The organism is Gordonia gummivorans (genome assembly GCF_022513585.1).
Taxonomy (GTDB): Bacteria; Actinomycetota; Actinomycetes; order Mycobacteriales; family Mycobacteriaceae; genus Gordonia.
The window spans coordinates 1-56,744 of record NZ_JAKWBF010000034.1; the positions used below are offsets into that span (position 1 = coordinate 1).

Annotated in this window: 53 protein-coding genes (1 of these 53 running past the window's edge); 26 read left to right on the forward strand and 27 right to left on the reverse strand. The window is 65.9% G+C overall.

Annotated features, from left to right (window positions below):
- Positions 1-188: hypothetical protein (locus MKW15_RS20335; protein ID WP_240861411.1), on the forward strand; the 188-nt coding region annotated here is incomplete at its 5' end.
- A gap of 28 nt (positions 189-216) precedes the next feature.
- On the forward strand, positions 217-699 hold the full coding sequence (locus tag MKW15_RS20340; RefSeq protein ID WP_240861413.1) for a TspO/MBR family protein: 483 nt from the start codon (positions 217-219) through the stop codon (positions 697-699).
- A gap of 6 nt (positions 700-705) precedes the next feature.
- Here MKW15_RS20340 and MKW15_RS20345 read toward each other — a convergent pair whose 3' ends face one another.
- Positions 706-2,130 carry an NAD(P)-binding protein gene (locus tag MKW15_RS20345; protein WP_240861415.1) on the reverse strand — a complete coding sequence of 475 codons (1,425 nt, stop codon included), beginning with the start codon at positions 2,128-2,130 and terminating at the stop codon, positions 706-708.
- Positions 2,131-2,293: 163 nt separating this feature from the next.
- Here MKW15_RS20345 and MKW15_RS20350 point away from each other — a divergent pair, with 163 nt between their 5' ends.
- Both MKW15_RS20350 and MKW15_RS20355 read left to right on the forward strand, forming a co-directional pair.
- A complete protein-coding gene (locus tag MKW15_RS20350) occupies positions 2,294-3,334 on the forward strand; it encodes a hypothetical protein (RefSeq protein WP_240861417.1) in 1,041 nt (346 codons plus the stop codon).
- A gap of 64 nt (positions 3,335-3,398) precedes the next feature.
- The gene (locus MKW15_RS20355) at positions 3,399-5,351 is read left to right on the forward strand and encodes a sulfatase-like hydrolase/transferase (protein WP_240861419.1); all 1,953 of its coding nucleotides are present in this window, start codon (positions 3,399-3,401) and stop codon (positions 5,349-5,351) included.
- Between the two features lie 11 nt (positions 5,352-5,362).
- On the opposite strand, the gene MKW15_RS20360 is transcribed toward MKW15_RS20355, so the two are convergent.
- A complete protein-coding gene (locus MKW15_RS20360; RefSeq protein ID WP_240861422.1) occupies positions 5,363-5,599 on the reverse strand; it encodes a hypothetical protein in 237 nt (78 codons plus the stop codon).
- Between the two features lie 126 nt (positions 5,600-5,725).
- On the opposite strand from MKW15_RS20360, the gene MKW15_RS20365 reads away from it, so the two are divergent.
- A complete protein-coding gene (locus tag MKW15_RS20365; RefSeq protein WP_240861423.1) occupies positions 5,726-6,232 on the forward strand; it encodes an NADPH-dependent FMN reductase in 507 nt (168 codons plus the stop codon).
- Between the two features lie 9 nt (positions 6,233-6,241).
- Here the strand turns inward: MKW15_RS20365 and MKW15_RS20370 are convergent, their stop codons facing one another.
- From MKW15_RS20370 to MKW15_RS20380, 3 genes are read right to left on the reverse strand one after another with little or no spacing between them, the layout of a single operon-like run.
- Positions 6,242-7,126, reverse strand: coding sequence for an aldo/keto reductase (locus tag MKW15_RS20370; RefSeq protein ID WP_240861426.1), 885 nt, complete (start codon positions 7,124-7,126; stop codon positions 6,242-6,244).
- The gene (locus MKW15_RS20375; RefSeq protein WP_240861428.1) at positions 7,123-8,526 is read right to left on the reverse strand and encodes an MFS transporter; all 1,404 of its coding nucleotides are present in this window, start codon (positions 8,524-8,526) and stop codon (positions 7,123-7,125) included. Before MKW15_RS20375 ends, MKW15_RS20370 begins: the two co-directional genes overlap by 4 nt.
- Complete coding sequence (locus tag MKW15_RS20380; RefSeq protein WP_240861430.1) at positions 8,523-9,572, reverse strand: alcohol dehydrogenase catalytic domain-containing protein; 1,050 nt, start codon at positions 9,570-9,572, stop codon at positions 8,523-8,525. The genes MKW15_RS20375 and MKW15_RS20380 overlap by 4 nt, the downstream gene beginning before the upstream one ends.
- A gap of 101 nt (positions 9,573-9,673) precedes the next feature.
- Between MKW15_RS20380 and MKW15_RS20385 the strand changes: the two genes are divergently transcribed.
- Entirely contained in the window at positions 9,674-10,564 is an 891-nt protein-coding gene (locus MKW15_RS20385; protein WP_240861431.1) for a helix-turn-helix domain-containing protein, read from the forward strand.
- Positions 10,565-10,573: 9 nt separating this feature from the next.
- Here the strand turns inward: MKW15_RS20385 and MKW15_RS20390 are convergent, their stop codons facing one another.
- Positions 10,574-11,242, reverse strand: coding sequence for a YoaK family protein (locus MKW15_RS20390; protein WP_240861434.1), 669 nt, complete (start codon positions 11,240-11,242; stop codon positions 10,574-10,576).
- 23 nt (positions 11,243-11,265) lie between these two features.
- Between MKW15_RS20390 and MKW15_RS20395 the strand changes: the two genes are divergently transcribed.
- Genes MKW15_RS20395 through MKW15_RS20405 form a run of 3 tightly spaced genes read left to right on the forward strand, consistent with a single transcriptional unit; the run spans position 11,266 to position 14,127 of the window.
- Positions 11,266-12,096, forward strand: coding sequence for a methyltransferase domain-containing protein (locus MKW15_RS20395; RefSeq protein WP_240861446.1), 831 nt, complete (start codon positions 11,266-11,268; stop codon positions 12,094-12,096).
- A 31-nt stretch (positions 12,097-12,127) separates the two neighbouring features.
- Positions 12,128-13,234 carry a saccharopine dehydrogenase family protein gene (locus tag MKW15_RS20400; protein WP_240861447.1) on the forward strand — a complete coding sequence of 369 codons (1,107 nt, stop codon included), beginning with the start codon at positions 12,128-12,130 and terminating at the stop codon, positions 13,232-13,234.
- A gap of 47 nt (positions 13,235-13,281) precedes the next feature.
- A complete protein-coding gene (locus MKW15_RS20405; protein ID WP_240861449.1) occupies positions 13,282-14,127 on the forward strand; it encodes a 3-hydroxybutyryl-CoA dehydrogenase in 846 nt (281 codons plus the stop codon).
- A gap of 11 nt (positions 14,128-14,138) precedes the next feature.
- On the opposite strand, the gene MKW15_RS20410 is transcribed toward MKW15_RS20405, so the two are convergent.
- On the reverse strand, positions 14,139-15,380 hold the full coding sequence (locus MKW15_RS20410; RefSeq protein ID WP_240861450.1) for a fatty acid desaturase family protein: 1,242 nt from the start codon (positions 15,378-15,380) through the stop codon (positions 14,139-14,141).
- An 8-nt stretch (positions 15,381-15,388) separates the two neighbouring features.
- A complete protein-coding gene (locus MKW15_RS20415) occupies positions 15,389-16,501 on the reverse strand; it encodes a ferredoxin reductase (protein WP_240861452.1) in 1,113 nt (370 codons plus the stop codon).
- A 166-nt stretch (positions 16,502-16,667) separates the two neighbouring features.
- Between MKW15_RS20415 and MKW15_RS20420 the strand changes: the two genes are divergently transcribed.
- Both MKW15_RS20420 and MKW15_RS20425 read left to right on the forward strand, forming a co-directional pair.
- On the forward strand, positions 16,668-17,744 hold the full coding sequence (locus MKW15_RS20420; protein WP_240861454.1) for an NAD(P)H-binding protein: 1,077 nt from the start codon (positions 16,668-16,670) through the stop codon (positions 17,742-17,744).
- Positions 17,741-18,439, forward strand: coding sequence for a CPBP family intramembrane glutamic endopeptidase (locus MKW15_RS20425; protein ID WP_240861456.1), 699 nt, complete (start codon positions 17,741-17,743; stop codon positions 18,437-18,439). Before MKW15_RS20420 ends, MKW15_RS20425 begins: the two co-directional genes overlap by 4 nt.
- A gap of 6 nt (positions 18,440-18,445) precedes the next feature.
- Here the strand turns inward: MKW15_RS20425 and MKW15_RS20430 are convergent, their stop codons facing one another.
- A complete protein-coding gene (locus tag MKW15_RS20430) occupies positions 18,446-19,990 on the reverse strand; it encodes an AMP-binding protein (protein ID WP_240861538.1) in 1,545 nt (514 codons plus the stop codon).
- 97 nt (positions 19,991-20,087) lie between these two features.
- Between MKW15_RS20430 and MKW15_RS20435 the strand changes: the two genes are divergently transcribed.
- Positions 20,088-20,867, forward strand: a complete 780-nt coding sequence (locus tag MKW15_RS20435) for a helix-turn-helix transcriptional regulator (protein WP_240861458.1) — start codon at positions 20,088-20,090, stop codon at positions 20,865-20,867.
- A gap of 17 nt (positions 20,868-20,884) precedes the next feature.
- Here MKW15_RS20435 and MKW15_RS20440 read toward each other — a convergent pair whose 3' ends face one another.
- Together MKW15_RS20440 and MKW15_RS20445 are read right to left on the reverse strand one after the other, a co-directional pair.
- On the reverse strand, positions 20,885-21,391 hold the full coding sequence (locus tag MKW15_RS20440) for a flavin reductase family protein (protein WP_240861460.1): 507 nt from the start codon (positions 21,389-21,391) through the stop codon (positions 20,885-20,887).
- Entirely contained in the window at positions 21,388-22,596 is a 1,209-nt protein-coding gene (locus tag MKW15_RS20445) for an LLM class flavin-dependent oxidoreductase (protein WP_240861461.1), read from the reverse strand. The genes MKW15_RS20440 and MKW15_RS20445 overlap by 4 nt, the downstream gene beginning before the upstream one ends.
- 249 nt (positions 22,597-22,845) lie before the next feature.
- On the opposite strand from MKW15_RS20445, the gene MKW15_RS20450 reads away from it, so the two are divergent.
- Together MKW15_RS20450 and MKW15_RS20455 are read left to right on the forward strand one after the other, a co-directional pair.
- Entirely contained in the window at positions 22,846-24,039 is a 1,194-nt protein-coding gene (locus tag MKW15_RS20450; RefSeq protein WP_240861464.1) for an acyl-CoA dehydrogenase family protein, read from the forward strand.
- A 22-nt stretch (positions 24,040-24,061) separates the two neighbouring features.
- Complete coding sequence (locus tag MKW15_RS20455) at positions 24,062-24,898, forward strand: mycofactocin-coupled SDR family oxidoreductase (RefSeq protein WP_240861467.1); 837 nt, start codon at positions 24,062-24,064, stop codon at positions 24,896-24,898.
- A gap of 13 nt (positions 24,899-24,911) precedes the next feature.
- Here MKW15_RS20455 and MKW15_RS20460 read toward each other — a convergent pair whose 3' ends face one another.
- Positions 24,912-27,524: an ATP-binding protein gene (locus tag MKW15_RS20460; RefSeq protein WP_240861469.1), complete on the reverse strand. Its 2,613-nt coding sequence runs from the start codon at positions 27,522-27,524 to the stop codon at positions 24,912-24,914.
- 276 nt (positions 27,525-27,800) lie between these two features.
- Between MKW15_RS20460 and MKW15_RS20465 the strand changes: the two genes are divergently transcribed.
- The 4 genes from MKW15_RS20465 (at position 27,801) to MKW15_RS20480 (ending at position 32,041) form a co-directional block, all read left to right on the forward strand.
- On the forward strand, positions 27,801-28,196 hold the full coding sequence (locus tag MKW15_RS20465; protein ID WP_240861471.1) for a nuclear transport factor 2 family protein: 396 nt from the start codon (positions 27,801-27,803) through the stop codon (positions 28,194-28,196).
- A 9-nt stretch (positions 28,197-28,205) separates the two neighbouring features.
- Positions 28,206-28,829, forward strand: coding sequence for a 3,4-dihydroxy-2-butanone-4-phosphate synthase (locus tag MKW15_RS20470; protein ID WP_240861473.1), 624 nt, complete (start codon positions 28,206-28,208; stop codon positions 28,827-28,829).
- Positions 28,830-28,965: 136 nt separating this feature from the next.
- A complete protein-coding gene (locus tag MKW15_RS20475; RefSeq protein ID WP_240861476.1) occupies positions 28,966-30,324 on the forward strand; it encodes an MFS transporter in 1,359 nt (452 codons plus the stop codon).
- 64 nt (positions 30,325-30,388) lie between these two features.
- The gene (locus MKW15_RS20480) at positions 30,389-32,041 is read left to right on the forward strand and encodes an ABC-F family ATP-binding cassette domain-containing protein (RefSeq protein ID WP_240861478.1); all 1,653 of its coding nucleotides are present in this window, start codon (positions 30,389-30,391) and stop codon (positions 32,039-32,041) included.
- Positions 32,042-32,352: 311 nt separating this feature from the next.
- Here MKW15_RS20480 and MKW15_RS20485 read toward each other — a convergent pair whose 3' ends face one another.
- The 4 genes from MKW15_RS20485 to MKW15_RS20500 form a co-directional block, all read right to left on the reverse strand.
- The gene (locus MKW15_RS20485) at positions 32,353-32,604 is read right to left on the reverse strand and encodes an FAD-binding protein (RefSeq protein ID WP_240861481.1); all 252 of its coding nucleotides are present in this window, start codon (positions 32,602-32,604) and stop codon (positions 32,353-32,355) included.
- A 75-nt stretch (positions 32,605-32,679) separates the two neighbouring features.
- Positions 32,680-33,159, reverse strand: coding sequence for a MaoC family dehydratase (locus MKW15_RS20490; RefSeq protein WP_240861484.1), 480 nt, complete (start codon positions 33,157-33,159; stop codon positions 32,680-32,682).
- Between the two features lie 11 nt (positions 33,160-33,170).
- Positions 33,171-34,064: a 4-hydroxyphenyl-beta-ketoacyl-CoA hydrolase gene (gene couO, locus MKW15_RS20495; protein WP_240861487.1), complete on the reverse strand. Its 894-nt coding sequence runs from the start codon at positions 34,062-34,064 to the stop codon at positions 33,171-33,173.
- Positions 34,064-34,978 (reverse strand): SDR family NAD(P)-dependent oxidoreductase, encoded by a 915-nt coding sequence (locus MKW15_RS20500; protein WP_240861489.1) that lies wholly within the window; start codon positions 34,976-34,978, stop codon positions 34,064-34,066. The genes couO and MKW15_RS20500 overlap by 1 nt, the downstream gene beginning before the upstream one ends.
- Before the next feature lie 104 nt (positions 34,979-35,082).
- Here MKW15_RS20500 and MKW15_RS20505 point away from each other — a divergent pair, with 104 nt between their 5' ends.
- On the forward strand, positions 35,083-35,532 hold the full coding sequence (locus MKW15_RS20505; protein WP_240861493.1) for a MarR family winged helix-turn-helix transcriptional regulator: 450 nt from the start codon (positions 35,083-35,085) through the stop codon (positions 35,530-35,532).
- Here the strand turns inward: MKW15_RS20505 and MKW15_RS20510 are convergent.
- A complete protein-coding gene (locus tag MKW15_RS20510) occupies positions 35,529-37,049 on the reverse strand; it encodes an acyl-CoA synthetase (RefSeq protein WP_240861495.1) in 1,521 nt (506 codons plus the stop codon). The genes MKW15_RS20505 and MKW15_RS20510 overlap by 4 nt on opposite strands.
- A gap of 107 nt (positions 37,050-37,156) precedes the next feature.
- On the opposite strand from MKW15_RS20510, the gene MKW15_RS20515 reads away from it, so the two are divergent.
- The gene (locus tag MKW15_RS20515; protein WP_240861497.1) at positions 37,157-37,870 is read left to right on the forward strand and encodes a DsbA family oxidoreductase; all 714 of its coding nucleotides are present in this window, start codon (positions 37,157-37,159) and stop codon (positions 37,868-37,870) included.
- A gap of 18 nt (positions 37,871-37,888) precedes the next feature.
- On the opposite strand, the gene MKW15_RS20520 is transcribed toward MKW15_RS20515, so the two are convergent.
- Positions 37,889-38,722 carry a sulfurtransferase gene (locus MKW15_RS20520; RefSeq protein WP_240861499.1) on the reverse strand — a complete coding sequence of 278 codons (834 nt, stop codon included), beginning with the start codon at positions 38,720-38,722 and terminating at the stop codon, positions 37,889-37,891.
- Positions 38,723-38,756: 34 nt separating this feature from the next.
- Here MKW15_RS20520 and MKW15_RS20525 point away from each other — a divergent pair, with 34 nt between their 5' ends.
- Together MKW15_RS20525 and MKW15_RS20530 are read left to right on the forward strand one after the other, a co-directional pair.
- Positions 38,757-39,902: a metallophosphoesterase gene (locus MKW15_RS20525; protein ID WP_240861539.1), complete on the forward strand. Its 1,146-nt coding sequence runs from the start codon at positions 38,757-38,759 to the stop codon at positions 39,900-39,902.
- Positions 39,903-39,952: 50 nt separating this feature from the next.
- Entirely contained in the window at positions 39,953-41,539 is a 1,587-nt protein-coding gene (locus MKW15_RS20530) for an AAA family ATPase (RefSeq protein ID WP_240861500.1), read from the forward strand.
- Between the two features lie 303 nt (positions 41,540-41,842).
- On the opposite strand, the gene catA is transcribed toward MKW15_RS20530, so the two are convergent.
- The 4 genes from catA to MKW15_RS20550 are packed head-to-tail and all read right to left on the reverse strand — an operon-like array spanning position 41,843 to position 45,070.
- Positions 41,843-42,715 (reverse strand): catechol 1,2-dioxygenase, encoded by an 873-nt coding sequence (gene catA, locus MKW15_RS20535; RefSeq protein WP_240861502.1) that lies wholly within the window; start codon positions 42,713-42,715, stop codon positions 41,843-41,845.
- A gap of 57 nt (positions 42,716-42,772) precedes the next feature.
- Positions 42,773-43,057 carry a muconolactone Delta-isomerase gene (gene catC, locus MKW15_RS20540; RefSeq protein ID WP_240861503.1) on the reverse strand — a complete coding sequence of 95 codons (285 nt, stop codon included), beginning with the start codon at positions 43,055-43,057 and terminating at the stop codon, positions 42,773-42,775.
- A gap of 4 nt (positions 43,058-43,061) precedes the next feature.
- Positions 43,062-44,174 carry a mandelate racemase/muconate lactonizing enzyme family protein gene (locus tag MKW15_RS20545; protein ID WP_240861504.1) on the reverse strand — a complete coding sequence of 371 codons (1,113 nt, stop codon included), beginning with the start codon at positions 44,172-44,174 and terminating at the stop codon, positions 43,062-43,064.
- Positions 44,171-45,070, reverse strand: coding sequence for a LysR family transcriptional regulator (locus MKW15_RS20550; protein WP_240861506.1), 900 nt, complete (start codon positions 45,068-45,070; stop codon positions 44,171-44,173). The genes MKW15_RS20545 and MKW15_RS20550 overlap by 4 nt, the downstream gene beginning before the upstream one ends.
- A 231-nt stretch (positions 45,071-45,301) precedes the next feature.
- On the opposite strand from MKW15_RS20550, the gene benA reads away from it, so the two are divergent.
- The 4 genes from benA (at position 45,302) to MKW15_RS20570 (ending at position 52,877) form a co-directional block, all read left to right on the forward strand.
- A complete protein-coding gene (gene benA / locus MKW15_RS20555) occupies positions 45,302-46,726 on the forward strand; it encodes a benzoate 1,2-dioxygenase large subunit (RefSeq protein ID WP_240861508.1) in 1,425 nt (474 codons plus the stop codon).
- 6 nt (positions 46,727-46,732) lie between these two features.
- Entirely contained in the window at positions 46,733-47,266 is a 534-nt protein-coding gene (benB, locus tag MKW15_RS20560) for a benzoate 1,2-dioxygenase small subunit (protein ID WP_240861511.1), read from the forward strand.
- 8 nt (positions 47,267-47,274) lie between these two features.
- A complete protein-coding gene (gene benC, locus MKW15_RS20565; protein WP_240861514.1) occupies positions 47,275-50,031 on the forward strand; it encodes a benzoate 1,2-dioxygenase electron transfer component BenC in 2,757 nt (918 codons plus the stop codon).
- 182 nt (positions 50,032-50,213) lie between these two features.
- Positions 50,214-52,877 (forward strand): helix-turn-helix transcriptional regulator, encoded by a 2,664-nt coding sequence (locus MKW15_RS20570; protein WP_240861516.1) that lies wholly within the window; start codon positions 50,214-50,216, stop codon positions 52,875-52,877.
- A gap of 232 nt (positions 52,878-53,109) precedes the next feature.
- Here the strand turns inward: MKW15_RS20570 and MKW15_RS20575 are convergent, their stop codons facing one another.
- The 5 genes from MKW15_RS20575 to MKW15_RS20595 form a co-directional block, all read right to left on the reverse strand.
- Complete coding sequence (locus tag MKW15_RS20575; protein ID WP_240861519.1) at positions 53,110-53,397, reverse strand: GIY-YIG nuclease family protein; 288 nt, start codon at positions 53,395-53,397, stop codon at positions 53,110-53,112.
- A gap of 178 nt (positions 53,398-53,575) precedes the next feature.
- Positions 53,576-54,220, reverse strand: coding sequence for a 3-oxoacid CoA-transferase subunit B (locus tag MKW15_RS20580; RefSeq protein ID WP_240861521.1), 645 nt, complete (start codon positions 54,218-54,220; stop codon positions 53,576-53,578).
- Positions 54,221-54,230: 10 nt separating this feature from the next.
- Positions 54,231-54,995, reverse strand: a complete 765-nt coding sequence (locus tag MKW15_RS20585) for a CoA transferase subunit A (protein ID WP_240861529.1) — start codon at positions 54,993-54,995, stop codon at positions 54,231-54,233.
- Positions 54,992-55,762, reverse strand: coding sequence for a 3-oxoadipate enol-lactonase (gene pcaD / locus MKW15_RS20590; RefSeq protein ID WP_240861544.1), 771 nt, complete (start codon positions 55,760-55,762; stop codon positions 54,992-54,994). The genes MKW15_RS20585 and pcaD overlap by 4 nt, the downstream gene beginning before the upstream one ends.
- An 11-nt stretch (positions 55,763-55,773) precedes the next feature.
- Positions 55,774-56,744 carry the 3' portion of an acetyl-CoA C-acetyltransferase gene (locus tag MKW15_RS20595; protein ID WP_240861531.1) on the reverse strand. 253 nt of this gene lie beyond the right edge of the window, so the window shows 971 of its 1,224 coding nt (coding positions 254-1,224); the start codon falls outside the window, past its right edge; it ends in the stop codon at positions 55,774-55,776.

Consider the following 56,744-nt stretch of genomic DNA (forward strand, 5'->3'; position numbering starts at 1 on the left):
ACGCCCTCGGCCGAATCCGGTGGCGCCCCGCCGACACCCGCACCCGACCGCGGGTCATCTTCGACGGCACCGGCGAACTCCCCAAGAAACGACGCCGACCCCGCACCGTCGACAAACACCTCCGCCGACAACGCGAACGCCTGCGCAACCGACTCCGCATCGAAGCCGAACCCCCACCACCCTTCTGATCAGGGATCAGATCCGTACCGTGGAACCATGCGATTGAGAACCTTGCTGTCCACGGGAGCCGCAACCGCGGCCGCAGCCGTCGTCGGGAGTTCCGCTTCGAGATCCGCCGTCGACACTTGGTATCCGACGCTGCGCAAACCACCTTTCACGCCTCCTCCGGTGGTGTTTCCGGTGGCATGGACGACGCTCTACGCCGACATCGCCGTCACGTCCGCCGCCGCGCTCGACCGCCTCGAAGACGAGCACCGCGACGACGAGCGCCTGCGCTACGCGGCGGCACTCGGCACCAACCTGGCGCTCAACGCCGGCTGGAGCTGGTTGTTCTTCGGAGCCCACCGACTGGGTCCGGCCGCCGTCGCCGCCGGCCTCCTGACAGCCAGCAGCGCCGACCTGACCCGACGCACCGCACAGGTCGACGCGCGCGCCTGCACTGCAGTGGCGGCATACCCGGCATGGTGTGCTTTCGCCACACTGCTGTCGACCGAGATCTGGCGCCGCAACCGCCGCTGATCACGGTCACGGCAACGCCGACAACTCACCCATTCTCAACAGACCCGGCCCCGCCCACTCGGCAAGTCGCGCGGAGGCCGACGCGACGGCTGGGTCCTCGCGTGCGTCCGGACCGATGCGCGCCGGATTCAGCGCACAACCATTGGCCCACGCGGCGATGTCGTCCTCGGCCATGAAGCTGCGCGTGGCCATCGAACCGCGCAACTGCATACGAATCCAGTCAATAGGGCTGTCGGCCAATGCGTTCGGGGGGCAAAGACGATTCCGATCACGATCGTCGTCGCGCGTCGCCTCGACGTAGCCGGCAAGCGCGGCACCGAAACACGGGAAACCCGCGCGGATCGTCTGCAACCGAATCTTCTCACCCCACAGCGGCACCAGCGGCGGGTACTTCAAACCCGCTGCAGCACAATGCACCACCACAGAGTCGGGCGGCAGCGGAACCGCGCCGCCGTCGAGCACCACCTCGCGTGCCGATATCCCCCGGACATGCCCCAGTCGAACGACATTCTCGACCGAACGCAACAAGTCGAGTTCCCACTCCCCCAGAGTCGGCGCCTTGGCCATTGTCGGTAGCAAACCGCGGTCGATGCGCATCATGACGCCGGCCGCTTCCAGACGCAGGAAAAAGTCATCGACACTATCCGCGCGGGCAGCAGCCTCCATCGTATCTGCGGACAGCTTCAGCGACACCAAGGGATCTGGCTGCACCACAGCACGATTCAGCATCCATGGCTCACGCGGGCGCACCCACGTGATCCGATTTGATGCAACGCCATGACCGAGCAGCCAGACGATCGCGTCGGTCGCGGTCTTCCCGGCACCGACGATCACGAAGTTACGAGGTGTCATCGCGCCGCGAGCGAAGCGAGCGGGCGAAATCGGCTCCGACAGGTCGGCGATTCGGTTGACCGCGACCACTGGCACATCGTCTGCGACTGCGAAGGGTGGCGGCGTCGACGCCGGAATCGACGGCGACAGATAGGTGGCGTCCACGACGCGCCGACGTACTTCGACGGACACGGTCTCCCCCGACACCCGCGACGTCACCAGATGGGCGTCACCGTCGGTGCGGTACTCACTGGCCGACAGGAAGGTCACCCGGCCCGACCCGACGAAGCGGCGACGCATGATGTCGTCGAAGTACGCTTCGATCGCGGGCTTGCGCGCCCGCTCACCGAGCCCCTTTTCGGGTCCGCTCAGCTGGACCGAACCGTCCCCGAGCAGCGTCGACGCCACCCCATAGAACGACGACGCCTGATGCAGATGCACGAACGGATACGCGTCGAGCCAATGTCCGCCGGCAGCATGTCGGCGGTCGACGATCGTGACGTGTACGTCAGCGTGGTCGATCAGCGCATCGGTGAATGCCATACCCATCGCACCGGCACCGACCACGAGGTAGTCGGTCGTCAGCGTCGTGGCCGTCATCGCTCACCTCCTCATACGCCCTGGACTGAACGTAGCCCCTCCACCATCCACATCGTCATCCGGTCGATGCACAACCACATTCCGACTGCCGCGTACAGCCAGAACTCGGGTTACGCTCACGGCTCACCTCGCAACGGGGGTTTGCGAGTGAGTTGGGGAATGAATGCAGACCATCACCTTGTCGCGCAGCGATGCCAAGAACTACGCCGACCTCGTCTTCGGCGAATGGCCTGCCCATCGCCGGTTCGGTCACCAGGCCGGGTCGATGCCCGAATGGCAACAGATGGCACTCATCAAGGAGATACGCGACGGCACCACGATCACCAACCTCCAGATCTTTCACGACGGCGCGTGGGCGCACCCTCCTCGTGACCTGCCGTTCGCCTTGGACGAGGCCATCGACGACGTCGCCCAACAAGCACGGGCGCACGCACAAGAGCTGAGCGTCATCTTCACCGTCGAACGTGCCACCCGCACAATGCAATTACGACTGGTCACCGGCAACGAGGCGCTGCCATGGTTCCTGTGGCGCCAGGTTCCCGAACGCCTCGACGCACTCTTCGGCCGCACCCGCGACCTGACGGCAGGTGCACGTCCGATATCCCTGGAGGACAACCACTTACGTGGCACAACCGTCTGCCTCGCGTCCAACACGACCACACCGTTCACCGTCATCTCGTCGGCACCGTCGGTCACACGGGAACTGACGATCGTTTCCGACCACCGGCCCGACGACGAGATCCGCGTCCCCTACGACCAACTGCTCATCCGGGACAAGTTCCTGCCCGAGCACCACGCGGGCGAATTCACCCAGGACCTGGTGGGTGTGTGGCGCATGCACTCGGCGCACCAATCGGGAGACGAACCACAACCGATCGAGGCTCCGATCGAACTCACCATTCGGGCGGATGGCTCCTTCTACGAACTGTCCGACGGCGTCGACCCGGCGATCTACTTCTTCGATTCGGAGGGTGCTGGCGGCCACCTCGGACGCCCCTTCCACGGATACCTTGCTACTGCAGACGGCCGCGATTACGTCATGGGTCACAACGGCACACCGAATGGAATTGCTCGCGTGGCAGACGATCTCGACATCGTCGAAGAACTCGTCCGAGATGGCGACCAGCTCTGCCGAACACAAAACGTCGTGGTCGACGGAATCCACCGGTACCGGACCACCATGCTGTATCGGCGCGTCGAGTAACGCCACTTTGGCGCAGTGAACACGAAACCCGGTCCGGAACGCGCCCAACTGCAATGCTCATCAGATGTCAGTCAGTCGTAGGCAGGTGCTCTCGGGTGGGGCGGTCGCCGGACTCGCCGCCGCCACCTCCGGCATCGGACGCACCGAAGCACGTCCTCGACGTCGACCCAACTTCCTCGTCCTGGTCAGTGAGGACTGCGGAGCCCAGCATCTCGGCGTCTACGGTGGACGCGCCCACACACCGACCATCGACCGGCTTGCCGCCACCGGCATCCGGTGGACACATGCGTTCTCGGCCGCCCCCGTCTGCGCACCGTCCCGGTTTGCGATGATCACCGGCGTCGCACCCGAGAGCTGCGCACCGGCCAACCAGATGCGAGCGGCCGGCGCGCTGCCGACCGAACTCAACGGCGCGGGCTGGACCCAATTCCTGCGCGACGCCGGCTACTACTGCACCAACAACGCCAAAGAGGATTACAACGCAGCAGGACTCGACCTGCGACGCACCTGGGATGAGTCGTCACCACAAGCACACTGGCGCAAAAGTCCTCCCGGTGCGCCGTTCTACGCGGTCTTCAACCCGACGATGACACACGAGTTGGCCATGGCCTTTGCCGTACCCGCGTCCGCACCGCCCGGAGTGTCGACGCCCTACCTGCACGAGCTGGCCCGGATTCACGCGGTCGCACCGACCCCGATCGTCGGCGGACCGACGCGGCCCGAGGACGTCCGCATCCCGCCCTACTACCCGGACACACCCACCACCCGCAACGATGCCGCGACCTACTTGAACCAGATCAACCAGATGGACTCCGAACTCGCGTTCCGACTACGCGAACTCGAAAAAGCCGGCCTCGCCGACGACACCATCGTCCTGTACCTCAGCGACCACGGTGGTGTGCTCCCGCGGTCCAAGCGATTCTGCTACGACAGCGGGCTCAAGATCCCGCTCATCGCGCGCTTCGGCCGCGCGGTGCCGCACCTCGCCCCTGACTCCCCCGGGTCGACCATCGACCACACCGTTTGTGTCAGCACCGATCTCGCACCGACGGTGCTGTCGACGGCCGGGCTACGGGTCCCACAATGTATGCACGGCAACCGATTCGCGGGCAACGAGCAGACATCGTCAGAGTACGCATTCGGCATGCGCAACCGGATGGACGAGCGCTACGACTTCGTCCGAACCGCACGGTCCAAGCGGTTCCGCTACATCCGCAACTACATGCCCGACGTTCCCAACGGCCAGCACGTGCAGTTCATGTGGCTGCAGGCCGGCTATCGCGAGTGGGCGGTGCGCAACCAGCGCGGCGCGCTGCCCGATGCACAGGCACGATTCTGGCGACCGCGGCCCGCCGAGGAACTCTACGACGTCTCCGCAGATCCTGACGAGACATCGAATCTTGTTGCACGAAAGGAGTTCACAGACGTCCTCAGTCGCCTGCGAACCGCCTTGGACACCCACCTGATCGCAGTCAACGACAACGGATTCATCCCGGAGAGCGATCCGGCCGAAGGCTACGTCGAGAGCCGCTCAGCACGCGCGTATCCTCTCGAAGAGATCATGCGGATCGCATCGCTCGCCATCAAGCGTGACGTTGCGAACCTCCCGACGTTCCGTCGCGAACTCCATCACCCCAACGCAGTGATGCGCTACTGGGCCGCAAGTGGGCTGCGCTTGCTCGGCGCCGCTGCACACGAGAACCGTTCGCTACGAGCCGTACTCGCCGCCGAGCCGTCCGCCCACGTGAAGCTCATGCTCGCCGAGGTACTCGCACTTGCCGGTGACCGAAGCGGCGTCGACCACCTCGCCTGGGCGATGGCTTCCCACCCCGACGGCTGGGTGCGCCTGCAGGCCGCCAACGCCCTGGACCGGCTCGGGCAGCGCGCCCGGCCAGCACTCCCGACCCTTCGCCGGGTGTCCCTGGGCGTCGGCGGGTCCGAGCCGATGCCACTGACCCAGACCGCCGCGACACATACGCTTGGCGCACTCGAAGGATGGTCGGCCGCCATCCCGTGAACCTCGTCGACTCAATCCTCCGGCAGCGCCGCGAAATCCTTCTGGGCCTTGCGATACCACTTCAACCCCGACACCGGACGGCGCCACCGCCCCTTCATCTCGTCGGCCGCAGGCCGATGGGAGTCGTCCCCTGCCGCGACAGCGTCCTTGAGATGCTTATCCTGCGCGTGGATGACCTCGTTCGCATCCTCGCCGCGGTGCGCGGTGTCGCACGGTCCACCGAGTTCACGGCACGTCATCGTCTTCATGATTCTTCCTCTCACCGGGATCGACGGCCCGTTCGGCCATCGCATGATGTGAGCGTAGGACTGTCGCGACTACGGTCGCTTCTCGATTCCTGATCGATCACGAGCACAACAGAACGGACGATATCCATGACCAGCACCGCCGTCGTCGTCGGCAATCCCAAACCGGCCAGTCGCACCCTCGCCGCCGCGACCCATCTTGCCCGCGAGCTGACCGGAGCGGACCCCGACCTGGTGGTTGACCTGGCAACACTCGGCGCCGCGATCCTCGACTGGGCCGACGCCGACGTCGCCGAACTGGTCACGCAGGTGGGCAACAGCGACCTTGTGATCTTCGCAAGCCCCACCTACAAGGCCGCCTACACGGGCCTGCTGAAGCTGTTCCTCGACCGGTTCGCCGGCGGGACGGGACTGTCGGGCGTCGCCGTTCCGCTCATGCTGGGCGGTAGTCCCGCACACTCACTGGCACCGGAGCTGACGCTTCGTCCGGTCCTCACCGAGATCGGCGGCACCGTGCCCGGTCGCGGGCTCTACGTGGTCGACGCCGCCCACGACGACCCGAGGGCATACGAACCGTGGCTGGCAGCGACGCGGCCCACCGTCACCGCGCTGCTGCAAGCCCGGGTCACCTCGTGAGTCGCGTGGTCACGCTTCGGGAATGTCGAGTCCGAACGTCTCGCGGGTGATCACCTCGGGTTCGGGTCCGCCTCGCACCCCGGTGTCCAGTGCGTCGATCGCGGACAGTTCTTCTGGGGCTAGCTCGAAGTCGAACACGTCGAAGTTCTCCGCGATCCGCTCGGGAGTCACCGACTTGGGGATCACCTGCCGGCCCTGCTGAATGTGCCACCGCAACATCACCTGCGCCGGCGTCTTGCCGTGGTCGACGCCGATCTTGCCGAGAACCGGGTCGTCGAGCGTCGACCCGTGCGACCCGTCGCGGTAGAACGTGATGCCACCGATGGGCGACCACGCCTGCGACACGATCCCGTGGTCGGAGTTCACCGTCAGCAGTTCGGACTGCCGGAAGTACGGATGAACCTCGATCTGATTGATCGCCGGCACGATCGACGTTGCAGCCAACAGATTTTCGACGTGTGACGGCATGAAGTTGCTGACGCCGATCGCGCGGACCTTTCCGTCGGCGAGCAGTGTCTCGAGCGCCTTGTACGCACCAATCGTCAGATCGAACTCGCCCGGCAACGCCTGATGCAGGATGAGCAGGTCGATCTGTTCGACACCCAGTTTGCCCGCGCCCTTGTCGAAGGCGTGCAAAGTCGCGTCGTAACCGTAATCGGTGATCCACACCTTGGTCTCGATGAACACCTCGGACCGGTCGATCCCGGAGCGTCGAATCGCCTTCCCGACCTCGCGCTCGTTCAGATAGGCAGCGGCGGTGTCGATATGGCGATATCCGGTCTCCAGAGCGGCGCCCACCGCATCGACGGTATCCTCCGGTGCCGACTGGTAGACGCCGAAACCGATTGCAGGAATCGATACTTGGTTGTTGAGTGCAATGTTCGGAACGGTCATGGTGCCACGCTACGCTTTTGATTTCGAATGGACAGGAACAGTGCGACGACGAGTGCCAACGCCAGCAGACAGGTACCGCCGAGCAAGGCGACCTCGGTGCGCTCGAACACCGCGTCGCCGGCACCCGCCGAGATGGTCACGAGCAACCCGAGCCCGAAGGCCATGCCGATCTGGTGAAAGGTGTTGAGCAGCCCCGACGCGGCTCCCGCATCTGCGGACGACACCCCGGCGATGCCCGCATTGGTCAGCGGCGCAAACGCCAGTCCCTGACCGATCCCGATGAGCACCATCGGCGCCGCGACCGCAGTCCAGTACCCTGCGTCGGCCCCGACCCGGCTGAGCCAGAACATGCCGCCCAGCGTCACCAGCACTCCGACAACCAGCACAGCGGCATTGTCGAAGCGGCGCAGCAGCTTCGGAACCATCAGCGCCACCGCGAAGTTGACCAGCGTCATGGGTAAGAACGCAAGGCCGGCCTGTAGTGCGGTGAATCCGAACCCGTCCTGCAGAAGTGCGGTGGTGAAGTAGAAGAACCCGATCATCGCACCGAGATACAGGACCCGAATGGCGTAGGCGCCACTGCGTTCCGCATTCGCGAACAGGCGCAGCGGCATGATCGGTTGAGGGACGCGGGATTCGTTGACGATCAACGCGATCAACAGGATCAGTCCGATCGCCAACGAGGTGACAACCGTTGGACTCGACCATCCCGACTCCGCGGACTCGATGACCGCGAACACGATCGCACCCACACCAAGGGTTGCCGCAATCGCACCGACCGCGTCGAACCGTCCGGGCCGACGCGCCGTCTCCGACAGCACCACGCGGCTACTGATCATCATCGCGACGGCGATGGGGACATTGATCAAGAAGGCAGCTCGCCACGAAACCCATTGGGTGAGAGCACCTCCGATCAGAAGTCCGAGGCTGGCCCCGATGCCTGCGGTCGCCGCGTACCACGCGACTGCCTTCTTCCGTTCCTCGCCGCCGAAGTACTCGGTGATCAGGGCCAGCGAGGTGGGCGCGACGATCGCAGCCCCCACACCCTGCACGGCGCGTGCGGCGATCATCCACCACCCGGCCGGCGATAGACCGATCATCAGCGACGCGAACCCGAACACCGCGAGCCCACCGATGAACAGCCGACGCCGACCCAGCAGGTCGCCGGCTCGTGCGCCGAGGAGCAGCAGTCCGCCGAAGACCAGCGTGTAGGCGTCCTGCACCCAGGACAGCGCCGTCGGGGACATCTCCAGGCCGTCGCGGATACTGGGCAGGCCGGTGAAGATCACCGAATTGTCCAGCAGCACCATGAAATAGCTGATCAGGATGATGGCCAGGATCGCGGTCGGCGCCTTCGTCGGTGCCGACGTGGGCGCCGCTGCTGTCGTCACCTCGGTCACGGCCGGACCATCACCTTCAGTGCCTCCCGGGCATCCATGGCCGCATACGCTGAGGGTGTCTCATCGAGTGCGACGGTCCGGTCGAACACCCTGCCGGGCACCACGGTTCCGTCGAGCACGGCCGGGAGCAGTCGGTCGATGTAGGCGCGCACCGGAGCCGGGCCGCCCGTGAGAGTGACGTTGGGGCCGAACAGGCTGCCGAACCCGACCGGCGCCTCGTCGTACTGCGGCACCCCGACCCGGCTGATGACGCCACCGGGGCGCACCACGCCGACCGCCTGGTCGTAGGCGGGGCGATGCCCCACCGCCTCGAGCACGATCTCGCTGCCCAACCCGCCGGTCAGCTCCCGTACCTTGTCGATGCCGTCCTCGCCACGCTCGGCCACCACGTCGGTGGCGCCGAACTCTCGGCCCAGATCGGTGCGCACCTCGTGCCGCCCCATCAGCACGATCTGCTCCGCACCGAGTTGGCGGGCCGACAGCACGGCCAGCAGCCCGACCGCGCCGTCGCCGATCACGGTCACCGAGCTGCCCCGGGTGACGCCGCCGCGCACGGCTGCATGCCAGCCGGTGCCGTACACGTCGGACAGCGTGAGCAGCGACGCGAGCAGGTCGTCGGGCGCATTCTCGTCCACGGGAACCTTCACGAGAGTCCCGTCGGCGAGCGGCACCCGCACTGCTTGCGCTTGACCGCCGGCCGCACCGAGTTCAGCGTCGTTCCAGAATCCGCCCCGCAGGCAGGACGTCTGCAGGCCGGCGCGGCAGAAAACACATTCGCCGCAGGAGATGGCGAAGGGTGCGATCACGAAATCACCGACGGCCACCGACGTCACGTCGGCGCCGACCTCCTCGACCACACCGATGAACTCGTGCCCCATCGTGGAGCCCGCGGGATCTGACGCCATCGAATGGTAGGGATGCAGATCGCTGCCGCACACGCACGAGCGGACGACGCGCACCAGCGCATCGCCGGGGAGTTCGAGCTTCGGGTCGGGGACATCGATGACGCGGACGTCGCCCGCGCCGTACATCAGGGTTGCTTTCATGGACTCAAGTACACCGCGGACCGAACATCTGCGGGAGTGCCGGATGTTCCGGGTACCGCCAGTACCTCCCTGGACGGCGCGTCGGTGCCTACCCTGAGGTCATGGGCACCACCGACCTCCGCACCCAGATCCGCGAGTTCCTCAGCTCGCGGCGTGCTCGCATCACCCCTGATCAGGCGGGCCTTCCCGCGTACGGGGGCAATCGTCGGGTCAAGGGTCTGCGACGCGAAGAGGTCGCGATGCTCGCCGGGGTGTCGGTCGACTATTACGTCCGGATGGAACGCGGGAATCTGTCCGGTGCATCCGACAGCGTTCTCGCGTCGCTGGCCGGAGCGCTGCATCTCGACGAGGCCGAACAGGACCACCTCTTTGCGCTGGCGCGCCAATCACAGGCGTCGAGCGCGACGCGACGCCGGCGCAGCGAACCGGCCACCGTGCGGCCGGTACTCCAGCAGATACTCGACGCGATCACCGACGCCCCTGCCTGGATTCGCAACGGCCGCCACGACGTCCTGGCAATGAATCAGCTTGCCCGAGCACTGTATTCACCCGTCCTCGCCGATGCCCGACGCCCCGCCAATACCACCCGCTTCGTGTATCTCAATCCCGTTGCCGCCCAAGAGCTCTTCGTCGACTACGACCAGATCGCTCGCGACGCGGCGGCGATGCTCCGGTTGGAAGCCGGACAGAATCCGCACGACAAGGCGCTCATCGAACTCGTCGGCGAACTGTGCACCCAGAGCGAATTGTTCCGGCAGCGGTGGGCATCACAAGATGTCCGATTCCATCGCAGCGGCCGAAAGCGGCTGCGGCACCCGGCCGTCGGCCAGCTCGACCTGGACTACGAGAGCCTCGAGCTGCCCTCGGAGCCCGGACTTCGGCTCAACATCTACACCGCCCAACCCGGTACCCCCGCCGCAGACGGGCTCAAACTGCTCGCATCCTGGGCGGCAAGTCAAGAAGACCTCGCAACCGAACTGCGCGTGCGGTGACCGGTCGCGTCACTCGTCCCGCCGCTCATCCACGACGAACAGCACGAGCGTGACGGCCAGGAATGCCGCGGGCACCCAGGCGGCGTGACCGCCCCACGCCTCCGTGGCGAACGCGCCGATGACCGCACCGCCGGCGAAGATGCCCACCACGCCCAGGTAGACCTGAAATGCGTGACGCGACTCCGATTTTCGTTCGACCAGCGTGCCGTAACCCGCCTCCACCAGACGCATCAGGTTGCCCGTCGTCGCCACCGACACATAGTTCAGATCACCTATGCTGCGGAACAATTCGATCTGCATCGCCGCCAGGAAACTGATCGGAATGGTCGCGATCCAGTGCGGAGCAGAGGTCGGGATGAAGCCGACGACGAGCAAGATAATCGCCAGCAAACCGATCGTCATGCGGATCGGATAGGCCAGCACACCGTCGAGCCGGCCCTGCTTCACATGCACCGCGAACGCGACACCGACCACGAACGCGAGGATCGGCCACAGGTGCCCGAGCGCCTGATGCCAATGTTGCTGCGCGAGATTCAGACCGAGAAAGATCACGTTGCCGGTCTGCGCGTTGGCGAACACACCACCGCGCGCAAGAAACGTATAGCTGTCCAAGAATCCACTGGCGCACGTGAGTAGCAGCGCGAAACGCAGCGACGTGGAGGTCGTCATGTTGCACATACTGCAGCATCGACACTGCTCGCATGCGCCACTGTGCGAGAGTGAGGAACGTGGCACCTCCAGAGGACATCTACACCCATGGGCACAGCGCCGTCGTCGTGAGCAGCCACGCGGCCCGCACCGCGGCCAACTCCGCCGCATACCTCTTGCCGTTCCTGCGCCCAGGACTCGACCTGCTCGACGTCGGCTGCGGGCCCGGCAGTATCACGATCGACCTGGCTGCCCTCGTCGCGCCCGGCCGGGTACGTGGTGTCGACGTCACCGACGACCCGCTGCCACAGGCCCGTGCGGCTGCCGCCGACCGCGGACTGGACATCGACTTCGGGGTCGACGACGCCTACGCGCTGTCCGACGCCGACGACAGCTACGACGTCACGCATGCACATCAGGTGCTGCAACACTTGTCCGATCCGGTTGGCGCACTACGGGAGATGCGGCGCGTGACCCGGCCGGGCGGCGTCGTCGCCGTCCGCGACGCCGACTACGACGCGTTCACGTGGTGGCCCGGCGATGAGCGGCTCGATCGTTGGCTCGAGATCTACCGCGCGGTGGCCAAGGGCAACGACGCCGAACCGGATGCAGGGCGACGCCTGCTCGGTTGGGCGCATGAGGCCGGCTTTACCGAGGTCACACCGTCGGCCTCGGTGTGGTGCCATGCGACCCCCGACGACCGCGCGTCGTGGGGTGGCATGTGGGCCAAGCGAATTCACTCCGCGATCGGACGAATGGCGATGGAGCGGGGCCTGGCAGATCAATCCGACCTGGCCGCCATCGCCCAGGGTTGGCTGGATTGGGCCGCCCACCCCGACGGCTGGATCGTCATCCCGCACGGCGAGATCGTCGCGCACGCGTGAATCACCCGTGTAGCGTCGCGAGCGTCGAATCATGTCGGGTGAAGTGGGGGCGAGAATGGCGAAGATCGTGTTGTTCGGGGCGACCGGATACACCGGGCGGCTCACCGCCGCCGCATTGAAGGCACGCGGTGCGCAAACCGTGCTCGCGGCGCGCAACAAGGCCACGCTCGCCGCGCTGGCCGATGAACTCGGGGGCGCCGAGACCGCCGTCGCAGATGTCTCCGACCCGGCATCGGTGCGTGCACTGCTGAGTCGCGGCGATGTCCTCATCAGCACCGTCGGACCGTTCCTGCGGTACGGACAACCGGCGCTCGACGCAGCACTCGACGCGGGCGCGCACTACCTCGACTCGACCGGTGAGGGGCCGTTCATCCGCGGGGTCTTCGATCGTGACGAGCAGGCCCGTGACGCTGGCGTCGGGCTGCTCAGCGCCTTCGGCTTCGACTTCGTGCCCGGCAACCTGGCGGCGGGCCTCGCGCTCGACAACGCACCCGACGCGGTCCGCGCGGAAGTCTGCTACGGCGTCGTCAACCCCGGGACCAGCGGCGGAACCCAGGCGTCGATTGCGGGCATGCTGTTCGAAGGAGGCTTCGCCCTGCGCGACGGGCACCTGCGCCCGGCCAACCTCGGGGCTCGTGTCCGCAACTTCGAGATCGACGGCAAGTCGCGCACCGCGGCATCGCTGCCGGGGTCGGAGCATCTGACGCTGGTGCGGTCGTACCCGCAGCTCCGTGACGTCGACGTCTACATGAGCGCCGCACCCAACGCCGCCCGAGGACTCCAGTTCGGCGCACGACTCACGGGGCTCGCCGGGAAGGTCGGCGTGCTGAAGAAGGCCGGCAACGCAGTGGTGTCGCGGGCGGTCCGCGGATCGACCGGCGGACCCAGCCCCGAACAACGAGCCCGGGCATCGAGCTGGGTGGTCGCCGAGGCCGTCGACGCCGGCGGGAATGTGGTCGCCACCAGCACACTCTCCGGCGTCGACCCCTACGACTTCACCGCCGCAATGCTCGCCTGGGGAGCCGACACCACACTGGCGGGCGGCCTGAGAACCACGGGTGCGCTGGGACCAGTTGAGGCGTTCGGGCTGCCGGAACTCACCGCCGGTGCGGCCGAGGCGGGTCTCAAGCAGGCCTGACCCACGTACTACCGTGTGTGGGTATCACTCGACTGGGAGGTTTCACTGTGCAGAAGATCGGCGTCATCGGCGGAGGCACGATGGGGGCGGGTATCGCGGAGGTGTGCGCCAAGGCCGGTAGCGATGTCGTGATCCTCGAGGTCAAGCAGGAGTACGCCGACGCAGCGCGCCAGCGGGTGGAGAAGTCCCTGGCCAAGGCGGTCGCCAAGAACAAGCTCAGCCAGGACGACGCCGACGCCACGCTCGGCCGACTGCGGGTGACCACCGACTACGCCGACCTCGGCGACCGCGAACTGGTCATCGAGGCGGCGCCGGAGATCGAGTCGCTCAAGCAGGAGATCTTCACCCAGCTCGACGCCGTCGTCGGCGACGACACCATCCTGGCCACCAACACGTCGTCGATCCCGGTCATCAAGGTCGCCACCGCGACCAAGCGGCCCGAGCGCGTGGTCGGCGTCCACTTCTTCAACCCCGTCCCGGTGATGCCACTGGTCGAGATCATCTCCACGCTGGTCACCAACGACGAGACCGCCGACGCCGTCACCTCCTACGTTCGGGACACCCTCGGCAAGACCGCGGTGCGGGCGGGCGACCGGTCCGGCTTCATCGTCAACGCCCTGCTCATCCCCTACCTGTGTCAGGCCATCCGCATGCTCGATTCCGGCTACGCGTCGGCCGAGGACATCGACGCCGCGATGAAGGGCGGCTGCGGCTACCCGATGGGCCCGCTCACCCTGATCGACACGATCGGCCTCGATATCACCCTCGCCGCCGCCGAATCCCTGTACGCAGAGTTCGCCGAACCGCACCTCGCCCCGCCCGCCCTCTTGCGCCGCATGGTCGACGCCGGACAACTCGGCCGCAAGAGCGGGCGGGGTTTCTACAGCTACTGAGACCTGGCCACCTACTGGGCGGCGCGCACCGGCGCGTTCTTCAACTCACGCAACGCGGTTCGGAGCCCGCGCCGCTTGCCGGTCGCCGGGTCGACGCCGAAGTGGGTCTGCACACCCTCGCGCACCGCGAACCGCAACTCGGACGCGGTCTCGGGGGCGTCGTCGGAACTGGCCTTCAGCAATGCGTTGGGCAGAGCCAGCTTCAGGATCGTCCGGAACGACTGGAAGTACTGGTGCACAATCGAACCCGTGGTGTAGGGGAGATCGTACTTGTCGCACAACTCGCGCACACGCACGCCGATCTCCTCGTACCGGTTGCTCGGCAGGTCCGGGAACAGGTGGTGTTCGATCTGGTGACTGAGGTTGCCGCTCATGAATCGCATGAGCAGGCCGGCCCGAAAGTTGGCCGATCCCAACATCTGTCGTAGGTACCAGCGCGCCTGATCCTCGTGGTCGTACTCCTCGACGGTGAACTTCTCCGCGCCGTCGGGGAAATGCCCGCAGAAGATGACCATGTACGCCCAGTAGTTGCGCACGATGTTCGCGGTGAAGTTCGCCGCGATCGTGCTCTTCCAGTTGGGCCCCGACAGCGCCGGGAAGATGAGGTAGTCCTTGGCCGCCTGCTTGCCGACCTTCTGCCCGATGATCCGCAGATCCTTGGCGGCCTGCCGGTAGGTCTTCTCCTTGTTGCGCAGCTTCTCCGTCTCCAGATGGTGCAGTGCCACACCGTATTCGAAGAACGTACCCAGGGTCAGGTTGTAGATCGGATTCCCGATGTTCCACCACTCCCACGGCTGATCGCGGGTCACGCGCAGGATGCCGTAGCCCACGTCGTCGTCCATCCCCACGACATTGGTGTATTTGTGGTGCACGAAATTGTGGGAGTGCTTCCACTGCACGCTCGGGCACGTGGTGTCCCACTCCCAGGACGACGAGTGGATCTCGGGATCGTTCATCCAGTCCCACTGGCCATGCATCACATTGTGGCCGAGTTCCATGTTCTCGATGATCTTCGCGAGCGAGAGCATCGCGGTTCCCAAGAGCCATGCGGGTTTTCGGTTGCTGAACAGCAACGCCACCCGTCCGCCGGCCGCGAGGCCGCGCTGTATCGAAATGGCGCGCCGGATGTAACGCGCGTCGGCCTCGCCTCTGGATTCCTCGATGTCGCGTCGAATCGCATCGAGTTCGGCGCCCAGCGCCTCGACGTCGGCGTCGGTCAGATGGGCGTACTGGTCGATGTCGGTGATGGCCATCGAACCCCCTACAGATCGATCGTGCATTCTCCGGACACGGCGCTGATGCATGTCTGGATTCGGTCACCCTCGCGGTGCTCGTTACCGTTGCGCAGGTCGCGCACATAACCGGTGGCGAGCGGCACCACGCAGGTCTGGCATATCCCCATCCGGCATCCGAAGGGCATGGTGATGCCGAGCTCCTCGCCTGCTTCAAGGAGCGTTGTGGCGCCATCGATCTCGGCGCTCTTACCAGTCTTGGCGAACGTCACCGTCCCGCCCTCGCCACCGTGATCGGTGCGGGCGATGGCGAACCGTTCGATGTGGAGTGCCTCTCGGCGGTCGGCCTTCTCGAAATGGTCCTCGATCGCGTCGAGCATGGCAACCGGACCGCACGCCCAGCAGGCCCGCTCGCGCCAGTCCGGGACTTCCGCGTCGAGTGCGGCGACGTCGAACTTCCCTTCTTCGCGGGTCAACCGGAACTGCACACTGTACGTCGGCATCTCGTCGTGCAGCTTCTCGAGTTCGTCGCGAAAGATGACGTCGTCGCGGGTCGGTGCGGAGTGGATGTGCACGATGTCGGCGCGTTGGCCGTGCGTACGGATCGATCGAAGCATGGCCATCACCGGCGTGATACCACTGCCCGCGGTGAGGAACAGAATCGAGTCGGGCAGCGGCTCCGGCAGGTGGAAGTCACCCTTCGGCGCGGCCAGCCGGATGATCGTGCCCGGCGAGACACCCTCGACGAGGTGGCTCGACAGGAAACCGTCCGGGTTGGCCTTCACCGTGATGGTGATCATCTTGTCGACGTCGCTGCCGATCGACGTCAGCGAGTACGACCGCCAATGCCACCGACCCTCTACCTGCAGGCCGATGCCGACGTACTGCCCCGGCTTATACGAATCCGGGAATCCCCAGCCGGTGCGAATACTCACCGTCGCCGTGTCCTCGGTCTCCCGCACCACCTCGACGACCCGTCCGCGCAGCTCTCGCGCCGACCACAGTGGGTTGATCAGGTGCAGGTAGTCGTCGGGCAACAGCGGTGTCGTCGCCCGCGCGATCAACCCCCGCACAATATTCACTTCGGGGGACTTGGCCTCGACATCGGCTGCCGGGCGCTTACTCCATCTGAGTAGATCCATCAGGTCTCCTCCCGCCCTTCAGTGAACAACTGTACACACAGTATGTGGGCGCCGTCACATCGAGTCGATCTGCCTGTGTTATACCCCCGTGACCATCGGTCGCGATCCCGTTTCAATCGGATTCGCAGACTGCCGCCGTGCCCGGCCCCGCTCTTAGCGTCGAAACATGCGAGTAATGGTCACCGGTGCCACCGGATATGTGGGCTCACGCCTGGTCTGCGAACTCATCGACGCGGGTCACGAGGTCGTCGCGGTCAGCCGCAGCCGACGATCCCTGCGTCGCTTCTGCTGGGCCGACGACGTCACTGGCGTGGAGATGGACGCCACCGATGCCGAGTCGGTACGCGATGCCTTCACCGACGCCGGATCGGTCGACGCCGTCTACTACCTCGTCCACGGTATCGGCGGACAGGGTTTCGACGACGTCGACGTACGGTCCGCCGGTCATGTCGCCGACGCCGCACGTGATCATGGGGTGCCGCGCATCGTGTATCTCGGCGGGTTCGTACCGCCGGGCGAACGGGACGCCCTGTCGTCGCACCTGCGCAGCCGAGCCGAAGTCGGTGAAACTCTAGATGTTCTGGGTGGACCGGAACTCGTCTGGCTGCGCGCGGCGGTGATCCTCGGTGCCGGTTCGACATCGTTCGAGATCATCCGGTACGTCGCCGACCGACTCGCGGTGATCCCGGAGCCGGAATGGGTCAACAACGCCATGGACCCGATCTCGGTGCGCGACGTGCTGCACTATCTCGTGGCATCGCTCGCACCCGACGTGCCACCCGGCATCTACGACATCAGCGGCCCCGACGTCGGTTTACGTTATCGTTCGGTCCTCAGCGCCTACCTCGCCGAGATCAAGCAACCACGCCTGCGAGTTCGCCTGCCACACATCAATACTCGACTCGCCGGCATGGTCACCGCGCGGATCGTGCCCGTTCCGACCGGCCTGACCGCCGACCTGGTCACCTCCCTGAGCCAACCCATGGCCGCCGGTGAACGGCACATCCGGGATCTGGTGCCCGATCCACCAAACGGCCTGACCTCCATGAAGGACGCGGTGGCCGCGTCGGTGCACACGCCCTATCCGCGGCCCATCTGCGATCTCACCGATCCGCACCACCTGGCCGACTCCGACCCCGATTGGGCCGGCGGAGATCTGATGCGAGCACGACGCCGCGTGGGCTCGATCGTCGACTCGGCGACACACCGAGTCCGAAACGTGGTATCCCTGCTGACAGGATGACTTCTTCGCGCACACTGCTCAACCGGCTCGGCTCCCCCGCACCGGGCACGGTCGTCGACGGCCCGGACGCTCTGCGGCGTCGACGACTCGTGGTCGCGGTGTTCCTGGTCGTCGGCGCCATTGTCTTGGGCTTCTCGCTGACGTCCGAGCCGGGGGATGCCTCTTTCTACCCGCTGACCGCCGTGCTCGCCGCCACCTGGATTGTCGGCGGATTCTCGTCTGGCCCGATTCGTCTGGGGCGCTTCGCTTTCAGTGACCCGCGATCCGTCGGCGCTGCCGCCGTCCTGGGCACAGCCGCCGGGTTGCTGGTGGGTTCGGCGTTTCTGGTGGGTGCCCTCATCACCCGCGAGATCCCCGCGCTGGCCGATCTGGTGTCACAGGTCCTCGCGTTGCGCGACGAGGGCAGCATCATCGTCATCACCGTCATCACACTTGGCAACGGACTGGCCGAGGAGATCTTCTTCCGTGGCGCCGTGTATTCGGCTGCAGAGCAGCATCATCCGGTGGTCGTGTCGACGGTCCTCTACGTCATCGCCACCCTTGCCAGCGGAAATCCGATGCTCGGCTTCGCCGCCATCATCCTCGGCGCCGTGTGCGCGGTCCTGCGCAGGTGCACCGACGGTGTCCTGGCGCCGATCTGCTGCCACGTGGTGTGGGGTGCGATCGTGCTGTTCGGTCTCCCTCCCCTGTTCTGAAAGCGCTCACGAACCGCGCAGTTCCCGCCGAAGCATCTTGCCGGTTGCCGTCTTCGGGATCTCCGCAAGCACCACCACCTCGCGTGGCGCCTTGTACGCCGCCAGCCGCTCGCGCGCGAACTCGATCAGTTCCGGTCCGGTGGCCGACGAACCCGGCCGCAACGACACGAACGCCTTCACCGTCTCGCCCCGATAGGCGTCGGGCACTCCGATGACGGCCGCCTCACGAACCGAAGGATGTTCGTAGAGCACATCTTCCACCTCGCGCGGCCACACCTTGAAGCCACTCGCGTTGATCTGGTCCTTCTTTCGGTCGACGATGTAGAACCAGCCGTCGCCATCCCGGTACCCGACGTCGCCGGTGTGCAGCGCGCCATTCGGGAGGGCCGACGCGGTGGCCTCCGGCTTGCGCCAATAGCCGGAAACCACCTGTGGTCCTTCGATCACCAGCTCGCCGACCTCACCGGTCGGCACCTCGGAACCGGCCTCGCTACATACCCGAACAACCGTGTCGTACACCGGAACACCCACCGACAGCGCCCCGGACTCGTGATCCACGGGGGCGCTCGCGCCGAACGGCACCGCAAGTGCAGGTGAGGTGGTCTCGGTCAGGCCGTAGATGTTGTGGATGACCGAGCCGAACCTGTCCAAGAACTCCTCGACGATACTCGGCGGGATCGGCGCCCCACCGGAGTAGATCTTGGTCAGCGAACCGAGAGCGTCCCTGGATGCGTTGGGTGCGTTCATGATCGCGATGAACACCGTGATCGACCCGACCGTGAACGTCGCCCGGTGACGCTCGATGGCCGCCACCGCACCCTCGGGATCGAACCGACACATCAGCACCAACGGGGCACCGGTCAGCAACGCGACACCCACGTGCCCGACGATGCCGGTGATGTGGAACAGGGGTGCGACACCCAGGATGACGTCGGCGCTGTCGAGTCCGACCCAGTCCCGGTAGGTCTGGGCGTTGAACACCAGGTTCCGGTGCGTGGTCATCGCACCCTTCGGCGGACCGGTGGTACCCGAGGTATAGGTGAGCAACGCGGTGTCCTCGGGGCGCGGACGATGGGCCGGAGGGCGTCGACCTCCGTTGTCTCGCAACAGGGCGGCCATACTCTTCGTCGGCGATTCGGCGCACACCGCTGTTGTTTCCGCCGTCCGGAACTCGGTGTCCGAAGTCGTGATCACCAGCATCACCGGCACGTTCTCGAGTACCCGCGCAGCAACGTCGTCATAGAGCGAGTCGAGCGCGATCAGTACGCGCGCACCGGAATCGAGCAGGATCTCCTCGAGTTCGCGCGCCTTGTACATGGGATTGGCCGAGACCGCTATGCCGCCGGCCTTCCAGATGCCGAGTTGAGCGATGACGAACTGCGGAACGTTCTGCATGTACACGACGGCCCGATCCCCGTGCTCGAAACCGGCGTCGAGCAGACCCACCGCGAACGCGTCGCTGAGTTCGTCGACCTCCCGGACCCTCAACGAGGCATCGAAGTACCGAATGAGGTCGTCCTCCGGACTCCTCGCGACGGTGGCCTCGAACATGTCAAGGGCACTGTCGAATTCGATCCGGCGACCCGGTATTGCGGTCACATTCTCAACTGTCACTATCTGTTACCTCCGCGAGACTAGACTTCATCGGGTGTTACCCACCCGGACCGACGACAACGGCGTCAGCGTGCTCGACGGGCTGCCCGAACGTCACGTCCGCGCCATCCTGCACGTTCTTGAACGCTGTGCGGGCATCGCCGAATCCGCGGCCTTCCGGACGGCGGTGGTCGAGTCGATCATGTCCTCGTTCGGGATCCGCGACGTGACCTTCTTCTCCGGGACCTCGTTCGACGCGGCGTTCGACGACCCCGATCCACTGCTCACCGGCGCCACCGCAGGTCTGCTGGACGAATACCAGGCGCGGTGGCACGACAAGGACATCTTCGCCAGGGCCGACGCGCGACGCGCGCTGACCCGCGACGGCTTCGTCCAACTCGACGACTTCGCGACACTGCCTGCGCCGCAACACTCCTACGTCGTCGACTACCTTCTGCCCCACGGGATGACGGTCGCGTCGGCGATGCACCTCAAGACGCGCAGCGGCGACGCGCTGGTCGGGATGTTCGACTCCGAACGCATCCTCGACGCCGACGACGTGGTGGCCGTCCGGTTCCTCGGCCGGCAATTGCAGGCGCACGCCTCCGGTATCGATTTCACTGCGACCGGCGACACCATCGCAGATCTGCTCTCGCCGCGCCAGTTCGAAGCCGCTCTGCTCATCGCCGAGGGCCTGAGCAACGCCGAGATCGCACAGGTCATGTCGGTGACCGAACAGTCCGTCAAGAAGTACACCAGCCGGATATTCGCCGCGACCGGCTGCACCAATCGCGCCGGCCTCACCGCACGGCTCCTGCGCGAGATGCGCGCCTGACGCCGCTATCGCCCCGATCACGACTGCAGCGAGTGAAACCCGGAGCGGTAGAACACCAGTGGTGATCGCTCGTCACCCACCGACAGCCCCACCACCTGGCCCACCACCAGGTCGTGGTCGCCGAGACGCTGCACCGAATGGATCTCGCAGTCGATGAGGGCCGCAACGTCTTTGACCCAGGGCGTCCCGAATTCGCTGACCGTCCAGTCGATGTCGCCGAACTTGTCGCCACCCGACCGCGCGAAGGCGCGGCAGGCGTCGACCTGGTGATGGCCGAGGACGTTCGCGCAGAACCTGCCGGTGGCGGCGATCTGCGGGAAGGTCGACGAGGTGTGCGCCACGAATGCCGCCACCAGCGGCGGGTTGAGCGACACCGAGGTGAAGGATCCGACGGCGAGTCCGAGCGGTGCGTCGTCGTCGGACATCGAGGTGAGAACTGCGACGCCGGTGCAGAAGCGGCTCAACACCTCTCGGTACTGACGGCCGTCGATCATCGCGGTGTCCTCCGGTGTGGTTGTAATCATGAGGCACCCTTTCCGGCGAGTTCCGCCTGGTACTTGTTGGTCATGTGCTCGACGGCTTTGCGATGCTCGGCGGCCTGCCCTTCCCGCACCGCTTCGGCCCGCTGCGCTGCGTCGATCATCGGCTGCGCCTGGCCCTGGAAGAACGGCATCACGTCGAGGGCGAACAGCTCGTAGGACCGCAGTGTCGCAGCGGGATTCGCCCAGTCGTGTCCCTGGATCAGCAACGTGCCGAAGCCGCCGGACTGATCGACGAGTCGCTGCACCTGCTCACGCGCTTGCTCGGCCGTGCCGATGACACCGATCCCGGACGTGTTGATGAAGTCGATCATCTCGGTCTTGTCGGTGCCGCGCACATCCATCTGCGGGAAGGCTGCGACGTGCTGCAAGTAGTTGAACCAGTGCTCGATTCCGTGCTCCACGTCGCGATAGGCCTGCTCCACCGTCTCGGCGATGTGGAACGGCCCCACGAGACGCCACTGCGAACGGTCGACCTCGTCGCTGCGGCCGGCCTGCGCGGCGAACTCCTCGAGCATGCCCCAATGATGTTGCAGTGCACTGAATCCGTCGGCCGTCAAGGTCGCCGCGATCGACAGTAGACCGACGCCGTTGCGGCCGGCGAGCCGGGCACCGGTCGGCGACGCGATCGCCGCGACGGCAACGTCGAACAACGGGTCCGAGTACGGCGCCATCTGGATGCGTGCGTCGTAGAGCTCGTGCGTGCGCGTCTTGGCGCTGACGGTCTCACCACGCAGCAATCTCATGATGATGTCGGTGTTCTCCGCCAGCAGTTCACGCGTGTCGATCTGCGAGAGCCCCAACATCGCTGCGTCGGTCGGCAACGATCCCGGGCCGAGCCCGAACATGACTCGGCCGCGAGTCAGGTGATCCAGCATCACCATCCGCTCCGCCGCCCACAGCGGGTTGTGGTACGACACCGAGGTCACGCCCGTCCCCAACTTGATGCGTGAGGTCCGCTCGCCGGCCGCAGCGATCATGATCTCCGGCGAGGCATAGATCTCCGAGCCCGCCGAATGGTGCTCACCGAACCACGCCTCGTCGTACCCGAGTTCCTCGAGGCGGGTCACCATCTCGAGGTCACGCTGCAGAAGCAGGGTCGGATTCTGTCCGGGCTTGTGGATCGGCGCCAGGAACGTACCGAACTTCAGCCTGCCGGTCCCCGATGCCCTTGTTGTCGATGCCACCATGTCGTTCTCCTTCTCGAGTGGCGCGAGTGGTCTCCGCGCCTGTCGAGCCCCACGCTATGGCGCAGGTCACATCGGCAATAGTCCTCGAAAGTGGTCAGTTTGTCGCCGGCCAACGGCACCCGTTCTCGCGGATCACGTAGTGGACCACGTAGCCCTCCCGCTGTGTGCGCTGCGACAACGGCGCAGTGTGACTCACGTCATATCGGATGCCGACCCCGTGGACGGGCGGCCGAGAAGAGACGAGCAGGCATGACCATCACGACCGCCGACAACCCCGTCGACACCCTCCGCGGTGTCGACTACCTCGAACGGGCACGGACCGTCGCCGCGCTCATCGAGGAGCAGGCCGACGAGATCGAGCGCACCACCACCATCACCCGACCGGTGGTGGATGCGCTCGCCGACGCCGGCCTGTTCTGGATTCTGGTACCGCAGGAGTACGGCGGTGCGGGACTCGACATCGTCAGTGCTTTCAAGGCGATTCAGGAGATCTCCCGCGCAGACGGTTCCACCGGATGGGCGTTCATGGCCAACTCGTGCAGCACCGGGGTGGCCGTCGGATTCATGAATCCCGTTGGTGCACAGCGAATCTTCGGCGGACCCGACAAGGGCATCACCGCCGGGATGATCGTGCCGGCGGCTACCGGTGTGCGGGTCGACGGCGGGTTCCGGGTGAGCGGCCGATTCCAGTTCGCCAGCGGGTCCGCCCACGCATCGTGGGTGGGTGCGGGTTTCGTCGTCCACGACGACGCGGGCAACCCGATCATCGGAGCCGACGGACAACCCGACTGCCGGATCACCTGGCTGCCTCGTGACGAGGTCGAGTTCCTCGGCAACTGGGACGTGATGGGCATGGTCGGCACCGGCTCCTACGACTACCGGGTCGACGATCGCTTTGTGCCCGACGACGTCACCTTCGAGACGTTCTCGACAACACCGGTCCGCGATGAGCCGGTGTACGAGCTGGGCCTGCTCGGCATCGGGGTCGGCGGACATGCTCCGGTCGCATTGGGTCTCGCGCAACGAGCCCTCGAGGAGATCGCCGGGATCGTAGCCACCAAGATGCGGCCGGGTTATGACGGTGCCGTTGGCGATTCGGATCTGTTCCGACACGACTTCGCCCGCCACGACGCCCTCTTCCGCGCCGCGCAGGCCTACGTCTACGAGGTGTACGGCGACGCGGAGGCCACCGCGGCCGCCGGATTGACCATCAGCGACGAGCAGCGCGCCCGCATGCGCCAAGCGGCCACCTGGGCACAGGAGGTGGCCGCCGACGTGGTGATGTTCGCGCACCGCTGGGCCGGCAGCGCCACCGTTCGCAACCCCAGCGCACTCGGCCGCTGCGTCCGCGACGCCGCCGTCGCCACCCAGCACGCACTCGTCGACCGGATGACGCTCGTCGAGGCCGCCGCCGCCATCCTGCCCGCCTACCAGCAATCCTGAACCGACAGAAGGGAACATCACCATGGGACAACTCGACGGCAAGGTGGCACTGGTCACCGGCGCAGCCCGCGGACAGGGCCGGTCGCACGCGATCCGGCTCGCCGAGGAGGGCGCCGACATCATCGCCATCGACATCTGCGACACGCTCGACACCACCGACTACCGCGGTGCCACACCACAGGACCTCGACGAGACAGCGCGCCACGTCGAGAAGTTCGACCGGCGCGTGTTCACCGCAATCGCCGACGTACGCGACCTGCCGGCGCTGCATGCAGCGGTATCCGAGGGAATCGCCACGCTGGGCCGCCTCGACACCGTCGTCGCCAATGCGGGCATCTTCTCGTCGGCGCCGCTGCACGAACTCACCGAGCAGCAGTGGGACGAGATGATCGGCGTCAACCTCAGCGGTGTGTGGAAGACGTTGCGTGCCACCGTGCCCTACCTGATCGACCAGGGTGACGGCGGTTCGATCATCCTCATCTCCTCGACGGGCGGCCTGCAGGGGTTCCCGAACTTCGCGCACTACGTCGCCGCGAAGCACGGTGTCACCGGACTGGCGCGGACCGCGTCGAATGAGTTGGGCGCACACAATATTCGCTGCAACTCGATCCACCCGACATCGGTTCTCACCGACATGATCGACCACGAGGCCATGTACAAACTGTTCCGGCCCGACCTCGAACATCCCACGCACGAGGACTTCCGGGAGGCGTGCCAGAGCGGCATGAACGTGCTGCCCACCCCGTGGCTGGAGCCGGTGGACATCTCCAACGCGGTCGTGTGGCTGGCCTCCGACGCGGCCCGATACGTGACCGGGATCGCGCTGCCGATCGACGCCGGAGCCCTGTCCAAGGTGTGAGCGGGCGTGCTGTTCACCCGGCCGCGTGGTCGACCAGGGCTTCGGCAACCTCGGCACGACGACGCAGGCACAGCTTGTGTAGGACGTGCTCGACATGCCCTTCCACGGTCCGGGTGGACAGCACCAGTTTCTCCGCGATCTCCCGATTGCTCAGCCCGGACGCGACGAGATCGGCGACCTCACGCTCGCGTGGTGACAACGACGCGCTCGGGTCGTCGGCGGCCTCGTGCGCGTCGTGGGCGGCGGGGGTGCCGAACACGTAGTCGTAGAGTTCTGCGGTCGACATCGCTGCGCCACGCGCCCAGGCGTTGTCGAACTCGGCGTCGGGAACCTGCGCGTGCAGAGTGTCGACTGCTTTACTGCGCAACGAGTTCCAGTGCTCCGAACCGTACAGTTGCTGTCCGAACGACCCCCACATCGACGACGCCGCACCCAACACCACCACGGCGCGCAGACCGCCGCGCTGTTCGGCGAGCGCCCAGCCGAGCAGGTCGCACATGAGGGTGGTGCCGACCGGATCGGCGAAGGCCCGGTGCGCACGCAGCGCGTCGTCGGCCAGATCCACCGCCCGGTCGACGTCGCCGGTCAGCAACGCGACCAGACCCAGCCCGTAGGTGGCATAGGAGTGGAACCACCATTCGTCGACCGTCTCGGTCTGGGCGAACACCGCGCCGAATACCTCGGCGGCAGCGTCGGTGTCGGGCAGCGACGACAGCAGCATCCCGCGGTGAATGGCGAGGGTGGCGAGCAGCTCGGACGGGCCCGAGTTGTCGGTGTAGCCCCGCGCGGCGGCGTCCAGATTGACTCTCGCGGAATCGAAGTCGCCGGCGAAGTAGTCACGCAGTCCGCTGGTGTGGGTGACAAAGGCCCGATTCATCACGTCGTGCTCACGCTCGGCGATGACGCCCGCCCGGTGCAGGGTGAATCCGGCGGCGTCGCGGTCGCCCTGGAGGGTCTGTACCAACCCGAGGACACCGAGGATGCGTCCCTTGATGATCGACGGTACGTCGGGCAGTTCGAGTGCTTGAGTGAGCCACAACCGGTGTTCGCGCACCGAGATTCCGCACGCCCAGAGGAAGCGCCCGGCGCCGAGCGCCTCCGCCGCTGCACGTCCCCGCCCGTCGTCGGGGTCGTCGAGCGCCGAATGCAGTGCAGCCCTGATATTCCCGCGGTTCTCCTGGACCCGGGCGGCCTTGGCGAGCTGGTCGGGCCCATACCAGTGTTCGGCGCAGTCGATGATGAGTCGCGCACACCAGTCCAGCAGACGCGTGCTCATCGCCAGGCGCTCGGCGGCAGTGAGTTTGCCCCAACCGAACTCGCGGATCGACTCCAGCATGCGAAAGCGCACGTGCCGACCGTCGCCGTCGCGCAGCAGGACGGACTTCGCCACCAGGGCAGCAAGGGAATCGAGAACGACCGACGCGGGCAGCGCGTCGTCCGAGCAGACGTCGACCACCATGTCGAGGTCGAAGCCGTCGGCAAAAGAGGCCACGCGGTTCCACAGCAGTTTCTCTGTGCTGCTACAGAGTTCGTAGCTCCACTCGATGGTGGCCTGCAGGCTCCGATGCCGGGGCGTGCGGTCTCGAGAGCCCACCGACAGCACCGACAGCCGGCGGTCGAGAAGATCACCCAGATCGTCGACGGACAGCACCGTCAGTCGTGTGCACGCCAGTTCGATCGCAAGGGGCAGACCGTCGAGCCGTTCGCAGATGCGGCGTACCGCGTCGACGTTGCCGTCATCGAGCACAAAGCCCGACAGGACGGCCTCCGCTCGCCGCGAAAACAGTTCCATCGCATCCGATCCCACGCCGTCGTCGGTCTTCAGCGGCGCGAGATGAAAGACATACTCGCCAGGTATCGCCAGATTCTCCCGCGACGTGACCAGGACCCGCACACCCGCGGCCTCCACCATCAGTCGGGAGACGAGATCGGCCGCCCCGTCGATGACGTGTTCACAATTGTCGAAGACCAGCAGCATGCGGCGGTTCCGGAGATGCGCGAGGGCGGCATCTTCGGCGGACCTGTCGTGCGTGTCTCGATTCTCGAGTGCCAGACAGTCACACAGTGCCTGTGCGAGCAGCCCTTCATTGCGGACCGCGGCGAACTCGACGAACCGCACACCGTCCGGAAATGCACGTCGAAACTCCGTGGCGGCCTGCACCGACAACCGCGTCTTGCCGATCCCGCCAGGCCCCACCACCGAGACCAGCCGGTGGTCACCGAACAGTCGTCGGAGCTCCCGCAGTTCGTTACGGCGTCCGACAAAGCTTGTCGTCGGTTGGGGCAGGCCGGTGGGTACCGTGTCGCTGCGCGCGCTGGGCGACGGGAGTTCTGCTCGGACCGCGTTCACCTTGCGGGACAGCAACGTGCGCGACCGTTCCCACTGCAGCGCCCGGGAGATCTCGGCGATGGAGATGCCCGGGTTCTCGAGCAGGATCTCGCGGATACGACGATCGGCGTCGTCGGACACCGAACCCTTGCAGCGGCGGTGATCGTCGGGCGCAGCAGCCAGCGACAACGCCCTCCGGACGGTGTTGCGCGACATCCCCAGGCGCGCGGCAATGCCCTTGATCGACTCCCCGTCGTCGTGACAGCGGTGGATCTGGGCCCATTCGTCGGCGTTCATCACCCTCCTGCTCCGCGATGAGACGCAGATCACTCTGCTTGGTTGCGATCCGGACCGCAACCAGGGGGGTCAACTTGTGTCACACCGATCCGTCACCCCACGCCAGCTGCCCGCCCCCTCGCACCGAAGATCGACTCTGAACTGGGAAAATAGGAGCACAGCACGGCAAGCGGCGAGTCCGTACGGGATCACGTAATCGGACGGTTATCCTCTGCCGCCGAGCACGACAAAGTGAGGTGGACCACATCGAAAGACACCCCACCGAGGGGACCGCTCATGTCCCAGAAGAACGCCGACGCACTCAAGAATGCCTTCGCCGCCGCCGACCAGGGTGACCCGGTGCCGCTCGTCGAGCTCTACGACGACGCCATGACGTGGGCCGGATTCACCCTCGACGGCAGCCAGCGGATCTACACCAAAGCCGAGTTTCTCGAAGCCTTCGGTGTGCTCGCCAAACTCGACGAGTCCCGCAACGAGGTGATCAGCTGCGACGTCATCGGCGACGAACTCGTGACCGCGAACGTGCGCGCCTACCGCCGGCTCGGCGACCAGGAACTCGACATCACGATGGTCATGACCCACCGCTTCGTCGATGGCAAGGTGACCCGCGGAACCGACATCGTGCCGTCGTCCTTCGAGCGCTTCTGGTCCGACACCGCGATCACGGTCTGAGGCCCTCCGATGAGCACCGCCTTCGCCCCAGCCCCATCCGCGACCGAGAACGCACTCCTGGCGATGCAGGCACTCGACCGGGGCGAGCCCGTGATCACAGTCGACGACCTCGGCGGTGGCGGATGCGAGATGATCGTTCTCGCATCCGCGGCCCGAGTGGCAGTGGTGGCCGCCATGATCTCTGAGGGTTCCGGATTCGTTTGCGTCACAGTCGATCACGTCCGAGCGGTCCGCCTGGGACTACCACCGATGACGTGGGAGAGCCCGACGCCGACCTACGGCGGACGCATGTGTGTGTCCATCGACGCGGCTGCGGGCACCACCACCGGCATCTCCGCCCGCGACCGCACCACCACACTGCGGACCCTGGCCGACGCCGATTCCGGACCCGACGCATTCACTCGCCCCGGACACGTCATCCCCGTCCTCGCCGACGTGGCCGCCACCGACCGCGCTGGTCTCATCGCCCGCACCGGACACCGCGCCGGACACGACACCCCGGTGGCCTACGTGTCACTGGTGTCGCGACGCGACCCGCGTCGGATCGCCGACGCGGACGAGGCCGCTGACTGGGGACTGCCGATGCTGCGCTATTCGGAGCTGGGTTACTCGGATCTCACGCACGCGCTGTGACGTAAATGTCCGATTCATCGATGATCACGATCAATCGTGGCCCGGGACAGGACTAGGCGTTTGCCCGGTGTGATCGCACCCACATTCGCGGACTGTTGATAGGCACCCCACAGCCGTCAACAAGGAGCGCACCCCCATGAGCCCGACTTCCGTGACCTCGCCGCCCGACGCCAGATACTCCAGGACGGTGACCTGGACGATCGCCATCGCGACGCTGGCCATCCTCTTCGACGGATACGACCTGGTGGTCTACGGAACCATCCTCCCGATCCTGATGGACGACTCGTCTCAACTCGGCAGCATCTCCGCCGGTCAAGCGGGCATGCTCGGCTCCTACGCGTTGATCGGGGTCATGGTCGGCGCGCTCGTCAACGGCGCCGTCGGCGACTACCTGGGCCGACGCAGGCTGATGCTGGTCAACATCGTCTGGTTCTCCGCCGGGATGGGACTCGCCGCCATGTCGACGTCGGTCGAGATGTTCGCGGCGATGCGGTTCTTCACCGGTATCGGCATCGGCGGCCTGCTCGCCACCACCGCGGCGCTCGTCGCCGAGTGTGTCCCGGCAGCGAAAAAGAACCTGTACAACGCCATCGTCTACAGCGGCGTCCCGGCCGGCGGCATCCTGGCGTCGGTCCTCGCCATCGCGTTCCGCGACGCGATCGGTTGGCGTGGGCTGTTCTGGATCGGCGCACTGCCGGTCGTCATCCTCCTGCCGCTGGCGCTCGTCAAACTGCCGGAATCGCCACGATGGCTGGTGTCGCGCGGACGCCTCGACGACGCCGCACGCGTCCACGCCACAACGGGTATGCCCATGCCGACCGAGGCCGACCTGGCCCACGAACGCCAGATCGAGAAGGTCGGCTTTGCGGCGCTGGCCACCCGTCGGTACGCACCGGGCACTGCCCTGCTCGGCATCATGAGCTTCGTCGGGCTGATGCTCACCTACGGACTCACCACCTGGCTGCCGAAGATCATGCAGGACGCCGGCTACAACGCGAAGGGTTCCCTGCTGTTCCTCGTCGTCCTGAACGGTGGCGCGGTGCTGGGCACACTCATCGCCTCCCGATTCGCCGATCGCCGTGGACCGCAGCGCGTCGTCGCCACCACCTTCGGCCTGGCAGCCATCGCGTTGATCCTGTTCACCATGGGATTCCCCATCGCCGTGCTGCTCGCGCTGGTCGCGGTTGCCGGAACCGGCACGATAGGAACCCAGGTGCTGATCTACGGTTTCGTCTCGAACTACTACGCGACCAGCGCGCGGGCCGCCGGAGTTGCCTGGTGTGCCGGATTCGGCCGGCTCGGCGGCATCTTCGGGCCGATCATCGGCGGTGCGATCGTATCGGCTGGACTCAGCAATTCGATCACCTTCTACATCTTCGCGGGAGTCGCCGTCCTCGGGGCGGCAGTCACTCTGTTTGTGCCGCAAGCGCGTAGCCGCGATCGAGGTGCGGCCACCGCTGGAGCCCCGATGATGGGAGTGCCGGCAACTGCCTGATCTCGTTGACAGTCAGCCAAGTGCGTCACGCAAAATGCGTGGCGCACTTCGCTATCGTCGGGATATGACGTCCGAAAGCGTGGCCGACGCACCGTCGTTCCCGGCACGGGAACGGGCGTCCATCGTGGTGTCGGACGTGTCGGTCATCTTCGGCGCGACCGAGGTCCTCCACGGCGTCGACATGACCGTCAGTCCTGGCTCTCGGGTCGCGATCGTCGGCGAGAACGGACGGGGCAAATCGACGCTCCTGCATGTGCTCGCGGGCACCTTGACGCCGAATTCGGGTTCGGTGACCAGAATCGGCACCATCGGTCTGGCCGAACAGGAGATGACCACCGAGTACAACCGCACCGTCGGCGACGCCGTTGCCGAGGCCATCGCTGATTCGCTCAGAACCCTGCACGACCTCGACGACGCGTCTGTCGCCCTCGCCGGTGACCTCGACGGTGCAGCGGACGACTACGCGGATGCCTTGCACCGCGCGGAGATTCTCGACGCGTGGGATGCGGAACGGCGCGTCTCGATCGCGCTGGCCGCCCTCGACGCCGAACACGACTGGGATCTTCCATTGGCCGGACTGTCGGTCGGGCAACGCTATCGCGTCCGATTGGCATGTCTGCTCGGCGGTGACGCCGACTTCCTCCTGCTCGACGAGCCGACCAATCATCTCGACCGCAGCGGTCTCGAGTTCCTCACCGAACGCATCGGCGCTTGGGCGGGCGGTGTCGTGATCGTCAGCCACGACCGCGCATTGCTGTCCGACGTGGCGGAGACGATCATCGACCTCGATCCGTCCTATGACGGGCGGCCCCGCGTCTACGGCGGCGGCTATGCGGGCTTCGTCGGCGGCCACCATGCCGAACGCGCCCGGTGGACACAACGATTCGCACACGAGGAGGCCGAGCGGGCAAGGCTCGAAGACGACCTCACCGCAGCGCAGGACCGGCTGGAAACCGGGTGGCGTCCCGACAAGGGCACGGGCAAGCACCAACGGGCCACCCGCGGACCCGCGTTGGTGCGCAACATCCACCGTCGTCAGGAAGCTCTCGACGAACACGCCGTCCTGACACCGGAACCACCACTGGCCCTGACTTTTCCGGAACTGGCAGTACCCGAGGACGAACTACTGCTCAGCGCCGACGAGATCACCGTGTACCAACGACTCACCACGCCCGTCACTGTGCGACTGTCCGGCGGAACACGACTGGTGGTCGTCGGCCCCAATGGCGTCGGCAAGTCGACACTGTTCTCCGTACTTGCCGGCGAAATACCCAACTCCACCGGCCTTCTCGATGTGAGCGACCTGGCTCGCGTCGGGTATCTACATCAAGAATCGACACTGCCGCAACATCTTCGAGCAGCAGACGCCTATCGCGAGCACGTCGACCGGTTGGGGTTGTACGGAGTGATCCGCAACGACGACGCCATCGACCTGTCCTCACTGGGACTGCTGCGCACCGACGAGGAAGAACAGTTGGTCGGAGACCTCTCGATGGGGCAGCAGCGTCGACTCGAACTCGCCATGACACTCGCCGCGCGCCCCAACATCCTGCTGCTCGACGAACCCACCAACCACCTGTCGATCCCGCTCGTCGACGAACTCACCGAGGCGTTGCAAGCGACTCCCGCGGCCGTCGTCGTGTCGACGCACGACCGCCAGTTGCTCCGGGACGTCGCCGAGTGGCCGCACCTCGCGTTGTCGTCAACTGAGGGTTGAGGTGCTCGAGCCGAACAACTCGCACCGCCTCACCTCCGATGCGGCCCGGAGCCTCCGCGCGGGCCCAACAACGCACACCGCCTCACCTCCGCTCCCTGAGGCGTCGCCCTGAGGAGCGAGCTTGCGAGCGTCTCGAAGGGTGCTCGAGGCGCTAGCCGAGAGCCTCGAAGGGCTGGTGAGACAGAGCAATTCGTCGACCAAGTAGCGACGGTCACCAGGCCTTCGAGGCTCCTCGCTAGCGCTCGTCGCACCTCAGGCAGCGGATGGGACTCTTCGAATGAGGCTGCGCTCGACAGATGTCGGCAGCGATTTCACCCGTTCGGACCAGCGCGCCCGCCCTCCTGTACCGACTCGACCCCCAAACGCTCCCCGAGCAACCGGCCGAAGGTCAGTGCAGGAGTGACGAGCATGCCGGAGCAGAAACTGTTGCCGCACGTCGCGCCGGCGCCGATCACCTCGCCGACGGCGAACAGACCGGGAATCGCCGCGCCCGCCTCGTCGCGGACGGCGACATGACCTGCGACGTCAGCGGCGGACGCAATCGGCCCGTAGATCTGGAACACCGTTCCATTCTGGTCCAGCGTCGTGTTTACCGCTCGTCGACGCCGACGATCATCGTCGACATCACAGCAGAAGCGTCAGTCGAAGTATCGATACACCGCTTCGACGACGGCCGCGGGACGCTCGTTCCCCTCCAACTCGATCACGCCATCGACCACCACTTGGACGCCACCCTTGGGTAGCTTCTCGAGCGACTTCAGGGTCGCCACCAGCCGAATCTTGCCGCCGGCCGGCACCGGGTTGGTGAAACGCACCTTGTTGAGCCCGTAGTTGACGCCCATCTTCAGGTTCTCGACGGTGAGCACCTCGCCGAACATCGGCACGATCAACGACAGCGTCAGGTACCCGTGCGCGATCGGACCGCCGAAGGGGCTTTCCTTGGCGGCGCGCTCGGGATCGATGTGAATCCACTGGTGGTCACCGGTGGCGTCGGCGAAGGTGTTGATCCGCTCCTGACTCACCGTCAGCCACGAGCTGATCCCGAGCTGGGTTCCGAGCAGCGGTTCCAGATCGGCCGTGCCCGCCACCTGAGTCGAACTCGCCTCGGTGCTCGTCATGTTTACCTCCGTCATTTCGTGATTCCCAGGACTCGCAACGCATTCTCGCGGAAGATCAGCGGCGCCACTTCCGGTTTGATGTCGAGGGCGGCGAAGTCCTTGCGCCAGCGGTCGACCTGGATGACCGGGAAGTCGGAGCCGAACAGCACTTTCTCACGCAGCATCGTGTTGGCGGCCTTGACCAGCTGGGGCGGGAAGTACTTGGGCGACCACCCGGAGAGATCGAGATAGGCGTTGGCCTTGTGGGTCGCGATCGAGATCTGCGCGTCCACCCACGGCACCGCGGGATGCGCCATCACGATCGTCAGGAACGGAAAGTCCGCGGCGACGTCGTCGAGCAGCATCGGATCGGAGTACCGCAGCTTGATGCCGTGCCCGCCCGGTAGCCCCGCGCCGATGCCGGTCTGACCGGTGTGGAACAACGCGGGCACGCCGGCCTCTTCGATCGCCGCGTAGATCGGATAGAAACGACGATCGTTCGGCTCGAAGCCCTGCATGCTGGGATGGAACTTGAAGCCCTTCACCCCGAACTCCTCGACGAGGCGATGCACTCGGCGGACCGCCGCCTTGCCCTGCCACGGGTCCACCGACCCGAACGGGATCAGCACATCGTTGAATTCGGCTGCGCGCTCGGCGATCTCCTCGACGTTGTTGGGCGTGTGCCCCGAGGCCGACGCGGCGTCGACGGTGAAAACGACTGCGGCCATGTTGCGTTCGCGGTAGTGGTCGGCGATGGACTCGATTGTCGGGGTGCGCTCCTCACCCGAGCGAAAGTACTTCTCCGACGCGGCCATCAGTTCGTCGTCCATCGACCGGTGCCCACATCCGTCGATCTCGACGTGAGTGTGGAAGTCGATCGCCTCGATCGCGTCGAAGTCGATGCCGAATTCGTATCGCGCACTCATCACTTGGCTCCCGTCAGCTGGGCTGGGAATTCCTCGCCCACGGATTCGAGCTCGCCGGCGAAGGTCAGCGGCCACTGGGCCGCCACCGCGTCGGCGTCGAACCCGCCGTCGCGGTACGCCGTGGCGGTCAGTTGCGGATGCGACCACAGCGCGAGCCGGTCACCGCCGACGGAGATGGCCTGCCCGGTCACGTCGGCGGACGCGTCGGAGGCGAGGAAGGCGATGACTCCGGCGACATCGTCGGGCGTACCCATCCCGACATCACGACGGATGATCTCGGGCAGTGGCTCGCCCTTGCGCATGCCCTCGATGTAGGGCGCGAGAAACGGGATGGTCTCGGTCATCGCGGTCGCTGCGACGGGGCAGACCGCATTGGCGGTGATCCCTGCCTTGCGCAACTCCATCGCCCAGGTCCGGACCATCCCCACGATCGCCGCCTTGGCGCCCGAGTAGTTGGTCTGGCCGAAATTGCCGCGCTGACCCGCAGGCGACCCGATACAGATGATCCGACCGCCTTCGCCCTGCTCACGGAACTGAAGAACGGCCTCGCGAACACAAGTGAAGGTGCCGCGGACGTGTACGTTGTGGACCGCGTCGAAGTCGTCGTCGGCCATCTTCCACAGCACCTTGTCGCGCAGGATGCCGGCGTTGGTGACGATGACGTCGAGGCGCCCGAATGCATCAACGGCCTTGGCCACCAGGGCCTGAGCGGTCTCGGTGCTGCCGACCGGTGCAACCACGGCCACCGCCCGGCCACCGGCCGCCTCGATCTGGGCAACCGCATTCGCCGCCGTTTCGTCGTGGACGTCGTTGACGACGACCGCGGCCCCGCGTGCGGCCAGCTCGGTGGCGTACGCGAGGCCGAGACCCTGTCCGCTTCCGGTGACGATGGCGACTTTGCCGTTGAGATCCATGGCTTCACTTCCTTTGTGATCGAACCTGGCATCAGTTGTACATCTTAATCATTGTTATTGTCAATGATTAACGATCTGCTATTCTTCGGCCGGAAGGAGGGCCGATGGCCAAGCGACGCATCCTCGAGGAGGACATCGGGTTCCTCATCTCGCGCGCGGGAGCCCAACTGGTCAAGGCAACCAATCGGGAACTCGCCCCCCTCGGGCTCAAGGTTCGCGCCTACAGTGCACTCGCCGCGGTCTGCGACGAACCGGACGGCATCACCCAGCGACGCCTCGCCTCCGACGTCGGTCTCGATCCCAGCCAGATCGTCGCGCTCGTGGACGAACTCGAGAACCGTGAACTGGTGGTTCGCAAAGCCGACCCCGACGACCGCCGCAACAGACTCATCACCGCAACCCCAGCGGGACGTGAGCTATGCACTCGCGCAAGGAAGTCCAGCGCCAAGGTGGCCGCCGACGAACTCTCACACATCGACCCCGCGGTGCGCGAGGCGTTGCGGGCGGCACTCTATCGGTTCACCTTCCCCGAACGCGCAACGCCCGACGACTAGGCGTACATGGCGCGCAGACGGTCCTTGCGGATCTTTCCCTTTGCGTTGCGGGGGATCTCGTCTACCAAGATCAGCGACTTCGGGATCTTGTAGCGCGCCAGGCGATCCGCGAGGTAGGTCTGCAACTCCTCGACGGTGAGTGCCGCTCCCTCCTCGAGAGTGACTGCAGCACAGCCGACCTCACCCCACTTGTCGTCCGGGATGCCGAAGACGCCGCAGCCCTCGACGCCGGGGTACGAGAGGATCACCGCCTCGATCTCCGCCGGATAGATGTTCTCCCCGCCGGAGATGATCATGTCCTTGAGCCGGTCGACAATCTGGACGTAGCCGTCGTCGTCGCGCACCCCGACATCCCCGGACCGGAACCAATCACCCTCGGTGAACGACGCGTCGGTGGCGTCTGGTCGATTCCAGTACTCCCGCATCACATTCGGCCCCTGGATCAGGATCTCGCCGCGCTCGCCCGGCTTGGCCTCCTCACCGTAGGAGTTCACCACCCGGACATCGGTGAAGAAGTGCGGCATCCCGGCCGTCCCGAGTTTCTGCGCCACGTGCGCTGGTTTGAGCACCAGGGCGCCGGGACCGGTCTCGGTGAGACCGTAGGCCTGGCACAGCGCCACCCCACGCTCGGCGAAAGTGTGCAAGGTGCGCGGCGGCACCGGTGCGGCGGCGACGATCCAGCGTCGGATCGACGTCAGATCGGTCTGCTGCCACGACGGATGCGCACTCATCGCGTCGAGCATGGTGGGCACGCCGAACGAATAGGTCACGCGACGATCCTCGATCACGCGCAGCACTCGCGCGGCGTCGAAACCCTCTTCGATGATCACCGTTGCGCCCTTGAGGATCGTGGGCAGCGAGACGTAATTGAGTGCGGCGGTGTGGAATAGCGGCGCGGCCACCAGCGACACCTCATCGCTGCACAGGTCGAGGTCGACGATCGGGTTCATCACCGCGAAGGTCACGCCACCATGCGTGAGGACCACGCCCTTGGGGCTTCCGGTGGTTCCGGAGGTGTACATGATGAAGCACGGATCGTCGTGCGTGACCGGGATGTCGATGCGTTCAGAGCTCGCCGCCGCGATGATGTCCTCGTAGGCAAGCGCATCTCCGTCGGGCCGACCGTCCACCACCACACGATGCTCGGTGCCCACTTCGCTCGCGGCCCTCGTGGCGACCTCGGCCAGGCCGGCGGAATGGATGAGGACGCGCGCACCCGAGTCACTCAGCGCATAGGCCACCTCCGCCCCCGTGAGCCGCGCATTGAGCGGCACCAGAATCGCGCCGAGCAGGCCGGCGGCGAACAGACCCTCCAGGTACGACGGATGGTTCGCACTCAGCAGCGCCACCCGATCACCGCGGCCGACGCCGATCCCGGCCAGCGCATGGGCCAACCGCGTCACCCGATCGTCGAGGTCCCGGTAGCTGGTTTCGACGTCACGAAAGACGATCGCGGTCGCCTCCGGAGCGTGCCGTGACGCGCGATGGGGCCAGGTTCCGACGCCTTGATTCTTCACGGTGACTCCTCCGCCGATGTGGGTGCAATCACTGTACTTTGCAATCATTGAGATTGTCAACGAAAACCCCTCGGAACAATTCGAGGTTTCACCCGGTTGCACCTCGCATGAGCGTGACCGTCGACATCTGGACTGACATCAACTGCCCCTTCTGCTATCTCGGTAAGAAGCGTTTCCTCGACGCCCTGTCGGAGTTCCCCGGGCGCGACGACGTGGCTGTGGTGCATCGGTCCTTCGAACTCGACCCGACGCTGGATCCCGGAACCTCCGGCTCCGTCGAAGATCACCTCGCGACCAAGTACGGGATCAGCCTCGACCAGGCGCGGGCCAACGAGGCACGCGTCGGTGCACAGGCCGCCGAACTCGGCCTGCCCTATCAGACGAGCGGTCGGGATTTCGGCAGCAGCTTCGACATGCATCGGCTTCTGCATCACGCACTCGCCGTCGGCAAGCAGGAAGACCTGCTCGACGCGCTGTACGCCGCCAACTTCGGCGAGACAGAACCCCTGTTCGGTGATCGGGCGCGACTCGTCGCAGTTGCCGTCGGAGCCGGGTTGGACGAACTGCAGGTGTGCGCGGTCCTGAATGATCCCGAGGCCTACGCCGACGACGTCCGGCAGGACGAACAAGAGGCCGCGGCACTGGGCGTCACCGGAGTTCCGTTCTTCGTCATCGACGGCAAATACGCCGTCTCGGGTGCCCAGCCCACCGAGGTCTTCGAGCGTGCGCTGACCATGGCTGCCGCCGATCGTCCCGTCGTCGTCGGGGCGTCGGCCGACGCCGAATGCGGGCCCGACGGATGCGCGGTGCCGCAGAGCTGACCCACGGAGTCGGCAGCGTCAGGCACCCGTCTCGACCGGCCGGTCCGGGTCCGACGACCACTGCGAGAACGACCCCGGGAAGAGTCGCGCCGGGTAGCCGGCGATCTCCAACGCCGCGATCGCGTGTGCGGCGTTGACGCCGGAGCCGCAATACACCACGACGTCGGATTCCGCGTCGATCCCCAACTCGGCGAACATTATTCGGAGATCATCAGCCTCCCGGAATCGGCCGTCGGAGTCCAGGTTGGCGACCGTCGGCGCGTTGCGCGCACCGGGAATGTGGCCCGCGCGCGGATCGACCGGTTCGACCTCACCGCGGTAACGTTCGCCGGCACGGACGTCGAGAAGGATGCCTGCGGTGCTCGCCACCTCGTCGATGGTGACAGTCGGCAGCGCACCTGCCTGCAGGGTCACGTTTCCGGCTCGCGGAGTCCCGCCATCACCACGCGACGTCTGCAGCCCCGCCGTTTGCCACGCACCCAGACCACCGTCGAGCATGCGCACGTCGGCGATGCCCGCCCAACGCAGCAGCCACCAGGCGCGCGCGGCGGCAAGGTTCCCGTTGTCGTCGTAGACCACCACCGGAACGCCGTCGTCGATTCCCCATCGTCGTGCCGCGGCTTGCAGGTCATCGATATTCGGCAGTGGGTGCCGACCCCCCACCGGGCCGCTCGGCGGGGCAGCGAGTTCGGTGTCGAGGTCAACATAGATCGCACCGGGAATGTGGCCGTCGAGGTAGTGGTCGTGGCCATTGCTGTCACCGAGCTGCCACCGCACGTCGAGCACCACCGGTGGGGTCGGCGACAGCATCGTCTCGGCCAGGTCGGGTGCGTTCACCAGCAGGTCTGCCATGGGTGAAGACTAGACATATATCGTCGACGGGGTGATGGCGGCATTCTCGGCAGTGGTGCTCGCGCTGATCACGTTCTGGCTGCACCGGCGCCTGGTGCGCGCAACGCGCATGCCCGCGCCGTGGTCGTCGGTCACCGACGTCGCACTCCTGCTGCTGTGGGTGCTCGCGGTGGTCGGGGCGGCCTCCGGGTCACTGCTCGATCCGCGCTGGGTCCGTGCCCCCGCATTCGTGGGGATGACGTGGCTCGCGGTGATCTTCTACCTCTTCCTCGGGTTGTCGGTCATCGGCCTCGTCTCGTTCGCGGTGCGTATTGTCCGACGGTTGGGCAGAGCCGAACCGAACGAGAGTTTCGACCGGCGCCGACTGACGGCGATGCGCATCGCGACCGCGCTTGTGGTCGTCGTGTCTCTGGGCACGGTGGCGTACGGGCTTGTCGAAGCGGCTCGCCCGCGCGTGGTCGACGTAGACATCACGCTGCCGCGGCTGCCATCACAGTTCGACGGCATGCGCATCGCCGTCATCTCCGATCTCCATGTCGGCCCGTCCCGGGGTGCAGCGTTCACGCAACGCGTCGTCGATCAGGTCAACGCCCAACGCCCCGATCTCATCGTGATCGCCGGGGACCTGCTCGACGGAACCATCCACTACGTTGCCGACGATCTCAAGCCACTCGCCGACCTGTCCGCGCCGCTCGGGGTCTTCGGCATCAGCGGCAACCACGAGTTCTACGCCGACGACGGAGGTCGGTGGCTCGACGTGTGGGACCGCCTCGGCATCCACACGCTCCGAAATCAGCGGGTGACCATCGAAAGGGGCGGGGCCGCGATCGATCTCGCCGGAATCCAGGACTACACGGCACCCGATCCGTACGAACCCGACCTGCCCGCAGCACTGGCCGGACGAGACCCGAACCGCTTTGTGCTGCTGCTCGCCCATCAACCGCGCCAGGCCATCGAGGCATCGGATCTCGGTGTGGATCTCCAGATCTCGGGTCACACCCACGGCGGACAGATGTGGCCGATCCGCAATCTCGTCACCCTCCAACAACCTTCGTTGCAGGGACTCGACCGAGTCGGAAACACCGTGCTGTACACGACGCGCGGCGCGGGGGCGTGGGGACCACCGGTTCGGGTCGCGGCCCCGCCCGAGATCACATTGATAAAGACCATGTCTGGATGAGACCGAATTCAGTCCTGGTATCCGCAAACACAGGTCGATAGCCTGGAAGAATGCTCGTCGCTCCCACCGCACTGGTCGCCGCCACCTCGTCGGACGATCTCGCTGCGGTCCGACGGCAGGCGCAATCGTGGCGTTCACCCGAAATCGGCATCGCGGACAGCGATCTCACCGACGCGGCACTCGCCGATCTGATCGCGACGTCCGAGCCACACGACGACTCGTTCGCGCGTGCCGTGACCGCGATCGTCTCGGCACGCGCCGGGCACTTCCCGGTGGTGCCTCACATCGACGCCGCGGGCGAGATCTTCCGCAGCTTTCTGCTGCACGACCTGATCGACGGATGGCTGTACGTCCGCGAGTCCGACGGCTATCTGCACCCGTACCTCATCATGGACATCACCGCCGAACACGGCGACCGCACACACGGCCCGCGGATCAAGTTCACCATGGAGGCCGACAACGCCACCGTGAAACGCCCGTCGCGCAAACCACGGGTGCTGTACTTCGAGGAAACCGAGATCGTCGGCAAGACGCCGGGAGACATCCTGCTTGCCGCCGGCGCCTACAAGGAGACCCCAGAACTCAAGGCCGAGTATCAGTCTCGCCGCGACGTCTATCAGAAGATCATCGACGACGGCTTCGGCCAGCAATACCGATTCACCGGCTGCATCATCCGTGCCGACGACTACCGCTCGCCGAACAAGCGGGACAACCGAAAAGTCGTCCACGACGTCGCGCCCGGGGAGATCGCGGCCCTACGCATGGTCGCTCCCTCGACCCTGTTCGACGGCACCGACGGCAACGAGTACGGTCCCGTACCGGTGATCACCGCGGTGCGAGTGTTCGACCTTGGCGCACAAGACTTTCTGGACGTCAACACCGGCGACCTCACGCCGTACGACTACGATGCCCACCTCCAGGACAAACTCGTCCTGCCCGACGAGCAGCGCGAACTCCTCAACATCCTCACCACCGACATCTCGGTGTTCACCGGCGACATCATCGACGGCAAGTCCGCGGGCAACGTCATCCTCGCCAAAGGCCGCCCCGGCGTGGGCAAGACGCTCACCGCCGAGGTGTACGCGGAGGTCACCGGCCGCCCCCTGTACTCGATTCACTCCGGATCACTGGGAATCACAGCCGAATTGGTGCGCAAGAACCTCGAAGTCATCTTCGATCGCGCAAAGCGCTGGGATGCGGTTCTGCTCCTCGACGAGGCCGACGTGTTCGTGATGGAACGCGGACTCGACCTCGGCCAGAACGCCATCGTCGCCGAATTCCTGCGCACCCTCGAGTATTTCGACGGCCTGCTGTTCCTCACCACCAACCGCATCGACGGAGTGGACGAGGCCATCCTCGCGCGGTGCGCTGCGGTCATCGAGTACCAGCCGCCCGGCCCCAAGGACGCCCGACAGGTGTGGCAGATCCTTGCCGCGGGCAACGACGTGGTCCTCGACGAAGACCTCCTCGACGACCTGGTCGGCGGCTTCCCCGGCATCACCCCGCGCGACATCAAGATGCTACTGCGCTTGTCACTCCGAATGGCGCGCCACCGCGGTACCGAACTCGACGCGTCGGTGTTCGCCAGCAGTGCCGCCTTCCGTGGGCTGCACTACCTTCCGCCGTCGCAGCGCTGAACGATCTTGCTGGCCAAGTAGCGACTAACAAGCCTGCGCCCAGCCATCTGCTGGTTGAGTAGCGACGTGCGAGCTTGCGCCCTTCGATACGCTCGCAAGCTCGCTACTCAGGAACCGCCCGACGCGTATCGAAACCCGGCGAGTCAACGATGTCAGCAACCAAAGTCGTTACGGACATCGTCATCTCACCGGGTTTCGATACGCCCTACGCTAGCGCTCCGGGCTACTCAACCAGCAGAACGTGCGCTCCGGGCTACTCAACCAGCAGAACGTGCGCTCAGGGCTACTTGACCAGCAGAATCCTCAGGCCTCGGGGTCGAGGACGAAATCGTAGACGGTGACAAAGCCTTCACCGTTCGGGTTGTCTCTCACGTCCAGCATGAGTTCCGGCTTCACGGCCGACGCGATGTCGTCGTCGTTGTGCGGATCGCCCGGGAAGTAGAGCTGCGAGGTGATCAGCTGGTGGCCCGGCGCACTCACCTTGAAGTGCAGGTGGGCCGGACGCCAGGCGTGCCAGCCGGCGGCCTCGATGAGCTGGCCGCAGGCACCGTCGGTGGGGATCATGTAGGGCGCCGGACGCAGGGTGTGGATCTCGAAGTTGCCGTCCTCGTTGGCAATCCAGGTTCCGCGCAGGTTCCACTCGGGCAGGCCCGGGGCGAACTGCGAGTAGAAGCCGAGGTCGTCGGCGTGCCACAGCTCGATCTTCGCGCCGGCGAGCGGTGTGCCGTCGACAGCACGCACCTGACCGGAGAACACCAGCGGGTCACCGGGCTCGTCGTCGCGCATCGGAATGGTGCCGTTCCAGTCCAATTCGGGTGAGCCACCGATGTAGTACGGCCCCTCGATGGTGCCCTTGCTGCCCTCGCGATGCTCGTTGGCCACTTCTTCGACCGAGTGCTCGATCCACACGTCGAGGAACAGCGGCCACTCGCCGTCGGTGCCGACCTTGATCAGCCACGCCTTGAGTGCGTTGTACTCCTCGTAGCTGACCTTGTCCTCGAGGACGATGTCGTTGATGCCCTTGATCACCTTGGACGCAAGGTAATTGACGCGCTGGGTGTCGACGACACCGGGGCGCGCGCCGGCCGCGGCCATGCGCTCGGCGAACTGGGCCGATGCATTGGCTCCCGACTCGGCGGCCTTGGCGGTCACCTCGGAATCGAAGCTGGTGCTCATGATGGGTACTCCTTTATCTTCTAGGCCAGGGGGCTGACACTGCGGGTGAGGGCCTGCTCAGCCCGCAGCGATATCCGATGGGTGGGTGGCCAGGGGGGTCACCCGGATTGTCATGTAGGCGAAAAGTGGTAATCCGGAGAGGATTTGATGCAATTCGTTGTTGTCCTCCACATCGAAGATGGAGAAGTTCGAGTACTCGCCGACGATCCGCCAGATGTGCGGCCATTTGCCGGCCCGCTGGAGTTCCTGCGAGTACGCCTTTTCCCGTGCGACGGTGTCCGCGCGGACCTCGGCGTCGAGGTCGTGAGGAATGTTGACGTCCATCCGTACGTGAAACAGCATGTCCTCAGCTCCTGCCTTCGTCGATGCGGTAGTGGGCCAGTTTGTCCGGATCGATCGCGATACCGATTCCGTTGCCCGGCAGGCGGTGCAGATGGCCGTCGCGTATCTGCAGTGGCTCGGCCAGGAGATCGTCGCTCATATCCAGGAAGTTGGAAAGCTCTGCGGCGTAACGAGATGTCGATGCGAAAGCGGACCCGAACGCCAGGGTGCAGGCAGAGCCGATCTGACCGTCGATCTGATTGCCCATCACCACCTCGATCCCGAGTCCCTCGGCGAGATGGTGGACGCGCCGCGACGTGGTGAACCCGGTGCGAGCGGTCTTGATGTTGATCGCGGTGGCCGAACCACCCAGGATCTCGCGCGTGACATCGGCGGGGGTCGGAGCCGACTCGTCGGCGATGAACGGGACGTCGGTCTTCTCGACCAGCCAGCGACGGCCGACCACGTCGTCGGCCGGGCAGAGTTCCTCAGCGAACAGCAGGTCGAGATCGGCCATCTCGCGCATCGCACGTGCCGACTCGGCGGCGGTCCAGCCGCGATTGCCGTCGACATACAGTTCGACGGTGTTGCCGAAGTGCGCGCGCAGCGCCCGCACCACCGCGGTGTCCAGCGTCACCGGCTTGCGGCCGACCTTCACCTTGAATGTGCTGATGCCGTAGGTGTCTCGCATACGTTGCGCCTCGGCCACCATCACCGACGGCTCGTCGAAGCCGAGCATGTGGCTGACCTTCAACCGATCGGTGAACCCGCCCAGCAGGTCGGTCACCGACAGATTCAGGGTGTGCCCCAGCGCATCCCACATCGCCATGTCGATGGCCGCTTTGGCGGTCGGATTGCCGATGGTGCGCGCCAGCCGTTCATGTGCCTCCTCGCGCTCGAGGAGGGTCAGACCCACCAGCTGCGGAGCGAAAACGTCCTCGATGACCGCGATGATCCCCCGCTGCGTCTCGCCGTAGGTGAACGGGCGGGGCGGTGCCTCGGCGACTCCGACGATGCCGTCGTCGGTGTGCACACGCACCAGCACGTGACTTGCCGTGCGTACTTCGCCCGAGGCGAATTTCAACGGTTTGCGATACGGGATGGCGAACGGTATCGCCTCGATTCTCGTGATCTTCACAGCAGATCTCCTGATACTGAGACGAATTCGGCCTCGATGATCTCGATGACCGCGTCAACGACGGGATTGTCTTCGGAGGCGCGGCGGGCAAGGGCGAGCTCGATGGTCCCGGCGTCCGCGAGGTCGCGGATGACGATGCCGTCGATGGGGAGCGCGCGTACCGACGCCGGGACCACGGCGACACCCAGGCCGGCGGCGACCAACGCGAGCAGGACCGCCGTACCCGGGGCCTCGTGGTCGCGGCGCGGCACGAAATCGGCGGCGCGACAACTGCGCAGCACCGCTTCGTTGACCGCGGAATCGCGACTGCCGTACATGACGAACGACTCGTTGCGCAGATCCGAAAGCGACACAACCGGTTCGACGGCGAGCCGGTGGTCGGCGGAGATCGCGAGGACCAGACGTTCGGCCTCCAGGGTGCGCACCTCGATGTCGTCGCCCACCGACGGCGGCCGGAGCAGCCCCAGGTTGATGGCACCGCTGCGAAGCGCGTCGCACTGTGCCGGGGTCAGCATGTCGGCCTGGATGGCGACACCCACGTCGGGAAGTTCACGGTTCACCGCGCGCACGATGCGCGGCAGATGCGAGAAGGCTGCGGTACCGGTCAGACCGAGCCGGACCAGACCACTGCGACCCGCAGCGATTCGCCGGACGCCGCGCACCGCGTCGTCGACACCGGCGAGGATGCGCTGAACCTCGTCGTAGAGGAACTCGCCGGCGGCTGTCGGGGTCACGCGACGCGTGGTGCGGGTGAACAGCGCGACATCCAGTTCGGCCTCGAGCTGGCGAATCGCATACGACAACGCCGGCTGCGCGACGTGGAGTTGCGCAGCCGCCTGCCCGAAATGGCAGGTCTCGGCCACCGCTGCGAAGTAGCGGAGATGACGCAGTTCCATGTGATCCGGCTTCCGATGGGGGCTGTGGCTGCCGTCGCACCACCTAGTGTGACGCGCGACACGTGCTTTCACGGTAAGACCGCGATACATAACGCACAAGGACTTGTTTTCGCGTTATTGATCGATTGTGACGATCAATAGGACTCGTGTCCGGGACTAGGTATTTACCTAGTGTGATCGGCAGCACAAAGTGTCAGTGTGCAAGAGACAGCCCATAGGAGGACTCTGCACATGACCACTTCCTTGCCCCGCCCGACGCAGGCCCACACCCCCCTGCCGGCCCATCTCGGCCACGTCTCGTCTGTTCTGTCGGATGCGGTGATCGACGACCGCGACGCCGGCGTGTACCGCGCCAACCGCCGGATCTTCACCGACGACGAGATCTTCGAACTGGAGATGAAGCACATCTTCGAGGGCAACTGGCTCTACCTCGCGCATGAGAGCCAGGTCGCCGAACCCGGCGACTACTTCACCACCTACATCGGCCGTCAGCCCGTGGTGATCACCCGCGGCAAGGACGGCGAGCTGCACTGCCTGATCAACGCGTGTGCCCACCGCGGCGCCATGATCTGCCGTCGCAAGACCGACAACCGCACCACGCTCACCTGCCCGTTCCATGGTTGGACGTTCCGCAACGACGGCACCCTGCTGAAGGTCAAGGATCCCGACGACGCCGGATACCCGGAGACGTTCAACGTCAACGGGTCACACAACATGACCAAGGTGCCCCGCTTCGACAGCTATCGGGGCTTCCTGTTCGGCAGCATCAACCCCGACGTCGTAGAACTCAGTGACCATCTGGGCGACACCACCAAGATCATCGATATGCTCGTCGACCAGTCCCCCGACGGGCTCGAGGTGCTACGCGGATCGTCGACCTACACCTACGACGGCAACTGGAAGGTGCAGGCGGAGAACGGCGCCGACGGCTACCACGTCACCGCGACGCACTGGAACTACGCCGCCACCACGTCGCGGCGCAACACCGGTGAATCCAAGAACGACACCAAGGCGCTCGACGCCGGCAGCTGGGGCAAGTCCGGTGGTGGCTACTGGTCCTATCCCAACGGCCACCTGTGCCTGTGGACGATGGCCGCCAACCCCGAAGACCGCCCGCTGTGGGACAAGATGGATCTTCTCAAGGAGAAGTTCGGGGATGCCAAGGGCGAGTTCATGGTCAAGGGGTCACGCAACCTCTGCCTCTACCCCAACGTGTATCTGATGGACCAGTTCTCCACGCAGATCCGGCATTTCCGGCCGATCGCGCCGGACAAGACCGAGGTCACCATCTACTGCATCGCACCCAAGGGTGAGAGCGATGCGGCTCGTGCACATCGCATCCGGCAGTACGAGGACTTCTTCAACGCCTCCGGTATGGCCACCCCCGACGATCTCGAAGAGTTCCGGTCCTGCCAGCTGACCTTCCGTGCGCAGGCCGCACCCTGGAACGACATGAGCCGCGGCGCCGAGCACTGGCTGACCGGTCCCGACAAGGTCGCCGAATCCCTGGACATGTCCGGTGTCATCTCGTCCGGCGTCAAGAACGAGGACGAGGGCCTGTACCCGATCCAGCACGGCTACTGGCTCACCACCATGCAGGCCGCCCTGGAAGCCGAAGAAGCGGCAACCGATCAGTGTGGCGCAGAGGGGAACTGACCTCCGATGACTACTACCCAGCCCACCCCCACCGCCACCGGATCGAACAAGCTGATCACGCAGAACGCGATCGAGCAGTTCCTCTACCGCGAGGCCCGCTACCTCGACGACCGCGAGTTCGAGAAGTGGCTGGAATGCTACGCCGACGACGTCGTCTACTGGATGCCGTCGTGGGACGATCGCGACCGGCTCGTCGAGAACCCGCAACGCGAGATCTCGCTCATCTACTACCCCAACAAGGGTGGCCTGGAAGACCGGGTCTTCCGCATCCGTACCGAACGTTCTTCGGCCACATCGCTTCCCGAGCCTCGGACCAGCCACAACATCAGCAACGTTGAGGTCATCGAGCGGCGCGGCGACCTCGTCGACGTCCGATTCAACTGGCACACCATGTATTTCCGGTACAACACGGTGGATCCGTATTACGGTACGTCGTTCTACACGATCGACTTCTCCGGCGACCAGCCCCTGATCCGACGCAAGACCGTGGTCCTGAAGAACGACTACATCCACCACGTGGTGGACATCTACCACTTCTGAGGTATGTCATGACAGTCACGACCGATCGGTCGGCCGGTTCGGGAGCTCCGTTGCCGGTCGACGCGACGACACACCAAGTCGCGCTGAGTTTCGAGGACGGCGTCACCCGGTTCATCACCTGCCGCGACGATCAGACCGTCGCCGACGCGTCCTACCGGCAGCGGATCAACATCCCGCTCGACTGCCGCGACGGTGCGTGCGGAACCTGCAAGGCGTTCTGCGAGTCCGGTGAGTACGACGGCGGAACCTACATCGAGGACGCGCTGAGCGAGTCGGAGTCGGCCGACGGCTACGCGCTGCCCTGCTGCATGAAGCCGAAATCCGATCTGGTGCTGCAGATCGCCGCCACCTCCGACATCGCCAAGACCCAGGCCGCCACGTTCGACGGCAAACTCGTCGACCTCGAACGCCTGTCGGAGTCGACGGTGCGTGTCAGCGTCGACATCGAGAATCGCGGCGCCCTAGCGTTCCTGCCCGGACAGTACGTCAACTTCGCCGTCCCGGGAACCGATGACGGCGAAGGCAATCCGCTGACGCGCTCGTACTCCTTTGCCAACGGTCCACACGAGGAACGGCTGACGTTCCTGGTGAAGCTGACCCCGGGCGGGGTGATGTCGACCTATCTCACCGAACGGGCACGGGTCGGTGACGCGATCAGCTTCACCGGACCCCACGGGTCGTTCTTCCTCCGCGAATCCTCACGTCCGGTATTGCTTCTCGCCGGTGGAACCGGTCTGGCCCCGATTCTGTCGATGCTGCGCAAACTGCACGACGACAACAGTCCGCGCAAGGCGCATCTCATCTACGGCGTCTCCACCGACACCGACCTGGTGGCCATCGACGAGATCGAATACTTCGCCTCCGAGCTGCCCGGACTCACCTGGGACCACTGCGTCTCGGACCCGAACACCAAGGCGCCCAACCAGGGTTACGTGATGAGTTTGATCCGCGACGAACATCTCTACGACGGAGATGTCGCCGTCTATCTGTGCGGGCCGCCGCCGATGGTCGAGTCGGTGCGCACGCACATCGCCGACGCCGGGATCGAGCCCACCGGTTTCTACTACGAGAAATTCGCCCTCGCCGATGCACCTAAGGATGCGCCCGTCGACGATGCTGCACCGGTTACGGCCGAACCCACCGCCACCGAGACTGTTGTCGAGGAACTCCTCACCTCACCGGATGCTCGCGCGATCGCCGGCCAGATGACCCTGCCGAGCGCCGAGATCGACCCGCTGGCGGCATCGGTCTCGACCACGCTAGACGGGGATTCGTTGTTGCGCATAGCCGGTCAGCAGGTCTGGACGGCCGACGCGACCGCGGGAACTCTCGACGCCGACGACGGAACACTGCTGCCGCATCCGGCCCGGGCAATCGCCGGGCAGGAAGTGTTCACCCCGACCGACACCGAACCGCTCGCGGCGCCGGAACCGCCCGTCGCACCTGCGGTGACCGAACCGATTGCCGCAGCAGCCCCTACGACGGTAGGTTCGCAGGGCTACCAGATCGGTGAAGAGCACCCCGGCGTGCACGAATCCGACGCGCTGTTCGAGGCACGAGCAGCGTTGGAACTCGGCGCCCTCGAACTCACCTTCGGCCGCCTGACCACCGGACAGCTCACCGGATACCGGCTCCTCGCCGAGGCGACGATGCCGTTCGTCGCCGGCGACCGGTTTGTCGACGCGGCCGAATACACCGAGACCAATGCCAACTTCCACGATTACCTGTTCACGCTGACCGGCAACAGTCATCTGCTCGAGGCGTATTCGGCGCTCGGAGTCAAAGGCCGGATGGGCGAGGTGCTGCGCAACGCCACCTGGTGTCATCCACTCTGCGCCCAGGACCATGTCGACATCGTCGAGGCCTTCGCATCCGGCGACCGCGACAAGGCGCGGGCACTGATCACCGCACACGCCGACCGCTCCAAGCAGACCATGCGCCGGGCAATGGCAGACGAACTCGCCTCACGCCGACCACGATTCGTGACACCCGGCCGATTCGCCGGGAAGGTCGTCGTGGTCACCGGCGCCGCTCAGGGCATCGGCGCCCAGACCGCGCGTCGCATCGCCGCCGAGGGCGGAACCCTGGTCCTCGCCGACCGCTCCGATCTGGTCTCCGAGCTCGCCGACGAACTCCGTTCCGACACCGCGACTCTCGCGGTCAATGCTGATCTCGAGCACTACTCCGGTGCCACCTCGATCGTCGAGCAGGCATTGGCGGCCTACGGTCGCGTCGACGTGCTCATCAACAATGTCGGCGGCGCAATCAATTTCAAACCGTTCACCGAGTTCACCGACGACGAGATCCGCGCCGAGGTCGATCGCTCGCTGATGACGACCTTGTACATGTGCCGCGCGGTCCTGCCGGGCATGGTGGAACGCAGCGACGGCGTCATCGTCAACGTGTCGTCGGCCGCCACCCGCGGCATCAACCGCATTCCGTACTCGGCCGCGAAGGGCGGCATCAATGCGATCACCGCGTCGCTGGCCGTCGAGTACGCCGAGCACGGCATACGGGTGACGGCGACGGCGCCCGGCGGCACCGAAGCGCCGCCACGCCGGATCTCGCGGGGAACTCCGGAACCGCGCAACGAGATCGAATCGCGGTGGTTCCAGGCCCACATCGACCAGACCATCGACTCGTCACTGCTCAAGCGGTACGGGACACTGGACGAACAGGCGGCCGCGATCTGCTTCCTGGCCTCCGACGAGGCGTCCTACATCACCGGGACTGTCCTGCCGGTCGCGGGCGGCGATCTCGGATAAGTCGACACCCGCCGCAATAGTGTCGTGTGTCAGAAATTCGCTGCTGGGTCCGGCGAACCAGTTGGATGCATCGCAAGGCGGCGGAGGAGTCAGGTACTGGTTGTACCTGCGACGACGCCAACGAAGCGAGGCGCCAGCTGGGCGGCGGAACCGGCAACGAATTTCTGATTCACGGCACTAGCATGGGACGGGTGAGCAGGGCACGGTGTGTGGGTCGTGACGCCGAACTCGGCGCCATCGCCGACGAACTCGTGCGCGCCCGATCCGGTGTCCGGTGGGTGTCGGTGACCGGTGACCCGGGAATCGGGACGAGCACCCTCTTGCGGGAAGTCGCCCACGCCACCGACGCAACCGTCTTCGCCGCCACCGCACTGGAAGCCGAGCAGGGCATGGCCGGAGCCGCGCTCGCCCAGTTACTCCAGCAGGAACCCACTGCTGTCCCGGCGATGGCCGAGGCACTCCTCGCACGTGTGTCCAGCGAGGCGGTGTCGCTCGTCGTCATCGACGACGCGCATCTGGCCGACGACGAATCGTGGGAGACACTCACCGGCATCCTGGCCCGGCATCGCGATCTGCGGGTCCTCGTGGTGGCCGGAGCGACGGCCCGGTTTGCATCCGACATTCTCAAGAATCGGTTCTTCGACAACGAGCTACGTCTGGGCGGGCTCGACGCCGAGGCCGTGTCCGAGATCGTGCATGATCGCGGCATCATCCTGCACCCGTCCATGCGTGAGGATCTGTGGCGCCACACCATGGGCAATCCACGCGATCTGATCGGACTTCTCGACGAGTCGCCCCGCGCGCTGTGGTCGCAGCCCGGCGGGGATCTGCCTGCACCCGAGCATGTTCGAGCCGACATCCGGGCGCGGCTCGACGCCTGCCCTGACGACGGCCGACGTCTCATCGAGGCCTTCGCCGTCCTCGACGACGGTCAATCACTCACCGTCGCAGCAGCCTTGGCGGAGGCTGAGGATACCTTCGCCGCGGCCGATCATGCGCTGGCGACCGGTTTGCTCACGCGCTCCGCCGATCTCGCCCCTGCCCAGGTCGGACTCGCGCTGCGCAGCCCGCTCGTGCGGGCCGCGGTCATCGACGCGATGGGCTTGCAGGCGACCGCCGACGCACATCGACGTGCAGCCGAGATCGTCCCGGATCCTGTTGCTCGACTGCACCATCGGGTCGCGGCAACCCCGGACGCAGACCCGGCGCTGGCCGACGAGCTCGACGAACTGGCCCGCGCACGCGCCGCAGAGGGCGCCTGGCGCGAGGCCGCCACCCTGCTCCGCCAGTCAAGCCGCATCACACAGGAAGGACTCAAGAGCGACGAACGCGTCACCCGTTCCGTCGATGCCCTGCTCTCGGCAGGCGATTGTTCGGCTGCTGCCACACTCATCCCGTCGGTGGAGTCGCTGCGCGAAACGCCGCTCCGCAATGCCACACTCGCCTACCTCGCCATTCTGCGTGGGCGCGCCACCGAAGCCGAGGTGCGTCTCGACCGAGCCTGGGCCATCGTCAATCCCGAACGCGAGCCCGACATCGCCGCACTGATCGCAGGACGCCGGGTACTGCACGCCCTCATCCGCGGGCAGGGTACCGAACTCATCGACTGGGTGGATCGGGCCGTCGCCCTCACCGGACCGGACTCGCCGGCGGGCGTCGAAGCCACCGTCATCAGGGGTCTCGGCGAAGCCTGGGCCGGACGCCCCACCGAAGGTGTGACGACGTATGCGCAACTGTCCGAGGTCATCCGGCATGGCGCCCAGGCACAGAGGGCCGTCATGGGGCGGGGTTGGCTCGAGTACGGGATCGACGATCTCGACGTCGCGCGTGCCAGCCTGGAGACCGCGGTGTCGATGGCCCGACTCGGTGGATCGGACCGGATCACGCTGTGGTCGCTTGCCTGGCTCGCGCGGGTCCGATTCATCATCGGCGACTGGGACGCCGCCTTCCACACCGCAACCCAGGGACGCGATCTGGCCACCACGAGCGGCATCACCATCGCCACTCCACTTCTCGAATGGACTGTCGCGCAGATTCATTCGCTGCTTGGCCGCTGGGACGACGCCCATGCGGCGGTGCGTCGCGCCGAAGCCGTCGGCACCGACTACCCCAGCATGGAGATCCCCGCGCGGCTCGCGCGCGCCCAGGTGGCCGAGGCCGCTGCCGACTATGCGACCGTGATCCACGAGTTGGGACCACTGCCTCGTCTGGCCCGCAGCGTCCCAGCGCTGGTCGAGCCCGGCTTCTGGCCGTGGGTCGACACCTTGGCGAATGCCCTTGTCCTGGAGGGACGTCTCGACGACGCCGACGCACTGCTCACTCCACATGAGAAGCGCGCCGACGAACGCAAACACCCGTCGGCCTCCGCGCGCCTCGGATACGCGCGTGGCCGGCTGCTCGGCGCGAGCGGTGACATCAACGGTGCGCGACACGTCTTCGAGCGGGCCGTCGAACTACTGCTGCCCGGACCCAACCGCTACGATCTGGCCCGGGTCAACTTCGCTTACGGCCAGACGCTGCGCCGAGCAGGCAAACGACGAGATGCCGACCGCGTCATGTCCATCGCGCGCGAGACGTATCTCGGACTCGGCGCCCAGACCTATGTCGACCGATGCGATCGCGAACTGAAGGCCGGTGGCCTGCACACCTCCCCCGTGACCCGTCACGACGTGAGCCTTACACCTCAGGAAGAGTCTGTCACAGCCCTTGTCGCGCAGGGCCTTTCCAACAAGGAAGTGGCTGCCGAGTTATTCATCTCCACCAAGACCGTCCAGTACCACCTCACCCGAATCTACGCCAAACTCGGATTGCGTTCCCGCGCAGAGCTTGTCGCGAGTCATCACTGACTGACCGCCACCCCGTGCCCCCCACTGCTGGTTGAGCAGACCCGGAGCGCCAGCGGAGGGCCGTCGTCGAAACCCGGCGAGACGACAATATCGGCACCCTGTGGACAACGAGCGGCGACTCTCGCGAGCACCCACTGCTGGTTGAGTAGCGACGAGCGAGCCTGCGAGCCCGCCGCGTATCGAAACCCGGTGAGACGAGAATGTCCCCAGCAACAACCTAATCAGAACGCGCCTAATCGAATCCCGGTTTTCGCGCCAGACGCCGAATCAAGTCGAAATCACCGTCGATCAGCGCCTGACGCTTGGCTCGCGACCATCCCTGCACTCGCTTCTCCATCGCGTAGGCCTCGTCGATCGATCCGAACTCGCAGGAGTACACGAGCCGAACTGGCTGTCGACGCCTGGTGTACGCGGCCCCATGGCCGCTGCAGTGTTGCGCGACGCGCAGTTCCAGATTGCGAGTGCTTCCGACATAGAAGCTACCGTCGCCGCATTCGAGGATGTACAGGTAGGCTGCCATGCGTCGACTATCTCGCACATGCGTACATCTCAGGCGATTTCATCCACAGGGTGCGGGTAGTGGTTGCGGACATCCGTGTCTCACCGGGTTTCGATACGCGTCGGGCTCGCAAGCTCGCACGTCGCTACTCGACCAGCAGTGGGTCAGCAGGTGGGGGGTGCGCTCGCTCGTTTGTCAGTCAGCCAGCGGTGGCAGGCGCCGAGATCGGCGCGTCGGTCTTGGCCTCGACATCGGACAACTCGACGCCGGGGGCCAGCTCGACGACGTCGAAACCCGCACCGTTGACATCGAATACACCGAGATCGGTGATCACCCGCGACACCACGGACCGACCGGTGAGCGGCAGTGAACACTGGGCCACCAGCTTGGCTCCGCCCTTCTTGGTGACGTGTTCCATCAAAACGATGACCTTGCCTGCGCCATTCACCAGGTCCATGGCGCCACCGATGCCCTTGACCATGGCGCCGGGAACCATCCAGTTGGCGAGGTCTCCGTTGCCGGCGACCTGCATGCCGCCGAGGACCGCGACGTCGACGTGTCCGCCGCGGATCATCGAGAAGCTGGTGGCGGAATCGAAGTACGACGCGCCCGGCAGCACCGTCACGGTCTGCTTGCCGGCGTTGATGAGGTCGGGGTCGACCTGCTCCTCGTAGGGGTACGGCCCGACGCCCAGAATCCCGTTCTCGGCGTGCAGGGTGATTCCCGAGTCGCCGGGCAGGTAATCAGGAATCAGTGTGGGCAGCCCGATTCCGAGGTTGACGTACTCGCCGGTGTTGAGTTCACGTGCCGCCCGTGCGGCCATCTCGTTGCGTGTCCAGCTCATGATGATCTCCTCACCGTGTCCGCACGGTACGTTGTTCGATTTCCTTGCGAGCGGCCTGTTCCGGCGTCAGCTCGACGATGCTCTTGACGAAGATGCCCGGCAGGTGGACATCGTCGGGAGCGATCTCGCCCACCTCGACCACCTTCTCGGCCTCGACGATCGTGTACCGGCCCGCCATCGCTGCCGGCGGATTGAAATTCCTCGCTGCAGCATGGAATCGGCAGTTTCCCGCGCGGTCGACGACGGCCGCGCGGATCAGCGCGAAATCGGTGACGATCGACTCCTCGAGAACCATCGGCTGTCCACCGAACTCGCGAACCTCCTTGGGCGGCGAGGACTCCGCGACAGTACCGTCGGAGTTGTAGCGCCACGGCAGGCCCCCCTCGGCAACCAGGGTGCCGACTCCGGTGGGCGTGAAGAACGCACCCACACCGCTTCCGCCGGCCCGCATGCGTTCGGCGAGAGTGCCCTGCGGCGTCAGCTCCACGGTCACCTCACCGGCCAGGAACTGGCGGCCGAATTCTTTGTTCTCACCGATGTAAGAAGCGATCACCTTACGAATCTTGCGGGCTTCCAACAGGAGTCCCAGTCCTGCGCCGTCCACGCCGCAGTTGTTGGAGACGATGGTCAGATCCCCGGCGCCCTGGTCGAGCAACGCCTCGATGAGGAACCACGGGATACCGGCCAGGCCGAAGCCACCCACAGCGATGCTGGCGCCGTCGGGAATGTCGGCGACCGCTGCCTGCGGGCCGGCTACGACTTTGTCGAGGGTCATGACTGCTCCAGATGTTCGATGATGGCGGGTGTGATGATCTGTGGCTGTTGGGCATTGGCGAGATGTGCCGAATCGGGGACGACGAGGAGCCGACCGTGTTGCACGTTGTCGGCGATCTCGGCTAGTTTCGGCGGCGGTGTCGCCGGGTCGTCGGCACCGGCAATCGCGAGTGTCGGTGCGGCGATCGTCGGCAGATCGGCTCGCTGATCCATGGCCGCGATCACCTCACAGCATGATGCGTAACCTTCGGCCGGCGTCTCGGCAACCATCGCCTCGTAGTACTTGCGTGAGTCCTCGTTGGCAGCAAGGTAGTCCCGGGTGAACCACCGCGCGACGACGGCTTCGGCGACGGCCTGGCTTCCGTTGGCGCGCACGGTCGCAGCGCGGTCGGTCCAGGCCGACGACGGGGTCAGCTGGGCGCCCGTGCACAACAGCGCGAGCCGCGCGACGCGGTCGGGGTTGCGTGCGGCCACGCGCATGGCCGTCATACCGCCCAACGACAGGCCGACGAGATGCGCCGCGGCGATGTCGAGCCGATCGAGCAGCGCGATCACATCGTCGGCGAGGTCGTCAATGGTGTAGGGCCCCTGCGGAACCGGTGATTCACCGTGGCCACGGGTGTCGTAACGCACCACCCGGAAGCGCTCCTCGAGGGCAGGGAGCTGCGCATCCCACATCCGATGCGTCGAGCCGAGCGAGTTGGACAGCACCACGGCCGGCGCATCGTCGCGGCCGGTGACGACGGCGTGAACCTCGACGGCATTCATCTCAGCGGCGCTCATCGGGTCGCCTCGAAGATCGCGGCGAGGCCCTGTCCGCCGCCGATGCACATGGTTTCCAGCACGTAGCGCGCGTCGCGCCGTCGGGCCTCATAGGCGGCGGTTGCCAGGATGCGGCCGCCGGTCGCGCCGATGGGATGTCCCAACGAGATTCCCGACCCGTTGGGATTGAGCCGTTCGTCGTCGGCGTCGACCTTCCACTCGGCGAGCACGCCGAGGACCTGCGCGGCGAAGGCCTCGTTCAGTTCGATGAGGTCGAGATCGGCCAGGGTCAGATCGGCACGGTCGAGTGCCGCGGCGGTCGCCGACACCGGACCGAGGCCCATGGTCTCCGGCTCGCACCCCGTCACCGCCCAGGAACGCAGCGCGAGCATCGGGTCGAGTCCACGACGATCTGCTTCGGCCCGCGTGGTCACCACGCACATGGCGGCTCCGTCGTTCTGGCCAGACGCGTTGCCCGCGGTCACCGTCGCATCGGGGTCGACCTTGAGTCGCACGGGGCGCAGCTTGGCCAGGCTCTCCGCGCTCACGTCGGCGCGCGGGTGTTCGTCACGGTCGACCACGACGTCGGGCCTGCCGCGCTTGCCCGGCACGGTCACCGAGACCAGCTCGTCGGCGAACCGACCGCCCTTGTGGGCCGCGATCGCGCGCTGATGCGAGCGCAGCGCAAGTTCGTCCTGCTCCTCGCGTCCGATTCGGTAGCGGGCGCGAACGTTCTCGGCGGTCTCGATCATGCCGCCGGCGACGGGATGCGAGTTTCCACCGGCGGTGGCACGGCCACGATCCAGGCGATCCATCAGGTCGATACCGCCCTGCCGAACACCGGTCCGCAGTCCGAGTGCGTAATGCTCGACATTCGACATCGACTCGGCGCCGCCGGCCACGACCAGCCGCGCACCCCCGGTGGCAACTGCGGACGCGCCATTCAGGATCGCCTGCAGACCCGATCCGCATCGGCGGTCGACCTGCA

Excerpts from the sequence above, each read along its gene's own strand:
- MKW15_RS20350 (WP_240861417.1), top strand. The coding sequence starts at position 2,294 with ATGCAGACCATCACCTTGTCGCGCAGCGATGCCAAGAACTACGCCGAC.
- MKW15_RS20585 (WP_240861529.1), bottom strand. The coding sequence starts at position 54,995 with ATGACCCTCGACAAAGTCGTAGCCGGCCCGCAGGCAGCGGTCGCCGAC.
- benA (WP_240861508.1), top strand. The coding sequence starts at position 45,302 with ATGACCACTTCCTTGCCCCGCCCGACGCAGGCCCACACCCCCCTGCCG.
- pcaD (WP_240861544.1), bottom strand. The coding sequence starts at position 55,762 with ATGAATGCCGTCGAGGTTCACGCCGTCGTCACCGGCCGCGACGATGCG.
- MKW15_RS20520 (WP_240861499.1), bottom strand. The coding sequence starts at position 38,722 with ATGGCAGACCTGCTGGTGAACGCACCCGACCTGGCCGAGACGATGCTG.
- couO (WP_240861487.1), bottom strand. The coding sequence starts at position 34,064 with ATGAGTGCGCGATACGAATTCGGCATCGACTTCGACGCGATCGAGGCG.
- MKW15_RS20440 (WP_240861460.1), bottom strand. The coding sequence starts at position 21,391 with ATGATTACAACCACACCGGAGGACACCGCGATGATCGACGGCCGTCAG.
- benC (WP_240861514.1), top strand. The coding sequence starts at position 47,275 with ATGACAGTCACGACCGATCGGTCGGCCGGTTCGGGAGCTCCGTTGCCG.
- MKW15_RS20580 (WP_240861521.1), bottom strand. The coding sequence starts at position 54,220 with ATGAGCTGGACACGCAACGAGATGGCCGCACGGGCGGCACGTGAACTC.
- MKW15_RS20370 (WP_240861426.1), bottom strand. The coding sequence starts at position 7,126 with ATGACCGTTCCGAACATTGCACTCAACAACCAAGTATCGATTCCTGCA.
- MKW15_RS20340 (WP_240861413.1), top strand. The coding sequence starts at position 217 with ATGCGATTGAGAACCTTGCTGTCCACGGGAGCCGCAACCGCGGCCGCA.
- MKW15_RS20480 (WP_240861478.1), top strand. The coding sequence starts at position 30,389 with ATGACGTCCGAAAGCGTGGCCGACGCACCGTCGTTCCCGGCACGGGAA.
- MKW15_RS20525 (WP_240861539.1), top strand. The coding sequence starts at position 38,757 with ATGGCGGCATTCTCGGCAGTGGTGCTCGCGCTGATCACGTTCTGGCTG.
- MKW15_RS20515 (WP_240861497.1), top strand. The coding sequence starts at position 37,157 with ATGAGCGTGACCGTCGACATCTGGACTGACATCAACTGCCCCTTCTGC.
- MKW15_RS20425 (WP_240861456.1), top strand. The coding sequence starts at position 17,741 with ATGACTTCTTCGCGCACACTGCTCAACCGGCTCGGCTCCCCCGCACCG.
- MKW15_RS20550 (WP_240861506.1), bottom strand. The coding sequence starts at position 45,070 with ATGGAACTGCGTCATCTCCGCTACTTCGCAGCGGTGGCCGAGACCTGC.
- benB (WP_240861511.1), top strand. The coding sequence starts at position 46,733 with ATGACTACTACCCAGCCCACCCCCACCGCCACCGGATCGAACAAGCTG.
- MKW15_RS20500 (WP_240861489.1), bottom strand. The coding sequence starts at position 34,978 with ATGGATCTCAACGGCAAAGTCGCCATCGTCACCGGAAGCGGACAGGGT.
- MKW15_RS20450 (WP_240861464.1), top strand. The coding sequence starts at position 22,846 with ATGACCATCACGACCGCCGACAACCCCGTCGACACCCTCCGCGGTGTC.
- MKW15_RS20430 (WP_240861538.1), bottom strand. The coding sequence starts at position 19,990 with ATGTTCGAGGCCACCGTCGCGAGGAGTCCGGAGGACGACCTCATTCGG.
- MKW15_RS20360 (WP_240861422.1), bottom strand. The coding sequence starts at position 5,599 with ATGAAGACGATGACGTGCCGTGAACTCGGTGGACCGTGCGACACCGCG.
- MKW15_RS20395 (WP_240861446.1), top strand. The coding sequence starts at position 11,266 with ATGCGCCACTGTGCGAGAGTGAGGAACGTGGCACCTCCAGAGGACATC.
- MKW15_RS20400 (WP_240861447.1), top strand. The coding sequence starts at position 12,128 with ATGTCGGGTGAAGTGGGGGCGAGAATGGCGAAGATCGTGTTGTTCGGG.
- catA (WP_240861502.1), bottom strand. The coding sequence starts at position 42,715 with ATGAGCACCAGCTTCGATTCCGAGGTGACCGCCAAGGCCGCCGAGTCG.
- MKW15_RS20445 (WP_240861461.1), bottom strand. The coding sequence starts at position 22,596 with ATGGTGGCATCGACAACAAGGGCATCGGGGACCGGCAGGCTGAAGTTC.
- MKW15_RS20530 (WP_240861500.1), top strand. The coding sequence starts at position 39,953 with ATGCTCGTCGCTCCCACCGCACTGGTCGCCGCCACCTCGTCGGACGAT.
- MKW15_RS20345 (WP_240861415.1), bottom strand. The coding sequence starts at position 2,130 with ATGACGGCCACGACGCTGACGACCGACTACCTCGTGGTCGGTGCCGGT.
- catC (WP_240861503.1), bottom strand. The coding sequence starts at position 43,057 with ATGCTGTTTCACGTACGGATGGACGTCAACATTCCTCACGACCTCGAC.
- MKW15_RS20505 (WP_240861493.1), top strand. The coding sequence starts at position 35,083 with ATGGCCAAGCGACGCATCCTCGAGGAGGACATCGGGTTCCTCATCTCG.
- MKW15_RS20385 (WP_240861431.1), top strand. The coding sequence starts at position 9,674 with ATGGGCACCACCGACCTCCGCACCCAGATCCGCGAGTTCCTCAGCTCG.
- MKW15_RS20570 (WP_240861516.1), top strand. The coding sequence starts at position 50,214 with ATGGGACGGGTGAGCAGGGCACGGTGTGTGGGTCGTGACGCCGAACTC.
- MKW15_RS20475 (WP_240861476.1), top strand. The coding sequence starts at position 28,966 with ATGAGCCCGACTTCCGTGACCTCGCCGCCCGACGCCAGATACTCCAGG.
- MKW15_RS20390 (WP_240861434.1), bottom strand. The coding sequence starts at position 11,242 with ATGTGCAACATGACGACCTCCACGTCGCTGCGTTTCGCGCTGCTACTC.
- MKW15_RS20380 (WP_240861430.1), bottom strand. The coding sequence starts at position 9,572 with ATGAAAGCAACCCTGATGTACGGCGCGGGCGACGTCCGCGTCATCGAT.
- MKW15_RS20455 (WP_240861467.1), top strand. The coding sequence starts at position 24,062 with ATGGGACAACTCGACGGCAAGGTGGCACTGGTCACCGGCGCAGCCCGC.
- MKW15_RS20365 (WP_240861423.1), top strand. The coding sequence starts at position 5,726 with ATGACCAGCACCGCCGTCGTCGTCGGCAATCCCAAACCGGCCAGTCGC.
- MKW15_RS20410 (WP_240861450.1), bottom strand. The coding sequence starts at position 15,380 with ATGGCCATCACCGACATCGACCAGTACGCCCATCTGACCGACGCCGAC.
- MKW15_RS20470 (WP_240861473.1), top strand. The coding sequence starts at position 28,206 with ATGAGCACCGCCTTCGCCCCAGCCCCATCCGCGACCGAGAACGCACTC.
- MKW15_RS20465 (WP_240861471.1), top strand. The coding sequence starts at position 27,801 with ATGTCCCAGAAGAACGCCGACGCACTCAAGAATGCCTTCGCCGCCGCC.
- MKW15_RS20460 (WP_240861469.1), bottom strand. The coding sequence starts at position 27,524 with ATGAACGCCGACGAATGGGCCCAGATCCACCGCTGTCACGACGACGGG.
- MKW15_RS20490 (WP_240861484.1), bottom strand. The coding sequence starts at position 33,159 with ATGACGAGCACCGAGGCGAGTTCGACTCAGGTGGCGGGCACGGCCGAT.
- MKW15_RS20415 (WP_240861452.1), bottom strand. The coding sequence starts at position 16,501 with ATGGATCTACTCAGATGGAGTAAGCGCCCGGCAGCCGATGTCGAGGCC.
- MKW15_RS20420 (WP_240861454.1), top strand. The coding sequence starts at position 16,668 with ATGCGAGTAATGGTCACCGGTGCCACCGGATATGTGGGCTCACGCCTG.
- MKW15_RS20575 (WP_240861519.1), bottom strand. The coding sequence starts at position 53,397 with ATGGCAGCCTACCTGTACATCCTCGAATGCGGCGACGGTAGCTTCTAT.
- MKW15_RS20355 (WP_240861419.1), top strand. The coding sequence starts at position 3,399 with ATGTCAGTCAGTCGTAGGCAGGTGCTCTCGGGTGGGGCGGTCGCCGGA.